The sequence below is a fragment of the Paenibacillus amylolyticus genome, assembly GCF_001570725.1.
Taxonomy (GTDB): Bacteria; Bacillota; Bacilli; order Paenibacillales; family Paenibacillaceae; genus Paenibacillus; species Paenibacillus amylolyticus_A.
This window is the reverse complement of the sequence record NZ_BCNV01000001.1, coordinates 1,786,251-1,843,921: the sequence shown is the minus strand read 5'-3', so window position 1 is coordinate 1,843,921 and position 57,671 is coordinate 1,786,251. Positions and strand designations below refer to the sequence as shown.

Sequence of the window (57,671 nt, the reverse complement as noted above, 5' to 3'; positions counted from 1 at the left end):
CAACGACATCCGGACGTTCCGTCGCTATCATCTGTGGAAATGGTGAATATCGCTGATCCACAATACCTTCTTCAATGTACTGACTCTCCAGTACGTCTCGAAGCTTCAAATCGTCAAGTCGTACCTCTACTTCCTTCACCAGTTTAGGATCAATAATGCCTTCCATATAGATAAGTGAGACACTCGTGTTCGTGCGATCTCCCATGTTACGTGTATGAATTTTTAATGCAGGTGTTTTGATACGTTTGCGCAGTAGTGACATATTCATCGTCAACGATTCTGTAAATCCATCCCGTGCACCGCGCACAGTCGATTCAGCTAACGGTTCCTCCGTTGAACGATTTGCAGCTTGGTATAGAGGGTAAGCTGTTCCAACTTTTGAACCTTCCAGCAGTAACAGAGCTTCTCCCTCTAATATGGCCTGTACCGCCTGAGTGGTTGTTTCAACATGTTTAACAGATGCCATTGGGACTTGCGCAGCTTCGATCCCCATTTCCTGAAGAGGTGTCAATACCTGTCGTTCAAGCCGCTCTGTATCACATAAACCAACACAATATACACATAAGGCTGAAGTAAGACACGCCGTTTGGAACGTATGAAATACAATGTCCGAGCAACCGGCAAAAACGGAACGCAACATTTCTTGATCAACAGCTAGGTATCCGGTTAACGGCAGCTCCTGTTGTGTTATCGCTGATGTGTCCATGACACCTCTCCTTCCCGTTCATGCTCCGTCCAGATATTCTCAGTTAAAGGTATCCTTTACTTATAAGATGGGATATATACGCAAAATAAAGAACAGCAAAGAGCCGTCCATATGGACGACCCTTATGATACCAAACGCTATTAAAATCTCGATAAATTACTAGCCTTTCACCGCACCCAAGGCAACACTTCCAATAATCTGTTTGGAAAATACAGAGAATACAACAATAATAGGCAAGATTGAGATCGCTACACCCAAATACAAGAGTCCATAATCCATCCCATAGTACCCTTGCACTAGCGCAACCAGTACGGGTAGCGGGTATTTATCCAGAGAGAAAAACAGAACGAGTGGTGTTAGAAAATTATTCCATGAACCGATAAACGTGAATATCCCAAGGGCCGAGATCGCCGGTCCCAGAATGGGCAGTACAATCTGATTGAACGTCCGGAATTCACCTGCACTGTCCACCCGCGCAGATTCAATAATCTCATCCGGGATGCTGCTCTCCATAAACTGTTTGATGAAAAATACGTTAAATGCGTTAGCTGCAGCAGGCAAAATAATTGCAGCATAGCTGTCCAAAAGTCCCAGCATGCTGAATAGTCGATACACGCCAATGAGGGCCAGCTGACCCGGCACCATCATGGTCGCTAACAGAAACAGAAACAACCCGTTCCGCCCTTTGAATTTAAACTTGGCAAAGCCATATGCGGTCAGAGCACCTATATACAGAGATAACACGGTCGATGTTCCGGCAATGAATATGCTGTTGGCAAACCCACGCCAAATGTTAATTTTGGATACCATATTCATATAGTTATCGATCAAAAATGATCCGGGGAGAAAGGTGAACGTTGAAGCAATTGTTGCATTGTTATGTGTAGAATAGATGAGCATCAGATAAAACGGAATAATGCAGAGCACGGCAAGACCTATCAGCAACAGATAGATGATGATTTTGCCTGCCGTCAGACGCCTTGTGTTGGCATAATGCTGAATAGCCGCATTTGGTTGTTCAATTGATTTTGCAGTTTGCATAAGAACTCCCCTCCCTATGAACGGCTCTTCCGCTTGGTCATGATGAAGGATGCAACGGACAATAATATGATGATAATAAATAGACAAAATGCTATTGCAGCCCCGTAACCAAAACGAGTGCTCTGAAATGCTACATTATAGAGATACATAATGCTTGTCATGGCTGCTCGGTCAGGACCGCCATTGCCATTGGTTAGTGTAAAAGGCTGATCGAAAATCTGGATGCCACCAATAATGGATGTGATCATCTGAAAGAGAATAATTGGGCGCAGCATCGGTACGATAATATGGATGAAAATATGTTTCTTTTTCGCGCCATCCATCTGGGCAGCTTCCAGTAACGACGGATCAATACCCTGAAGACCTGCAAGGTAGATGACCATGGAATAACCGAAGTATTGAAAAAACAAGATAGATGACACAATTAACCGCATAAACCAAGGGTCATTTTTCCAATTAATTGGATCTTGAATAATCCCGATCTGCATCAAAAAATGATTCAGTCCCCCGGACTGCCAATCAAAGATCAGGCTGACAAGCAACCCGAGTGATGCAGCCGTTACAATATTGGGGAAAAAGTATACCGCTCTGAAAAAATCCCGCCCTTTGAGCAGTTTATCGTTCAGAATAAAAGCCAGCACAAGTGAGATTGTGAGCTGCGGAACCACTGAAACTCCCCAGATGAATAACGTATTAAACAAGGTTTTGTAGAACAACGGATCTTGTAGTACGGCTACATAGTTACCAATCCCTACAAAGTCAGGTGTCGTGATTCCATCAAAGTTAGTGAAACTGATATAGAGCGAATACAATATGGGATAGAGGCCAAAAATGGTGAAAATAATAAAGAACGGAGCAATGAAGTAGTAGCCGTAATGGTCCTTTCGAATCGTTTTGGCAAACATATTCTGTCCCCCCAGTTATCATCGGATGTGTACAACCATTCGCTTACTTCTAGGGCGTATCTGAAAACTCCGAAAGAGTTTTGAGACACGTCCTAAGCTAATCCACTTCCAGCTCCGGAAATCTCAAGGCGACATCACGTTTGATTCGCTTCACTACTTCATCTTTGTTCTGAATGTCCTGATTGAGATACAACTGAAGTACATTTTTGTAGATATCATTGTTAATCGTTGCATCATATTTGGTGCGCTCATACACAGGAACCCGCTTGGCAGCCTCCGAGAAAAACTCGAAATGCTTCTGTCCCCCCAGATAGGACGATGAGAGTGAAGGCGCAAGTTTATCATTCACAACCATATTGCTCGTAAAATAATCCTGCTCTTTCGCTAACTCGGACAGAAAGTCGTGGTCAAAATTATAGAACTCAATAAACTTCCATGCCAGATCCTTTTTGTCGCTTTTACTGTACATCGATATATAGGTCCCACCCGCGCTAAAGGCTGACGGTCCCGGGGCTAGGCCCCACATGCCTTCGGTATCCGGAGCATTCGCCTTAAACGTATATTGCAAGCCCCAGGTTGCCCCAGGATAGAACATGACCTCTCCTTTTTGCATGGATGCAGCGTAACCGGCACTTCCATCTTCATACTCTGCAAGAACATGCCGCTCACGCGCTTCACGTACCAGATCCAGCACCTCCATATAGGTTGGATCGATGACGAGCTTGCCGTCCTTCACCCAGGGTATACCGTCATATGAGTTCGATATGGCATTCCAGTTCGCCAATGCATGTACTTTATTCCCGCTAAGCTGCTGCACCTTCTCTCCAATCTCGAAGATCTTCTCCCAAGTATCAATCTGTGAACCCACCTTCTCAGGATCATCGGTACCCAGATATTGCTTCGCCAAATCCCGGCGGTAATAGATTCCCCCAGGTGTTCCCTGATAACCGATCGCTCTGACATTTCCCTCACTGTCCTTTTCATTGGCCTGCACAAAAGCATATTGTTCCTGAATAAGCTCATTGGCGTCATAAGGCGAAGCCGATAAATTCTCCAGATATGGAACGTCAATCAGTTCTCGAATGTTGGCATTTTCAATCATAAATACATCTGGAGCTTTGGAGGTCGTCTGGAGCGCAGATTTAAGCTTGGTAATATAGAAGTTGCCGGGAATATTGACAAAATTCACTTTGATGTCTGGATATTTCTGCTCGAATTTCTCAATGGCATACCCAGCTTCATCCGTAAAACTCCACACCGTTATTTCCTGCTGCTTGGTTTGATTGGACGGACTGAGCTGACATCCAGCTAACAACATGAGTACACATACGAATACAATAGTTGGCTTAAACCACTTCTTCATAGGCCCCCTCCTTCTAAAAGGAAACGCTTACATTTTATTAGAGTATATTGATTTTGGAGAGGGCTTTCTCCACAAATATTGTGCATTACCCTTCATATTTTGTGATATTCGTACGGTGTTTCTTGCGAAATTCGGAGGGTGTACAGTCATTATATTTTTTAAAAAGACGATTATAGGAGTTCACATTGTTGAACCCATGGCCGATGGCTATATCCAAAATGGAATCCTGACGGAACAATAACGCCCACTCGGACTTGATAATTCGAAAATGATTCAAGTATTCCATCAATGTCACTCCTTTGATCTCTTTAAATAATTTGCAGACATGGAACTTGCTGAATTTAATATGTTCCGCCACCTGTTCCAGCTTGATCGGTTCAGCATAATGATCCTCCAGATATTCACAGACCGATTCGAGGAATTCGAATTTTTTGGATGAAGTACAGGGCCATCCTACGGCCGTGAGTTGATCCGTCACCGGGGGCTTTGTACGTAACAATAGAACCATGAGATCATACAACCGCGAAACCATTAACCATCGATATCCGGGCTTTCGATTTTTTTTCTCGGCAATGATGGCATCTATATACTGAACCAGATTGTTACGACTTCCTGCATTCGACGGAATAACGGTTGTTTTGTTGAAAAGTTCGCCCAGATCCTGTATCTCGGCTTCAGTCGTGAAGCTTCCTGTTAACAATTCCAGCCGGAACAAGATTATGGTTAGGTGCTCAGTCCCCGGCAAAAAGCAGTGTACATCACCTGGTTTGATCAGCAGCACATCACCTTGTCCCAGCTCACGAATATGGTCATTCACGCCAATTCGTGCGCTTTTTCCATTGACGACAACCAATTCGACCTCATCATGCCAGTGTGCAGCAAAATTAAACTGATCACCTGTATGAATCACCCGAATGGGAAAACCTTCTTCCATATGGCCTGTCTCCAGAAACGTGGGTACGCCCATCTAATCACCCTCCATTTATTTCCTATGCAAGAATCTCTCGTCTTTATTATTATGCATAAATCGCCACACTCCTTTCTTTTTGGATATTTAAAATTCTGTTGAACGAAAAAAAAACTCCTCAACTCAGGTTGAGGAGCCGAACGGAATCACGTTCCACGCATTGGATATCCAGTGTATATAAATTCTCTACAGACTCTCCTTTTAACAGTTGAAAGAGAACATGACCGGCAAGCTGAGCAGCATCCGTCTTCGGTTGCCTAAATGTAGTCAGAGGTGGGTGCACATACTGAGATGCCGGGATATTGTCAAAACCAATTACGGATACCTGTTCAGGTACTGCAATCCCATGCTCTCTGAAGGCTTCCAAACCGCCAAAGGCCATTTCATCATTTGCAAAAAATACTGCGGATGGTAATTCTCCTTCGAGCAGTTTCTTCGCTGCATGGTAGCCATCTTGCTTCAAGTATTGTCCAGCGATTTTCCATGCCGGGTTCTCTTCAATGCCTGCTTCTGCCATGGCATTGAGATAACCTTGATAACGCTGCAGGTTACATTCGGAATGGGCTGGGCCACTAATATAGGCAATCGTCCGATGTCCTTTGTCGATCAGATAACGGGTAGCCAGATACCCACCTTGCGTATCACTCATCAAAACCTTTACAATATGTGGAGCATCCAGATCCCGATCCATGACAACAATCGGAAATCCTGCTTCAGATGCCTCCATGAGCAACTGATCTTCAATATTTTGAGCAATGACAATAGCTCCGTCGATTCTTCTTTCACGAATGTAACGATGGGCTGTCGACTTCTCTCCACCCAGTGAGCTGCACACGATCATATCGTATCCATGGCTCATCGCGATGGACTGTATTCCATTCACCAAATCCGAGAAATACGGACTGGACATGTCATGCACAATTACACCAATCGTTTGTGTACTCTGACGCTTCATTTCAGATGCAGGGCCGTTCTTCACATAGTTGAGTTGGTTTGCAGCTGCTAGCACTCTCTGCCTTGTTGATTCACTTACATTACCTTTATCGTTGAGTACGCAAGATACGGTTGAACTGGCTACACCAGCCATCTTGGCGACATCTTTAATCGTTATCATGATATATACTCCTCAAAGACCGTTTCATCTATTTATTCAACATGACTGCAATGCACACCAGACGGTTCACTAGCATTTTAACACGTCAGTCTGATCATGTCTCTTTCCAGGGCGTGACTGCGAAAAAAACACATTAAAGAAACCGAGGTACCCTCATGAAATTCAGTGAATATGTAATAGGTCAGCGCTACGAAACAAAATCCTTGGCATTATCCAAGAGCGATATTATTGAGTTTGCCAAAATCTATGATCCACAGTACATGCATTTGGATGAAGAAAAAGCCACACAAGGCCGCTTCGGCAGTTTGATTGCTTCTGGCATGCAAACGATGAATATCTCCTTTAAGTTATGGATTGAGGTCGGAATCTATGGAGAGCATGTTGTTGCAGGAACCGGAATGAACAACATTCAATTCTTGAAGCCCGTCTTGCCGGATGATGAACTGCATGTCATTGCAGAGGTTATTGACCTGCTTCCCAGACGTAAAGGAAATGGGATTGTTACGGTGCTGCTGAGTACATTTAATCAGAAGAATCAAAAGGTATTTCAGGCAGAATTAAGTGCGTTGATTGATAACTAAGAATGAGAAAGCCAAAAAAGCCGCCAATTGGCGGCTTTTCGTAGATATATCACATTGAAGTATTATTAAGCGTTATAACCTTTCAAGACCTGTCCCAAGATTTCAACACCCTTCACAATCTGTTCGTCCGATGGCGTGGAGAAATTAAGTCTGATGGCATTACAAGGGTCTTGCTCGTTCACCAGGAATGCATTTCCCGGTACAACCGCAACCCCTTGGGCTGCCGCAGTCTTGGCATAATCAAGCATTGGCACATGTGCTGGCAGATCACACCAGAGGAACAGTCCACCATCCGGTTGGGTGTAGGTAATGGACTCACCCATATGCTCTTGCAGCTTGTCCATCATCAATGTTGCTTTTCTCCGATATACCTCACGAATGCTGTTGATATGCCCCGCGTAGTCATACTCTGTCATGAACTTGTATGCCAGAATCTGTGGAAGCATGGCCGTATGTACGTCTTCTCCCTGTTTCGCGACAACCATTTTCTCCACGACTTCATGTGGCGCTTGTACAAAACCGACGCGCAGCCCCGCCGACAGAATTTTAGAGAATGATCCAACATAGATAACCAGACCCTCATCATCCATTGATTTGATCGTTGGCACATCGTCTCCATTGAATCGAAGTTCTCCGTACGGGTTATCTTCCAAAATCATCACGCCATACTTCTTAGCCAACTCGTAAATGGCCTTCCGTTTCTCCAGGCTCGTCGTTACACCGGTCGGATTCTGAAAACTTGGAATCACGTAGATCAGTTTCACATTGGGCTCCGTTTGCAGCGCCTGTTCCAGCTTCTCGATATCCATACCGTCCATCTCCATAGGAACACCGGCAAGCTTCGCACCAGATGCCCGGAAGGAGTTCAGAGAACCAATAAAGCTCGGGCTCTCACAGATGATGGTGTCCCCTTCATTACAGAACACTTTACAGGCCAGTTCAATCCCCTGCTGCGCTCCGGATACGATGAACAATTGATCGGATGGTTTACCCGTATCAAAACCTGTCTTCAAATGTTGAGTCAATGCTTCCCTGAGGGGAACATAACCTTCGGTAATTCCATATTGCAGAGCTGTGACCGGGTCATGCTCCAAAATGGATTGTGTAAACGTCCGGATCGCCTCAATCGGAAAGGTTTCCGGAGCGGGATTTCCCGCAGAGAAAGGAATCACATTTTGACCCGAAGAAGCCTTCAGGATTTCTCGAATAATGGATGGTTGCAGTGCTGCGATACGATTGGAAAATGAATAGTTCATGTTAAATAGTGCCTCCCGACATTTCATCTGACTTAGTTCTCTATCGTTACATTAGATTCTATTATACACCAAAAAAAGAGGCCGCCGTTAGCAACCTCTTCTGCATAAGTATTGAGCAAAATTTCAGCCTATTAGCGCACTGCATTCATCTCCGATAACCTCGTGGCCTTCACGACATAAGCGGCTAAACCCGGGATCATGCGAGCCAGACCCGGATAGAATTTATTGGTTTTGGCAAAAGCCAGCTTTTGAATTCTTCTTGCCCGTCTGAGCAATTGGGTAAATTCACGGCTCGCTTCCAGCGTGTAATTACTCTGCCAATCCGCATGCTCAATGTCGCCTTGCAGGTACTTGTCGGTCCACTTTGCACACAGGAGTGAGGAACGAAGAGCAATCGACATCCCGTCTCCACATAGGGGTGGTATCATCAGCATGGCATCCCCAATATGCGGATATTTGGACCACGGTTCAGGAACGTTGGACAGATGCAGCGGCGCAATCGACACCTGCGTTCCGTCTACAGGCTTCCCCTCGGCTAAACGAGCTGCCAAGCTTACATTCGTCTGGGATGCAGCCTGCAAAAAATCGATAACGGACTTGCCAGTTCCCTGCACGGTTTCCAATGTCAATAATGCGGCAACATTCACAATACCATCCTCAATCGGGGAAATCCCCACATAGCCACCATCGCAAAAATATAACTCGACCCGTGCGGGAATCTCAATACCACTGAAATGGGATTTAACGCCAACATATACGGTTTGGTCCCGCAGATCAGGTGCGGAAGCCATCCCCCGAAGCTTTTTGCTGCCATGTGCTCCGATAACGGCTTTGGCTCTGTAGCTGATCCGCTCGTCTCCCTGCTTCACCTGAACCTCATAACTGGCATCCTCAAGCTGCTCGATGCTCGTTATGGTCGCTTTGGTCACAATCTGGGCCCCAGCCGACAGAGCTTTCTGATGCAAAATCTGGTCCAGCTCATATCGGCTTATGCCATAAGCGAATCCTGGTAGCGGTGCTTCAATCACTCCGCCTTGCTGCATAACGATTTTGGCATGATCCATGGTGCTGGGTTTCTTCGCTTGGTCCAGAAGGTGAATGTCCAGAACTTCCAGCATCTCCTTAGTTTCGGGTGACATGAACTCACCGCAGGTTTTGTGACGTGGGAACTCCTGGCGATCCAGCAACAGGGTCCGATGACCTTTCTCCGCCAGTTGCATTGCACAAGTACTGCCGGCAATTCCGGCTCCGATAACGATGACATCTATCCATTTCGACACGTAAGATCACCTGCCTTTCGTGGGAATAACAACAGAGTAACGGAACAAAGGCTTCCATTCATAGGTCATCGTGTCATGATTTAGCCGTTGTTTAAGTTCCCGCCAATCCTTCCCTGTAAAGCCTTTGGCAACGGAAAGCGGGCCATCATGACGGATATAACGATTGCGCGAGATCATACGTGTTGTAATCCAGACCGCCTTATAGGATACAGTGTGGCGGTGAATATCATTAATGACGACACCATGCCTGGATGCTCGCAGCATATGAGAAACCATATCAACCAGCTGATCTCCGTCAAAATGATGCACAAACTGGGAGCCTGTCACGATATCTGCGGAAGCATCAGGCAGTTGTGTAAGATCGGCACGCTGTACCCGAACTCGGGGTTCATCACGGAATAGTTGTCTCGCTTCCTCACACGCCTCTTCCGTCAGATCAACCAGTGTAATCTCCAATTGAATGCCCTGACGATCCGCCCATTGCAGTAGTTTCTGGTTCACATCTCCTGAACCTGCCCCCACATCCAGAAGAGTCAGCTTATCCGGCCTTCCGACAGAGTTCCATAACTTCTCCACACCAGCCAGAGTTGGGCCAGGTGCTGCAAATATTTTGTTAAGCCGTCTCAGATGTCGGAGTGCTTCACGCAGCTCCTCGCCGCCCAGCGAGAAGTCATCCATGAGTTCGTCTTCCTTGGCCCGAATGGACAATGTTCTAAAGAAGGACATGATCGTGCTCCTCCATCACGGAAGATAATGACGGTACATAAGTGAATTTCATCAGCTCTGCGGTGAGTCCCGGTCCAAATGCCATGGCTACACCTTCTGTTGCTGGTTGCTCCTGTGCCTTCATGTCCTCACGCATCGCATTCAGTACAAACAAAATGGTGTTGGAGGATAAGTTACCAAACGTTCTGAGGACATCCCTGCTGTATTTCGTTTGCTCGTCTCGCAGCTTCATGACATTCTGCACAGAGTCCACTATTCCGCGACCTCCCGGATGGATAGCCCACAGTTCAGGAAGCTGTTCACTTTGAAGTAGCAGACGCAGCTCCTCTTCCAGATGAACACCCAGCAGCTTCGGAATACGAGGTGATAGATACAGATCATATCCCAGGTTCCCGACCTCCCATGTCATATCTTCAGTTGAATCCGGAAGAAGCACAGAGTAACCCGTTCCCAGACTCAGAACATTCTTATGCTGAGGTTCTGGGTTACCCACCACACAAGAAGAAGCAGCATCTCCGAAGAATGAAGCTGCAAACAGCGCTTCCCGATCTTGCACCGGCTGAAAATGAAGTGTGCACAACTCTACACAGACAACAAGAACCTGTGACCCCGGAGCACCCTGCACGACATCTCGTGCCATCTGAATGGCTTTCAACCCTGCGGCACACCCTTGAAAGATCAGTGGCAGTCGATTAACTCGGGCAGACAAACCCAAGTGACGGATGAGCATAACATCCAGACCCGGCAAGTATTGACCCGTGCAGCTGACCGTGATGATATGCGTGATGCTCTTTGGAGACACGCCTGAATCCTTCAGTGCTCTCTCTGCCGCCTCGATCCCGAGCGGAAGCGCCTCTCGCTTGTATGTATTCATTCGTTCTTCGGTTGTCGGGATGTCTGATACATCACCAGAGGGCAGATAACGGCATTCTTCCAGTGAACCCAGATAGCTCGGTTCCACGGTATATCGTGTTTCAACACCACAGGACTTGAATATTCGCCTGGCAAAACGGGCCAAATCCGGCCGATCCTGAAGAGAAGAAGCGATCAGCTCTGCAATGTCTGACTGCGCTACGGCGTGAGCAGGTAGAGCCGTTCCCATGCCAAGAATCGCGATATTCGATGGACTGTTATATTGGTTCATAATTAACCTCCTGGTATTGGTCATTATTTCCTCTAATTAACAACTCTTACCCTTAACGATATCGTTATAATCTCAAGAACGCTCCTAATCTAGTTTATTAACACACCCGCAAGCTCAGAAGCTTGGTTTCAACAAGTGCTTGATACAACTACACAAATAAACCAAAAAAGCCGCCATTAGGCGACTTCAAGGTAACCAGATTCTTCTAACATCATTCTGATGAACGTTACGTTATTTGGAAAATGTCTCTCTAATCTTGTCACTCATCCGAAACCAGGCATCCTCAGCCATCTGGAGATCGCCAAAATGCGTAAATCCATGAGCGGCTCCCTCATACTCCCTATGAGTCACCTTCACACCGCTTGCTTCGAGCCTTGCTGCATATGTTCTTGCTTCTTGAGCTAGTGAATCTTTCTCCGCGGTAATGATCAAGGCTTCCGGAAGACCCTCTAATGATGTTGCAAGCACTGGAGAAGCTAACGGGTCATGTGCATCTTCTTGCGTAACAAGGTACATCGCGTTGAACGTTCTGGCAATATCGGCTGGAATGGCTTCTTCAAAACTAGGTTTATGGGCCGGATCTGTTGCAACATCCAACACGGCATAATCCATAACCTGAAGAATAATTGGCAGCTCGCTTCCACGTTGCTGATTCAATAAACATACTGCTGCAGCAAGATTACCACCAGCACTATGCCCCCCAATGGCGAATAGCGACGGGTTAACCGATAAGGATACGGGATTGGCGTGGACCCACTGTACAACGTCGTAACATTCGTGTACCGCTGTTGGGAACTTATGCTCTGGTGCAAGACTGTAATCGATATTGATAACTACACAATTAGCACGATCAGCGATCAGACGACACCATGGATCATCCATCTCTGCTTGTCCGAAGATGAAGCCACCCCCATGCATATTGAAGAAAACTGGCAGAGGAGCCGAAGGCTCCCTATCTGGTTGGTACACCAGTACACGCGTATCACCTTTTGTCGTAGGAATCATGACTTCTTCCACGGTGACAGCATACGCGGAACTGGGTTGAAGAGCTGCACCTGTGCCGACAACATTTTGACGCATACGTTGTACCATTGCCATTTGTTGTTGTTGATCCATCGTTATCACTCCTTATTATGATTACCAATGAGTTCCTGCAACCGCAGACTTGAATGATTAATTCTGCCAATGAATTCGTAGATAACATCGATGTTATTTTCCTGCTCTTGTGTCGTTGCCAGTACACCTTCCGTTGCGACGGCATGTTCTTGCGAAATATCGGAAATATGATCCACTTGCGTTCGTACTTGAGTAAAGATCAGGCTCATCTGATCCGTCATGTCTAATTCCTTAGCTATGTATTGATCAACATGCTCAAATGTGGACCTGATGTGGTCAAAGCTCTCAAGTACTTGTCCGGTGATCGCTTCTCCTTCTTTTACGGCAGCATTGCCGATGGCGGCCTTCTCTACCACGAGCTGCGTCTTTCTTTTGATATTATGAATGATCTCATTAATTTGTTTGACCGTATCGGAGCTTTCCTGTGCTAGCTTCTTGACTTCATGGGCTACGACGGCAAAGCCAGCTCCAGCTTCCCCTGCTCTTGATGCTTCGATGTTGGCATTCAATGCCAGAAGATGAGTCTGATCCGCGATCTGGTTAATGGCCGACAGAAAGGTATTCACATCATCCATGCTTTGGTTTAGTTCCTGGACTGTCGTCATCGAATCGGTTACCGCTCCGTTAATCATGTTCATCTGATTGCCCATTTGCACAATTCGATCCGAGCTTTGACGAACAACTTGTCCGTTATCGGACGAGATTTGGGCAAGGCGATGTGACATCTGATTGATCTCCACCATCTGCGCATCTGCCGTGTTCATCATCTCGCTGATATGTGTAATGCTGCCCGATTGATCGCGAATGCCTTCCGTCACTTCCTGAATGTTCGATGTTACGGTGTCGCTCATCTGCTTCAGATTACGGATATCATCATTACAACTGGCAATATCGGTATTTAACGTAGATGTGTTCTCTCGAATCACCTTCACCATATTATCGAGTGCCTTCACAAGATCTCTAGCTTCTGCTTCTTTGTCGAGGGCGACCTGAATCAAGTCTCTTCCTCGTTTACATACAAAATACAGAGCCACAATGGTCAATTCAATGAACCCAATGGTCATGAAAAAGGTTGTATCGTATTGCTGATGGTCCGCGTAATAGATCACGATATAAGCAATGTTATACATGGCTCCGAATCCATACAACAGAACCCTGTTCAGATAGAGTGAAATGACACAGAGCACAACCACGATAAGCATACCTGCTCCGGGAGATTGGATATATTGCGTGGTTGCAGTCAGAATCGCAATCATTAGCACAACCATGGTCATGACCGGTTTTTTCTTACGATACATCAAAAATGTTGCAATGGAAAGCTCAACGAACAGCGAGAATACGACTGCAAGTTCAACCTGCTTACTACTTATGAAAAAGCAGAATGCGACCAGTGTCAGCCATAGAATCGTGGCAATGATTTTATTTACTTTGGCGGTGTTGTTTCTAAAAAAGCTGTTGTCCATGATTTGCATGGTAATTCCCCCTCAACGACTTGTGAACTGCTCTGCGATGATTTTGGTCATGATCAAAATGATATTGAGTAGGAGTACATAACACCATTCCATGTGAATCCCTCCTCATTCATCTCCCTGTTCGTTTGTTGCACTCCCCTGCTCCCGATTGGACTCCTTGTTCTTGTGGAACATCATCCAGACTCCCATCAGACAAAATAAAGCACTGCATCCCATGCCAAACAGGCTACTGGTTTTTAATGCAAGAGGTGAGGCTTGCATGGTAAGCAGTGTCGCTTGCGTCACGACGATAGATACCATGGCATCGGTGAAATTAATCATTTTCAATGTAGACATCATTGGGTTATGGAGATGACGATTAGCCCAGGTACCATACATGGCAAAAGCCAGCTTGGTAAAGGCAACTGTAGCTACGACATACACAATGATGCCGCTATAGATGAAGGCATCGCCGATCAGATACATTCGCAGGCAGACTATTGAATAGGACACGCCCAGAAAGCAAAGGAAAAGACCTCCGCGCTTATAGACCGTAAGCTCCAATGCATATCTCTCTTGGGGAGATTCCATCCTTTTAGCAACTTTATATTGTTGAAGCACCTGTCCTTTGGCTACACACAGAATCAGATAATACACAGCATTCGTAATGAACCATCCGGAAAGCAGATAGATCCCCAGGATTAACTTGCCTATTCCAATCAAAGCATTGATAACAAGCGAAGCAACGTTGATCATGGCTGTTCGATCTTGCTTATTTCCAAGGTGACGGGCCCATAGGGACTTCAAGTATGTCTTCATTTTCATAGGATATTCATACTACTTGGTGAGCAGACCATTCGCCTTTTCACATACCTCGTATATTTCGTCATATTTTTTGTCGATGTACGGCGTCACCTTGTCGGACTTTTTCTTGCGAAGCCCGCAGTAGCTGAAATACGGAATAATCCAGCCTGCAAAACCGGGGACCGCCAGCGTAATGGTAAGAGGTAGCATGTTTGCCTGATATGCAAACACCGAGCCAGCCATACATGCTGTGCCAACAATTCCGATGATATAAGCAACGGCAGAAGCGCCCATGATCTTGGATCGTTCCAATGTTGCGATCTCGGTCACACAGGATTCGAATTGTCTTTGCAAGCGGGTCAACTCCGTTTTGTTCCGAATCTTGCGATCCCGCTTGAACTTCATCGTGACGGAACCCACGTTTTGAAATGGTGTTGAAGTAGCTTCCAGAATCCAGCCAAAGTGCGCATATCCGTCCGTATACAATGATTCGGCATCTTGCTTCACAATAACGTCTTTATATTCATAGCCGACGAAGCTATGTTCAGTTCTGATCATCTCACTCATGTGTGTCATCACTCCCTCTATTGTTTTCTTTATATCCCTCATTGGATGTTCCTATCGTACCGACCAAATGTTTATAAGTTGCTTATGAAATGTTTACGAAATATGAATAAAAGCCTGAATTCAATGGTTTCGAATTCAGGCTTAGCTATTCAAGATCACGTAACTAGGCTATATGTTACTCTCCCACTTTTAGCTTAACGGTGAAGGTTGTGCCCTTCTGGGGTTCGCTTTCCACCGAAATAGAGCCACCCATCAACTCGATGACACGCAACGAAAGAGCGAGACCAAGGCCATTCCCCTCTCCGTGATGGGAGGGGTCCCCTTGATAGAATTTATCGAAGATATGTTTCATCGTTTCTTCATTCATGCCACAGCCTGTGTCCGATACCATGACTGTAATGGTGTCTTCATCCGACGTCTGCTTGAGGGTGATCTTTCCTCCGGGAGATGTGAATTTGAGCGCATTGGAGAAGAGATTATGCCATACGATCTCCAGCATACTCTCTTCCGCATGAATGATGGCACGATCTTCGATATCCACCATGAATTCAATATCTTTTTCTTCCCAGGTCTGTTCAAAAGAAAGAGCACATTCAGCAAGCTGCCTGCACAGATCATAAGGCTCGGCAACCGGGATAATCTCCTGATTCTCCAATTTGTTCAGCTTCAGGATATTAACGACGAGGGTCGCGAGTTTGTTCGTGGAAGAAATGATGGTGTCTGTGTACTCTTTTCGGAGCTCTGGACGTATATCATCCTGCTGCAACGCCATGGCATACCCGTGGATGACCGATAACGGTGTCTTAATCTCGTGAGATACATTGGAGATGAAGTCATTTTTCAATGTTTCAATACTGTTCAGCTCTTCTACCATTTTATTAAAATCCTCGAACATCACATCCACGTAGTTCTGCTTATCCGCTCGGTGAATCGGTTCCAGATATACGGAGAAATCTCCTTCCGCTACCTGCTTCGCAGCCTCACTGAGTTTGCGCATTGGCTTATCGAAGGCATTATACTTCTGCCTTGCCGTGACCAGGCAAAAAATAAGACTGACGATGACCCAGTATCCCGAAATACCGAAAATGTAAGGCCATGGGACATAACCCACGGGCAGATAGGCGTTATAGATGAGTGCTTGTCCTGCGGTCAATGTAGATAACAAGAGATACGTACCGAGAAACTCTTTCCATGATAGTAGTGGCTTTTTAATTCTCACGTCCGCGATCTGTGTCTTGGTCATTGCAATACGGCCTTGTAGCCAAGTCCGTGCACTGTCACGATTTTAAAATCCTCACATACGGAGAACTTGTCCCGAAGTTTCACAATGTATACATCCACTGCACGCAGGCTGGTCTGACTGTCTACGCCCCAGAACTCGTCCATCAGCTGTGCACGGGAAAAGGTATGTTTGGGATAAGAAAGCAATTTGTAAAGGATATTGAATTCTCGCACTGTTACGGATATTTCCTCGCCATTCACCGTAGTTGTCATATCATTTGCATCCATCAACAGACTTCCTACACTCAGTTTCTTCTCATGGGCAATATTGGCCCGCCGCAACAGCGCACCTACACGCAGGACGAGCTCGTCCAGATCCACGGGTTTGACCATATAATCATCGATCCCCGCCTGATACCCCTTTTGTTTCGAGGAAATATCGTCACGTGCTGTAACAAAAAGAATGGGAATGGTCTTATTAATCTGTCTCACCGTCTCGGCAAACTCAAATCCGTCGATCTCTGGCATCATGACATCGGAAATCAGAAGATCGTACATGTCGTTATACATCAAATCATACGCCTCTCGCGGATTAAAGCATCCGATCGCGTGATATCCGTTATTGGTTAGATATGTACAGATAATACGATTCAGTTTAATGTCGTCCTCTACCACAAGTATTTTGATCATCTAATCATCCTTTCAAGCTACATGTCCTCATTATAATGTCCAGATGTTAAAAAATTGTTTAAACCGTCTATCTATCATCTCTTAAATTAATATCTCACAAACAATATTCAAACAACACGGAAACATCGCTGCATCATGATAAACGTACTCAGTCGCTCAAGAAGTGAATGATAATCAGTCCTAAGGAGTGAGTCATGATGAAAGCAGCTATTTATTATGGAAAAAATGATATTCGTGTGGAAGAAAAACCAATGCCAGTTGTCGGTCCAACCGATGTTCTGGTACGAAATCTGCGCGGTGGAATCTGCGGAACTGATATTAACATTGTTAAAGTGGGTCAAGGGGATATGGGCATCAGCCTAGGCTCTGAATTTGGACATGAGATGGTTGGTGAAATTGTTGAGATTGGCTCTGACGTTGCTTTGGAGATTCACATCGGGATGCGTGTAGGCATTAATCCCATTACCGCCAAAAAAGTTGGAAGACGCAAATCCCTGGAATGCTCCGGATTCTCCCAGTACGTTCTGGTGGAGGAAGCCAAGCTTAATTATAACTTGTATGAAATAGATGCAAGTGTCCCGGCAGAAGTAGCCTCATTAATTGAACCTATGAGTGTAGGACGACATGGCGCTTTCAGTGCAGATCCGAAGCCTGAAGATCGGATTGTCGTCATGGGCGCGGGTCCGATTGGCCTGCTGGCTGCTGCAAGTCTGATTGCTGAGGGAATGAAACAGGTATGTGTTGTGGATATCGATGAATGGCGTCTCGCCAAAGCTGCAGGACTCGGTGCTCTGACCTTGAATACCTCGACTACTACCCTCGAAGAGGGACTTGCTGGACACTACGGCACCGTGAACGTATACGGCGTTGAGGTGCCGAATGTCGATGTATTTATCGATGCGGCTGGTGCTCCCGTGTTGTTCGAGAAGATCATGAAGATCGTCAAACCGCAGGCCAGAATCTCCATTATTGCCGTATATAAAACCGAGGTGCCCATCAGCCTGCAACAGGTGATGTCCAAAGAAGTGCAAGTGAAAGGTTCCAGTGGATACACGCACGAGGATTTCAGTAAGGTTGTGGAACATCTGACCCACTTCCATCCTGAATTATCTACTCTTGTAACACAGGTATACAAACTGGATGATATCAAGGAAGCCTTTAATACAGCGATTCAGGCCAAAGGAACGGTTAAAGTGGTTGTGGATTTAACTTAACTTAATTGAGATTATTTGAAATCGAATGACAAAAGCCACCAAAAGGTGGCTTTTGTCATTCATCTTAACTTACTTATTCTTCGAGACTGATCTATAATCGTAAGCTCAATGCTTGTTTGTTTACTTGCACGCGGCTATAGCTTGTTCCAGAATCCCCATCGCCGTAATCGTTTCTTCATCTTGGATGACCTTATCCTTGCCATGTACAATGGCTTGATAGATATCGTCATACACTCGAGCGTAGTCGCCAATCTCCGAAACCACTTTTTCCTCATGATAGATTCCTTCATCATCCAGATAGGTCAAGACGCCATAGTGCTGCGGGAGATCCACGCCAAAATCAGCATGTCCCTTGGGCAGATAAAACAATTTCAGATGTTCCTCCTGCCGATCCTCCGTTTGTTTCACGAACACACCCTTCTTGCCATATACCACAAAGCTTGGACGGGGCTTCAAGCGGAAAAAGCTTGATTTGACGGACACTTTGAGTGAGGAATAATAAAAGTCCAGGTCAAAGTAATCGTTCATTCTTCCCTCACCAAGCAGTTGACGCACATCGGAATGGATCGTATCCGGCTTGCCAAAGTAGGATAACACCTGGTCGATGGTATGCACCCCATGTCCGTATAGATAGCTGTGATATTTGGAAAAATGAGAGATGTTGTTCGGGATTTCCGGACGGTAGTAATCGTAGTGCATCTCTATTTCCAGCAGATCCCCCAGCTTCCCTGATTCAATCACTTTCTTCGTTGTAAGGAAGTCCGAATCATAACGTCTGTTCTGATAACACTGAATCACCAGATTTTTCTCTTTCGCGTATTGGAAGATAGATATGGCTTCGGCTTGGGTTAACATGAACGGTTTTTCCACAAGCACATGTTTGCCGTGATCGAGTGCCATTTTCGCGTATGAGTAATGGGACTCTGTATGAGTGCAGACCACCACCAATTGAATCTCCTCATCATTCATCATCGTGGAGACATCATCCGTGTAGTTTACGTCAGGTATACGATCCCACTCGGTTTTATCCAGATTGCGTGCGTATATGGTTTTTACGTTCAGATGATCCCTATTCAATGAAAAAGGAAGATGGTATCGATTCGTGCTCTTGCCATTACCAATGTATCCGATGGTTAACATAATCATTCCCCCCAAGGCTCTTTTTCATTTATTATAAAAGAAGACAGCTCTGAATATAGGCTTTGCCTCCATAACGGTACAATCGACCATTTTTAGGTATGCCTGACGGTCTGTCTGTAAACAAAATGTTTAATGAACGCCCGTAATCGACGTTATTCAACTTACCTGGGGTGAACTTAATGAAAATACTAACTCAATTAACCGACATGCATAACTTTACACCGAATGAAAAAAGCATTGCTTCTTACATATTGACGCATAAGGACCGTATTCTTCATTTAAATGTGCAAGAACTCGCGAAAGTCACCTATACCTCGCATTCAGCAATTAATCGACTCGTTCACAAACTTGAACTCACTGGCTTCAAAGAATTCATCATCAGACTTGCCCGGGAATTTGAACAGGACTCCGCCCAGAACATATCCAATGTGGACCCTAATTATCCGTTCAGTCTGGGTGAGTCTTCGCTTCAGGTGGCAAAAGAAATTGCCGAATTAATGAAGGAAACCATCGAGAAGAATGTGGCCTATATGGACGATGACTTGCTGTCACTTACAGCGCAATTATTGGATCGGGCTGAACGGATATTCATCTACGCCATGGGCGATTCACAGATTCGGGCGAAAAGTTTTCAAAATAAATTGTTCAAAATCAATAAATATGTAGTCATTGCCACGGAGCTGTCTGAATGGGCGCACCATACCGTCAACTTGACCACAAAAGATTGTGCCATTTTCCTTACCTATCATGGAAAATCTCAGAGTTATATTACAGCGGCCCATCATTTTAAGCGCGAACACATTCCTTTTATCACCATCACAGCAACCAGCCACAGCGAACTGGCGAAGCTCAGCACGATCTGTATCCGAGTTCCCAATGATGAAGTGAAGCTTGCCAAGATCGGATCCTTTTCTTCCCAAATTGCTTTTGAATACGTGTTAAACGTCATCTACTCTTGTATCTATAAAATCAACTACGCGACGAATAGGCAGACTTCAGCCGAGACATATGAGAAACTCCAGGTCAGTGACCTGTTAAGTGACGATTAATGTAAGTTACATGAAATGCTTCACTATTCGGCCAGAGATTCCCGAACGCTTTTCGGAAGGGATTTGACAACCATATCATAAGAGTGATCAATCATGACGTAGATATCCTCATCTGACAAGGAACCATCCAGTGTAATGGTATTCCAGTGTTTTTTGTTCATATGATATCCTGGTTGAACGGCTTCATGCTGCTCTCTCAGATTCTCTGCAATAATGGGATCACATTTTAAGTTCAAGCGACAGTTCTTTTCTTTGTTATCAAATATAAGCGCGAACATCTTACCCGCAACCTTAATCACGACTGGATCAGTTCCAAATGGATAATCCTTGGTCGCCCCTTTCTTCTTCAAGCTGTATTTAATCATCGTATCCTTCAAGTCAGTACCTCCCTTTCACCAGTGGACGATATAATGATACCGAATGTAAGTTCGTATGTAAATAAGCTTGTTACACATAAAAGCACATAATAAAACCTCCTCCAAATGAATGGAGAAGGTTTTATCTGGATTTATTTAAATCTTAATTGGCTCTATCGTTTCTTGTTTTGCTGCTGCGGCTGAACGAGCCATTATTGGGTTTACTGCTACTGCTGTGTGATCTACTGCCGTTGGATCTAGCATCGTTTGAACGACTACTAGTCGTTTTACCACTCTTGGCAAACCACTCGGATTTTGGCTTGCGTGCCGGGTTCGCCTTGGACTTGGCCGGTTTGCCTGCAGATGATTTGTTAAAGGCAGGTTTACCGCCTGGTGCTTTGTTCGTTTTTTCAAACACAGGTACACCTGTCATTGGATACGGATGACCTTTCACTTCAGGAATCGTCTTCTTGATTACTTTCTCGATATCCCTCAGGAATGGAAGTTCGTCTTTCTCACAGAATGAGATGGCCATCCCGCTTTTCCCTGCTCTACCTGTACGTCCAATACGGTGAACATACGTTTCCGGAATGTTAGGCAGGTTAAAGTTGATGACATGCGACAGTTCTTCCACGTCAATTCCTCTTGCCGCGATATCCGTCGCCACCAGTACTCGCGTGGCCCCACTCTTGAAGTTGTTCAGTGCCCGTTGTCGCTCGTTCTGAGACTTATTGCCATGAATAGCCTGTGCCGTAACATTCACCTTGGCCAAATCACGTGTAACCCGGTCAGCGCCGCGCTTCGTGCGTGTGAACACCAATGCCGTGACGATGGATTTATCCTCCAAAATTTGGTTCAACATCTGCTGCTTCTTGCCATTCTCCAGCAAATATATAGACTGCTCAATGCGGTCCACTGTCGAAGATACCGGTGTAATTTCCACTTTGACTGGATCAACCAGCAAGGTTTTAACCATTTTGGTGATTTCAGGAGGCATCGTAGCTGAGAAGAACAGCGTCTGCTTCTTGTTTGGCATCTTGGCAATGATTCTTTTCACATCATGAATGAAGCCCATGTCCAACATCCGGTCTGCTTCATCCAGAACGAGAATCTCAACCATCTTCAGATCAATACGCTTCTGGTTAATCAGATCGTTCAATCTGCCAGGCGTTGCGATAATAATATCTGCACCTTGATTCAGTGCACGCTCTTGTACTTTTTGCGAAACACCACCAACGATAGCCGTACAACGGATGTCCGTATACCGACTATATACCTTGATGTTATCCGCGATTTGAATCGCGAGTTCTCTTGTTGGTGTCAAAATCAATGAGCGAATATGTCGTGCGGACTTGGGTCCTTTGGATCTTTCGCTTAATAATTGAATGATTGGCACCGAAAATGCTGCCGTCTTGCCCGTTCCTGTCTGTGCACATCCCAGCAGATCTCTGCCAGCTAATACAGCTGGTATGGCCTGTTCCTGTATAGGGGTAGGATTAGTATAGTTTGCTTTGTTTAACCCTTCCATAATAGAGGGGATAATATTTAAGTCCTTAAATGTCATGTTGTCTCCTTCATTTACGCACATCTATCAATAAGACGTATCTTTTATTTCACACGTAACGTATAAGGATACCATTAAAAACGTAATCTGTACATTATCTTTTTAATTCCACTTATTTAACTAACCAATTTAAGACCGACTGCCGATCCGAGCACCATAGCGATAAACAGAATTCTTAGGGCATTGCGAGGTTCTCCGTAAAACACCATGCCAAGAATAGCACCGCCAGAGGCTCCGATTCCCGTCCATACCGCATATGCTGTCCCCATCGGAAGAGTTTCCATCGCAAGGGACAGGAACAGGAAGCTTAAACCAAACCCGGCTATCAATAAAACCAGTGAAATGAAATTACGGTCTTTGTGCAACTTGTTTATCATCAGCACTCCGATCATCTCAAATACGCCTGCCAAGACAAGAAATACCCAGTTCATTATAGCTGCACCTCCTTATTCTTCTCTTTACTTAGCATTTTAAGCCCAATTACGCCGAGTAAAAGTACACCAATGAGTATCATTTTTCCGGTTTGCACAGGTGCATTAAACAAAACAATCTCTGCAAGCACTGTACCTGCGGTACCCAGGCCAACGAAAACTGCGTATACGGTTCCCACGGGCAGTGTCCGCGAAGCTGCAATCATTAAGGAAAAACTAATGATAATCGCAACGAGTGTAAGCCCCCATTCCAGCAGACCACTGGCATGTTTCAATCCAATGACCCAACCCACTTCAAACAAAGCAGCAATCACAACCGACATCCATGTTTTATTCATTCCTGTAACACTCCTTCTCTAATTCATTTTTTTCACCTAGTATGGGTAAATTAGCGTAAAAACAAAAAAAGCCCGGGAAACAAACTGCATGTAGCAGTTCATCTCCCAGGCTTTTATCCCTCCGTGGCACAACCAACAGGTTGCGGGTTTTCTCTCGGACCAGACCGACACAACCGCCGCGGAACCCTAGAAAACCTGTTTTTATTCTAATGTGTCTCCAATTATACACACTTCTACTATCTTGGCAACCCTAATATTATGGTCATGCCATTTATTTAATAATGATGCCCATTAATCCTACAAATGTAGCGGCTTGATGTGGTGAGATCACACAGCCGTTGAGATCTTCCATGGTCAGCACCAAGGAGTCAAATTGGCAATCGCTAAGATCCAAATCCTTCATTTTGGTCCCCGTCATGGAAGCTTGGTCGATGTTACATTGACTGAACTCCATTTTTTGAAGTGCAAGATAGGCAAAGTCCGCACCAATCAAGGAACATTCCGAGAAGGAGACCTGTTTCAGATGGGCAAAACGGAAATTGCTGTAGTCTCCTAAGCCATGAAGGAAATTGACATTTTGCAATCGACTATTGGAAAAATCAGTTCCGACAAACTTGCAGTTATGCCATTCGATCCGGTGCATGAAGGCACCAGAGAGATTGACATTGGAGAAATCGCAGTGTTCGAACCGGACGTCGGTGAATTCAAATTGTTCCAAGGTAGACTCCGAGATCGTCACATGTCTAAATACAACATTTTCAAAGGAAACCTTACTCGCTTCCTGTTGATCCAATGTAATATTCTCGATCAGTTTGTGTTTGTACTCCACTTTGGATTCGAGAAATACAATCGTTTCCGGTTCGAGCAACTGCTCCTGAAGCTTTGGTTTGTCCACTCTCATACCGCATTCCCCTATTCCTTAACAGCTACGACTCGCAATCGGCTTCTGTCCAAATACCATTGTCCATCCCGCATCAGTTGTGGCTGTACTTTTTTCTCAACAGCTTCCATAATAACATCCTGTACCGCAGGTGTGATACCGCTGAATAAATACTCTGCAAAGCTGGTCAACCACTTTCTGGCACCTGGCTTGAACGGGGTAAATTGGTCCACGTGCTGGGCCAGACTAACTCGAAAACCGTTTTGCTCCAGTAAATTCGCATATTCGCCAATGGTTGGGTGATACCACGGATTCCGACCTTCCCATTTGTATCCACGGGCATCCAGTTCTTCCCGTACCGCTGTAATTAATATAGCTGTGTTGCCATTTGCAGCAAACTCAGCCACGAATCGCCCGCCCGTCTTGAGCGCTAACTGTATTGATTGTACTACAGCTGGTGCATCCTTTATCCAATGCAGAACGGCATGAGAGAAAACCGCATCAAACAGTTCTTCTGTCTGATAATCACAAGCATTTTCGACTTGAAAATTTATATCCGGGTATTTCTGTTTAGCTTGCCTAATCGTATCCTCTGAAAAATCTATACCTGCTGGCAGTGCTCCTGCCGCTGCAATTTTGGCTGTCAGATCCCCGTTGCCGCAACCTACATCAAGGATTCTTTCCCCATGTGATGGCTGGAGCAAGGATAAGATAGGTGTTCCCTGTAACGTTGTAAACGGAATGGAATGACCACTCCACGGTTCGTTCGCTTGATCGGATGAATGTCCGTTATTCATAGAATATAATCTCCTCTTCAATCAAGGATCTAATGTATCTATAATAACTTTAATATAACGAAACTGTCAATTCACTTCTAAGATCATTATAAAAAAATAGCCGCCGGGTGGCGACCTTAACATTAAAAATTCGGATCATCTGAAATTTCCTATTTCAATGCACGTTTTCTCCTTGAATTTGTTTTGTAAAAGGATGTTGTCTCCACCTCTTCGGAAACGAGCTCTAACCAGCATGTGAAGTATATATCTCGATGTACGGAATTCTCTTCCAACTTGATCTGTGATTCGAGCCTGTCAATCAAAATTCCCCTGACCTGGATTGATAACCACTTCATCACCTTGTTCACCCAACTTTTCAAATAAACTTTAATTGCTTGACTCTGTTAACATACTCTTAGTATGCCGAGTCATGGGTTGCGAGCGGTATATCAATCGTCTTAATTGATTGCCTGATCCTCTCAGGCCCCCTTTTGGTTCTGTACGGTAAGCTTTATAATGTAACTAGGTTAAACCCGTGAGGAGGAATACGTATGACCGAAGAATTATCTCAACCAAAACAGGAATTGAGTGACCTGATTGAACGCCATTCCAATCATAATGGTGCAATGGAAACGGCGATTCCTTCCCTGTTTGTTTATCACCATTCAAGGATTAGCGAGCCAGCATACAGAGTATATAAACCTTCATTTTGTGTGATTGTTCAAGGGTTGAAAGAAGTATTGCTCGCGCAGGAGCGTTATGAATATGGACCTTCCAATTATCTGATTGCTTCCATGAATCTCCCGGTTATCGGGCAGATTATCAAGGCATCCGCCGATGCACCCTACTTAAGTCTCAAGCTTGAATTCACACCGAACCAAATTCTCGAAGTACTGAACGAATGCAATATCAAGGTAACTTTCAACGAAAACGCCAGACGAGCCATGTTCGTAGGTCAGATGGAATCGTCCATTGAGGACGCTGTACTCCGGCTTGTCCGATTGCTGGATACGCCGGGAGAAATTCCGTTCCTTGCTCCGTTATACGTTAAAGAAATTCTGTTCCGCCTCCTTCAGGGACCCTACGGAGGAGAATTGGCGCAGATTGCAGTGGAAGGCAGCAGCACATATCGGATTAGGGAATCGATCGAGTACATCGTTCACCATTGGGAACAGCCATTTCGCATTGAAGATCTGGCTGAGACCGCCAGCATGAGCGTCTCTTCATTCCATCGTCACTTCAAAGAGATCACAGCCATGAGCCCATTACAATTCCAGAAACAATTAAGATTACAGGAAGCCCGGCGACTCCTGATGGCCGAATCTGCAGATGCAGCAGATGTAGCGTTCCGGGTTGGCTACGAGAGTGCCTCTCAATTTAGCCGCGAATATGCACGCATGTTCGGTGCACCGCCAAGAGCTGATATCCGACGGTTGAAAGAGAAATATGATATCGTCTTGAGTGAATAACCGAGATATGCACTCTCTATCTCAAAAAAGCAAACCAAAAGAGGACAACCCCAACGGGTTGTCCTCTTTTCAGTAAATTCAAATTTAAACCAATGCTTCGACCCGTTCAGGCACGTGGATCTCTTCGTGCAATAATTGAGCGATGTCACGAGTCAGTGCATCCACATTCTCCTGCCGAGTTGCCCAGCTGGTACAGAATCGCACCGCACTGTGTGTATCGTCAACCTTTTCCCAGAAGGAGAACGTATAACCACTGCGTAATTTCTCAAGCAACAGATTAGGTAGAATCGGAAACTGCTGGTTGGTTGGTGAGTCGTATAGGAAGCGTACTCCCTGCTGTTCGAGTGAATCATGAATTCTCAAGGCCATATCCACGGCATGACGGGAAATATCAAGATACAGACCGTCTTCGAACAAGGTTTCGAATTGGATTCCGAGCAATCTGCCCTTGGCGAGCAGACCCCCTTTTTGTTTGATCATATAACGAAAATCAGGTTTGAGCGCATCATTCAGGATAACAACCGCCTCTCCCATCAATGCCCCAATCTTGGTTCCGCCGATGTAAAATACATCGCACAAGCGTGCAAGATCAGCAAGTGTCATATCGCAATCTAGGGAGGCAAGTGCATATCCAAGACGTGCTCCATCCACGAAAAATGGAAGACCACATGCTCTGCTGACTGTATGCAATGCTTGCAGTTCTGCCTTACTGTACATCGTTCCATTCTCTGTTGGCTGAGATATGTAGACCATGCCTGGCTGTACACAATGTTCCGGTGACGACTCGTTCATGTGCGCATCGTAGACTGCCCTAACCTGCTCTGGCGTGATCTTTCCGTCCTCGCTTGGAACCGTGAGCACCTTATGCCCCGTAGCTTCAATAGCTCCCGTCTCATGAACCGCAATGTGTCCAGATGTCGCAGCAATTACACCTTGAAATGGACGCAAAATAGAGGCAATCACCGTTGTATTCGTCTGTGTACCACCAACCAAGAAATGAACATCAGCCTGCTCATTGTCACAGGCCTGACGAATAAGCATTCTCGCACGTTCACAGTGTTCATCCGTACCATACCCGCTCGTCTGTTCCATGTTGGTTTCCATCAGTTTTTGTAAAATACGTTCATGCGCACCTTCATTATAATCACATTCAAATCGTATCATCGTGTTGTCTCTCCTGCTTTCTTGTTCAACTTCTCTTGTATGTTCATCATGGAGGTGTATACCTCTTGAATTTCTTCTTCATTCAATTCTTGCATTAATTTCAGAATCTGTTGGTCGGATCGATCATTCAATTGGGCATACAGTTCCTCACCCTTGGCTGTCAGACGAATCAGACTGACCCGGCTGTCGGCAGCAGAATCCACTTTCACCAGCAGTCCTTCCTTGGACAGCTTGTTCACGATTCGGCTCATATAACTGCGATCAATAGTCAGTGTATCCACCAAATTGTTCGCAATGCTCTCTCCCCGAATTCCAATCTCAATAATGACCCGTACTTCTGCAAACGAATAACCTGTTCCGAGAATATGCTTGTCGAGTACACCGAGTATGTTGGTATAAAAACGGTTAAAACGTCGCATGTCAGCCAGTATATCTGGATTTATGTACTGAGAGTCGATGTCAAACCCTCCTTTTTAGTGGACATTGTCAACATTATAATAATCACGTTTGTGGACGTTGTCAACATTATCTTTTCCTTAGCATTTGATAACCTCATTTTTAACATCCAAACAGAAAAAAAACCGCGCATAAGCGCGGCAAGGTTTACTTCATTTAGGTACAAGGTTGTACTGTCATCGGAGTGGCCAATGTAAATTCAATTTACATGGATTAAGAGTGACTATATTGCACCTGATGAAGACGGCTATATATGCCTCCAGCGGCGACCAATTCCTCATGGTTACCCTGTTCAGCGATGCCATCTGTGTTCACTACGATAATTCGATCCGCATTCTTGATCGTCGTCAGTCTGTGCGCAATCACGAGTGTTGTTCTACCCACCGACAATTCTGCGAGTGATTGCTGGATAAGTGCTTCCGTTTCCGTATCCAAAGCAGAGGTTGCCTCATCCAGAATAAGAATGGGTGGATTTTTCAGGAACATACGAGCAATGGATAACCGTTGTTTTTGTCCTCCGGACAGCTTCACTCCACGCTCTCCAATGACCGTATCCATACCGTCTGGCAACGTAAGAATTAATTCCTCCAACGAGGCACGACGGGCGGCATCCCAGATTTGTTCATCCGTTGCACGCAGGTCACCATAAGCAATATTCTCCTTAATGGTCCCCGAGAACAAAAACACATCCTGTTGAACAATTCCGATATGCTTGCGCAACGATTGAAGTTTAACGTCCCGAATATCCACACCATCTACAGTGATGCGACCCTCTTCTACCTCATAGAATCGTGGCAACAGGCTGCAGATCGTCGTCTTGCCTGCTCCCGAAGGCCCAACAAAAGCCACCGTTTCGCCTGGTCGAACGGACAGACTGATATCACTCAGAATACGCCGACTGGATTCATATCCGAACGAGACGTTCTCAAAGCGAATATCACCCTTCACACTTTCGAATTCAACGGCGTTTTTGCTATCCGCAATTTCAGGTTCTGTATCAATAATCTCCAGATACCGTTTGAAACCAGCGATGCCCTTTGGATAACTTTCTATGACGGCATTGATTTTCTCAATCGGGCGGAAGAAGATATTGGATAAAAGCAGGAAGGCCATAAAGTCACCCATATTGATTCTGCCATCGATATAAAACCAAGCCCCGCTGATCATGACAAACACCGTAACCAGTCGCATCATCATATAACTGACCGAGATACTTTTCGCCATCGTTTTGTAGGCAAGCAGTTTGGTTTTACGGAAATTCTGATTATCCACCGCAAAAAGCTCTTTCTCATGTTCTTCGTTGGCGAACGATTGCACAACACGCATGCCACCAACGTTATCTTCAATGCGTGCATTGAAATTGCCGACGTCTCCGAAAAGTCGCCGATACGTTTTCGTCATCCGCCCGCCAAATACGATAATGACCCAAGCCATAATCGGGATAATGATAAAGGTAAGCAGCGCAAGCTCCAGATTAATGTTAGCCATCAGCCAGAACGATCCGATTAACGTCATCACTGCGATGAACACATCTTCCGGTCCATGGTGAGCCACCTCACCGATATCATTCAGATCATTCGTCAGATGACCAATTAAGTGGCCTGTTTTACGATTATCAAAGAAACGGAAGGACAACTTCTGCAAGTGAGCGAACATCTTCTCACGCATGTTGGTCTCAATATTAATGCCAAGCATATGTCCCCAATATGTAACGACATAGTTCAATACGGTATTAAGTGCATAGATGGATAACAGCACAACGCAGGCAAGCATAATAAGAGGCCAATCCTGACCTGGCAACAATTCATTAATGAATTTGCTTACGGCAAGGGGGAAAGCCAACTCCAGAAGCCCTGCGAGTACAGCGCATCCAAAATCAATTAAAAACAGTTTTTTATAGGGACGATAATACGAAAAAAAACGACGAATCATACTTATTCACTCTCACTCTCCAGATCCTTATTGGGAATTACATCTTCATTTTGCAACTCGAAAAGGTGAATATACTCGTCGATGACCTGATCAATGGCTTTCAACTCCCCACTAATCATTGGGCGAATATGTTCGTACTCCTCCTGTCCAAGTTGTCTGGCGAGCGTCGTTCTTCGATTCTGCATCTGCTCCAGAAATACAAGAATCCGACCGCGGCGGAATGTTTGCGCACCATGGCCCCGTTTTCCCTGATGTTCACCATGTCCTCTGCCACGTCTTGAACGCTCGCCACGTTGCTCATTTTCACTCATATCACGTTTCGGACGCTCACCTTGACGTACACTTCGATCCGTTTCATTCATATCACGATCTCTCATTTTGCCACCTCCATTGCGCGTATACATTTGTATACAACGCATTCATGTATACGATTGTATACGCGATGACAAGAGGTGTCAACCTTAATTTTCCAATAAAGTAACACGCATGTATGTTCATCATCTCTTCAACCAAAAAAAGCCGCGATTTCGCGACTTCTTTGGTTGGCGACACTACTTTATCTCACTCATAAACTTCCTATATTCTTGAACCATTTCTTTGGATCGGGTGTGATGCAAATAATGATCTCCCTCGAATGTCATCACTTTTCCATGCACAGAATCTTTGACTTGCTCTTCATGCAAGGGAATCCATCCTTCCGTTTCCGTATCATTCGCTTGTAAAAAGAAAATCACAGGAAGATCTTTGGGGAAGGACAAGTTCTCAGCTGCTTTGAAATTAGGACCGAAATTTTCGCCTTCATTCAGGTTGTTCGGATTAAACGTATTTTTGAGTGAAAGTATTCTAATTTGTTCTCTGGTTTCATCATCAACGTTAGGTGCAATCAATTGATCAGGGGCCAGTTTCATTAACAATCGGTAGAATCCTGATTTTTTAAGCAGTTTGTACGTTTCGGTTGGAAATGGATCATCATTACCACCCTGCGTTGGAACGCTGCTATCAATCCCGACAAAGGCACTTACTTCGTTTGGATATTTGTTTACATAATCCAGTCCGTAAATTCCTGAAATGGAGTGACCCATGAGCGTGTAATGATGAATATTAAGCTGCTGTAACGCTTCGTGAATTTCATTAACCATATTTTCAGTTGTACGCTCTTTTTCAGTTACATCACTTAATCCATAACCGAAAGGCTCAATGACAACAACTTTGTAAAATGGCGATAGCTCATCAATTAGCGGTTTAAAATCAAGGGCTGGGGCTGGTGTTCCATATCCGGGAAGTAATACGACCGTTTCTTCGCCTTTTCCTTGAATTAACACATTCATGTTTTTCCCGTCAACCGCTACGGACTGACCATAGGGTTTTATCTTCCCTTCCTCCGATTTATTGCTAAACACATTAACGATAAAAACAGTGGCAATAAATAATGCAATAGCGATAACAATGGCTCCGAATATTTTGAGCAAAATGATTAATATTTTTTTCATCATGATGGTTCTCTCCTGTTGAGTTCGTTTGTTGTACAACTGTTTGGAGCTCCATTCATATTACTTCTTTAATGAAATTTCAAATCGGGAGCCAGCCTCACCTGCAAATACAATACGGCCGTTTTCCGGTAAGACAACTTCGTTCTTACCGCTGACCACGGTGTAATTGATACAAATTCCCGTCTGGTCGTATACGGCAAAGGCGCTATTTGCGGGTATTTTCACCGTCATGACTTTTCCTTTCGCATTCACTGGTACCGAAAACCATTTAGCGTATCCATCTGCTTGAATGGTTGTTGCGGATTGTTTACCCGGATAGATGGGTTTTACAAGTTCCTCACTGGCGTATACATAACCCAAAGCTGTAAGATACTCTCCTCCGTCCTTTTTAGAGAAATGAATGGCCATCGTATCGCGTCCGGCAGTACCCGGAATTTGTAATGGATTAACTGCTTCATTTGCTCCAATAATCTTATTATTGGACATATAGCCTGGATTCTCTTGATTCAGCTGAATAGGCAGGATTGATGAAGCATTGAGATAGACCATGGATGTGTATTTCTCATTCACCAGGTAATATTTTTTACCATCACGCTTTTCCCATGCGGCCGTAACCTCTTTGGATAATTCATTGGCTTCAAGCTTCTCCGCATTATATTCTGAGAAAGCCAGCTGTCCGAGCCCTGGAACGGATATATAAGATCGAGACCACAGGTAGGTATTCCCGTTTTTCTCCACAACGAATTTCAACTTTTCTGTACCTTCGTCGTTAACAAAAGTACCATCTGCTGTATAGGTGTATTCTTGAGCCGGATTGCTCGGAGCAGTAAGTGAAGATACAGTCAGTTGTCCAGCCGGATTTATTTTGATCTTCGTAACTGAATTATTGCCACCATATATACCTGCAAACTTGGAGATTTCCATAGGCATTTCTGCCTTCACGGGTACGCCAAATGATTTTTCCGGCTTCCGTTCTGTAATAACTCCCTTTTCCTCAAGTGCGCTGAGTAATAATTCATTCGCAATGAATTGATTGGTTAAGCTCGACCCGCCCGAAGAGATTACGGCTGCAGCCATGTTGTGTTCCGGGAGTACCGTTAATGAAGACTGATAAGATAACGTATCTCCGCCTTTCATAACAGCCTTTATGCCGTATTCATTGAATGGGAACAAATTCACACTATCCCACCCTAACCCGTAAGACATAAGCGTATCGCTATCCTCTGACCACATGCCTCTTTTATACTCTTCTTGCTCCATAGCTTGTACAGACTTACTGGAAAGAATGCCCTTGACCTCTCCCGTGAAGATTCGTGAGAATTTGACCAGATCTTCAGCGGTGGAATACAGACCTCCAGTCGCGATGATATTATAATTCTCTTTTGGAAGTTGTCCCGCATAAAAAGGGGAATAGATTCCCGCCATTTCTGTCGGGTTAACCACATCCTGTGGCGTCTTGGTATGATTCATATCCAAAGGCTCCGTAAAATACTTGTGTATAAATGCGGTATAACCCATGCCACTAACTCTTTCGACCAAAATCTCGGCTAATGTAAAGCCATCGTTGCTGTAGACGGAGTATGCGCCGGGATCTGCCTTCAGGTTTTGATTCGCCAATTGCTCCAGTAATGTATCATGTGAATACGTGTCATTATCTCCGTACAAGGTGGCATTGTTGAATGAACTTCCCAGAAGACCGGAGGAATGATTTAGCAACATGCGGGGTGTGATCTGTTTGTATCGGTTATCTTTCATTTTAAAGTCAGGCATATAGTTCACAACAGGCACATCCAAATCGATTTTGCCTTCGTCAACCAGCTTCATTACAGCGGCAGTAAGCATCATTTTACTGGTTGAACCGATACCATAGATGGTGTTCGAAGTAAGAGGCACCTTATCGTTTAGATCGTTCTTGCCCGTTTGACCAGACACCACAATTTCTCCACCATCGATGAGTGCATATTGAAGACTCGTCGTACCGTACGTCTCGGTTAGTAGTTTGGCTTTTTCGATCACGGCTTTCTTCGTTGTCTCATACGTAAGTTCACTGTTGTTATTCATGGCAGCCGGTGCGGCCATTGCAGATAGCGGGGCTAACATGGTTAATACTAGAGTTAAAGCTGCAATTGAAGTTCGTTTTTTGCCTGTTCTCTTGACCACGTTCATTTTCTCTTGTTGTATCATTGCATCTTCTCCTGTCAGTATCTCTTAATTAGAGTATCTTGCTTTGGTGCTAAAATAAGCTTAACGAATATAAATGTACTGCTCGTGACGTCTATATGAACCGAATATGAACAGGCAAAATAATTTGAATACATCATGATTCATGATCCTGGATTCTTCCTTTTTTCGCCATAAAAATATCCCCTTTAAGTAGACACTTAAAGGGGATAAACACTCGTCTATTTCAATGAAATTTCAAATTTGGAATCCACGTCACCTGCAAATACAATGCGGCCGTTTTCAGGTAAAACAACCTCATTTTTACCGCTGATGACGGTGTGATTAATACAAACACCCTTTTGATCATATACGGCAAAGGCGCCATTTGCAGGCATCTTCACCGTCATGACTTTTCCTTTCACCGTTGCGGGTATCGAAAACCATTTCGCATACCCGTCTGCTTGAATCGTAGTTACCGATTGTTTGCCCGAATAGAGTGGTTTTACAAGCTCCTCACTGGCGTATACGCTACCTACGGCTTCAATGTACTCTACTCCATTCTTTTCGGAGAAATAAATCTCCTTGGTATCACGTCCAGCCATGCCAGGGATTTGCAGCTCCGTGACTGCTTTGTTGGCTCCAATAATCTTACTATTGGACATATACCCTGGAGTCTCTTCGTTCATATGAAAAGAGAGAATTGGTGATGAATGGAGATAGACCGTTGATGTATATTTCTGATTGATCACGTAATATCTTTTACCTTCACGCTGCTCCCATGAGGCGGTAATGTCCTGGGGTAATTCATTGGCTTCCAGCTTCTCCGCTGTATATTCGGAGAAAGCCAACTGTCCAAGTCCTGGCAAGGATATATAAGAGCGAGACCACAGATACGTGCTTCCGTTCTGCTCCGTCACGAATTTCAACTTTTCTGTGCCTTCATCGTTCACAAAAGTACCATCCGCTGTATAGGTATATTCTTGAGCCGGATTACTCGGAGCTGTGAGTGAGGATACAGTCAGTTGTCCAGCATGATTCATTTCGATCTTCTTAACCGAATTATTAGCACCGTATATGCCGGCATTCATGGATACTTCTTTAGGCATATCCGCCTTCACGGGCACGCCAAATGATTTTTCCGGCTTCCGTTCTGTAATGATGCCCTTTTCCTCAAGTGCGCTAAGTAATAATTCACTCGCAATGAACTGATCTCTGGCACTTGTCCCACCTGATGAGGTAACGGCTGCAGCCAGATTATATTCCGGCAGTACGATTAATGAGGAGTGATACGATATCGTATCCCCACCTTTCGTAATGGCCTTGATGCCATATTCACTGAATGGGAACAGGTTCACACTATCCCACCCTAACCCGTAAGATATAGACGTATCGCTTTCCTCCGGCCACATGCCTCTTTTGTATTCTTCTTGCGCCATGGCTTCGACCGACTTACTGGAAAGAATACCTTCGACCTCTCCCGTGAAAATTTGTGAAAATTTCACCAGATCTTCAGCCGTAGAATAGATGCCTCCCGTAGCGATGATATTATAATTCTCTTGTGGAAGCTGACCTTCAACCAAAGGAGAATAGATTCCCGCCATGTCTGCCGGGTCAACCACATCCTGTGGTGTTTTGGTATGCTTCATATCCAGAGGCTCCGTAATATAGTGGTGTATAAAATTCGTAAAACTCATGCCGCTGACACGTTCAACCATAATCTCGGCCAGCGTAAAACCGTCGTTACTATACACCGAATATGCCCCCGGATCTGCCTTCAGGTTTTGCTTCGCTAATTGATCGAGAAACGTATCGTGTGAATACGTATCATTATCCCCGTACAATGTAGCATTGCTACCCGTGCTGCCTAGCAGACCGGAGGAATGATTCAACAGCATGCGCGGTGTGATTTGTGTGTAGCGATGATCTTTCATTTTAAAATCAGGTAAATAGTTCACAACAGGCAGATCCAAGTTAATCTTTTCCTCATCAACCAGCTTCATTACAGCGGCTGTAAGCACCATTTTGCTAGTTGATCCTATGCCATAGATCGTATTGGAAGTAAGTGGCACCTTGTCCTTTAGATCGTTCTTGCCTGTCTGACCAGACACCACAATCTCTCCACCATCGATTAATGCATACTGCACACTGGTCGTATCATACGTCTCGGTAAGGATCTTCGCTTTCTCGGCTACTATTTTCTTGGTTGGTTCATACGTCAGATTGCTGTTGTTACTCGTAGCTGGTGCGGCCATGACTGACATTGGAGCTAACATCGTTAACACCAGCGTTAGGGCGGTGATTGAAGTGCGTTTTCCCTTTTGTCGTCCCATTCACATCATCTCCTGAGTTTACATGTTTGTTTTGGTTGATTAGAGCTCTTCTGGGTCTACAAATTTCACCTCCGGATACAAATCGTTCGGTCCCTGAATCAAATCTCCACCGGTACCTTTCAGTTGCTTGTTAAAGAAATCGAGTACATATTCGTTTACGATGTTTGATCCTCTTTTACCATTGATATCTCCTGTGATCCCGGACAGTTTAACCAGCTCCGAATAGAATTGAAGGTCCGTGAAATTGAAGTGCTGGGTTCCTTCTACATACATTACACGTCCCCCCTGATTGATCACATTTTTCATAATGTGCAGCTCATCTGAAAGAGATTTGGTTACTTCATCATCCGAAGTTCTATCCTTTTCAAAATTGGCTAACCAGTCTTCAAAACTTCCCGATCGGATGAACATAAACGGCTTGTTTATATCATCTCTATTTTCCACTTCATATAATGACCCATCCATATTAACCCCAGCCTTGATTCGAGGATCTAAATACGTTGCATTAAACGCGGTTGCACCCCCAAAAGAATGACCCATCGCGCCGATGTGATCTAGATCTATTTTTCCTTTAAACTGACTTTCGATTGCACCTGAATTCAGCTTTACGATTTGATCGATTACAAACTCCACGTCTTTCGTCCATATATCCCCTGTTTTTGTACGTTCATCTAGTGTAGTCGTACTTTTTTTATAATCCGTTACACGGCCGTCTGGAAAAAGGGTAGCAAAGGTGCTATACGTATGATCGATGGTGACCACGATATACCCATGACTGGCCAGATTCTCGGCCTGTGATGCATGTAGAACTCTACTGGTTCCCATACCATGAGATAGTAGTACCAAGGGATAAGGACTTGCAGAAGGTACTATTTCTACATTTTCATAAGAGTTGGTTTGACTATACTTCCAGTAGTTGAGCACAAATTCAGGCAGTTTTAAAGAAGTAGAGAAGCTCTGAATATACTTTTTGAACATTTCTTTATCTTTTGGAAACAGCGTGTCACGCTTGTTGTTATTCATGTTCTCAGTAGGGTACCAGAATTGAACCATTAGTTCCCTCTTGTCGCTTTGATCTTCAGTGAAGGCTTCGTCTCTGTTCTGGTCTGTTAAATGAAATGTTTGAGTACCTACTTTCTCCGGACCATCAAGCTTCGGCAAATTAAAGACAGGTAAGTATACAGACAAGACAGTAGAACCAACAAGCAGAATGACGATTAAGGAAGATAAACTATATTTCAACAACTTCCCTATTTTTAGAGTGTTCATCTTTTGGAAATGTCTCAATAAAACGATGATTATGAATAAGGCAGTCATGATATATACCACAAGCAACTGCCATCGGTATCCCTCAACCAGCAATTGAACTACGAGTATAACGCTACTTCCGATCCCCACACCCAAGCCTGTTTTCTTTGCACTTCTTTTAATAAATAGTAGGTCTATGAGTAAAGCCAAACAGGATAAAACTAAAAGTATCTCAAATAATCTCATTTAAATGCCTCTCTCATCACGGCAACGGCCGAATTGATCATATTATGGAAAAACCGTCCTACAGGACGGTTCTTCATATTCGTTAATGCATATCTGTTAAGTCACGAGTATACTTTTATACCCTATTTATTTCGCTTCGTTCAAAAAAGCTCTAACGTCTTCAGCAATTTTTTTGAATTGAGTATGGTGTAAATAATGTGAACCATCCATGGTGATTACTTTCCCATGTACCGAATCTTTGATCTGTCCTTCATGTAATGGAATCCATCCTTCTACCCCTTCATTATTCGCTTGTACAAAGAGAAGAAGTGGAAGATTTTTAGGGAAGCTTAAACCTTGAGCACCTTTAAAATTGGAATAAATATGATCCATCTCGTTTAATGACGTGGGATTATACATGTTTTTATTCGAGATCATTTTCATCTGCTCAACCGTCTGTTCATCGAATGCAAGTCCCTCATAGGGGTCCGCACCCGCCTTCATCATTAATCTTAAGAGACCTGTATTTCGGAGAAAAGCAAACGTTTTTAATGGGAACTTCGCATCTGTAATACTTGGTTGGGTAGAAACGCTGCTATCAATACCGACAAAAGCAGTTACCTCATCCGGATATTTGTTCACATAGTCAATGCCGTAAATGCCTGCAATGGAGTGACCCATGAGCATGTACTGATGAATATCAAGTTGCTGTAGAGCTTCATGAACTTCACTTACGATATTCTCTGTGGTTCTTTCTTTTTCAGTTTCATCACTTAATCCATAACCGAAAGGCTCAACTGCAACAACTTTGTAAAATGGAGATAACTCATCGATAAGCAACTTGAAATCAAGCACTGGTGTTGCTGTTCCATAACCGGGCAGAAGTACAATCGTTTCCTTGCCTTCACCTTGAATGAACACATTCATATTTTTCCCGTCTACAGATACATGCTGACCATAAGGTTCTATCTTTTTCGCCTCTGAATTGCTACTGATCACATTGGTGATATAAACAATACCTAGAAAAAGAATAATGGCGATTACGATTGCTCCTAGTACTTTAAGTATAATATTTCGTACCTTCTTGACCCTGGTTCTATTCTTGGCTTTCTTTCCTTCTGGTTGTGTCAATCTGATCTTCTCCTGTCTTGAACTGTTTGTTCATTTATCTTCTTTACTTCTAATGAAATCTTATCCAATGAAAGTGTACTGCCCGTGACGTCAATATGAACTGAATATGAACAAGCAAGAAAATGTTGCGACGTTACTGACACGGGAGCCTATACCTGATGGAGTTATTGAACTCCCACCATAAAACTCCTGAATTGTTCAGCTATTTCTTTGGCATGGGAACGGTATAAATAATGATTTGCTTCCAGCAGCACCATTTCACTACGCACAGAGTCCTCTATTAACTTCTCATGTTCGGGAACCCAATTGTCCACTGCCGGATGATGCTTTTGTACAAAGAAAAGAACCGGGAGATTGACAGGCAACGTTAGCTGTTCAGCTGTTTTAAAGTTGGAATACATGCTTACAATCTCGTTTAATTGTGTTGAATTAAACATGTTCTTTTGTATCAAAATGTTCAATTGTTCTTTGGTTTGTTCATCATACGGGAGCCCAGCATATGGATCATCACTCATTTTTAATTGCAAACGTGGGAAACCCAAGTTACGGTACCATGTAATCGGTACGATTTCTGATGCTTCAACCTTCTGTTCACTAATCGCGGGAACACTGGTGTCCAGCCCAACGTATGCACTTACTTCATCTGCATATTTGTTCACATAATCCAGACTATAGATGCCCGAGATGGAATGACCCATGAGGATGTAACGATCAATATGTAGACTCTGTAACGCTTCATGAATTTCACTGACGATATTCGCTGTACTGCGTTCCTTTTCGGTCTGATCGCTCAATCCGTAACCAAAAGGCTCAACGACGACAACTTTATAATCGGGAGATAACTCTGAAATCAGTGGCTTAAAATCAAGAGCAGGTGACGCCGTTCCAAAGCCAGGCAAAAGAACAATCGTTTCCTCACCTTCACCTTGAATGAACACATTCATATTTTTCCCGTCCACAGATACATGTTGACCATACGGCTCCATTCTTTTTTGCTCCGAATAACTACTGATTTTGTTAACGGTATACACCGTGGCTATAAAAAGTAGGATTACGATAACGATTGCGGCAAGCACTTTAAGCAAAATGCCTAACACTTTCTTTGTTTTGCTTTTATTTTGACTCTGACTCTGTACTCCTTTGTCTCCTTGATGTTTCACGTTCATCTGCTCCTATCCTCATCTGTATATTGGTTTAACAGGTTGCTAATGCAAGCCTAACTAACAAAGATGTACTCCCTATGACATTAATATGAACGGAATATGAACAAGCAAAAAAATGCCATGTGTAACATACAAGGAAGCTTGCATGTTACACATGGCATAAAAATTCGGTTTAGATACTCCGATGGTTATTCTATTCATTCACCTTTCCAGTGAGTTTAACTATCCGTTGGTGGATGGATGGGCAACGTGATTATAAAGGTCGTGCCTTGACCAGGTTCGCTTTCCACTCGGATGTCACCCTGATGAAGCGATACGATCTGTTTAACGATTGCTAGTCCCATACCACTCCCGTCATATTTACGACTGTGGGAACGATCTGCCTTGAAAAACCGGTCGAATATACGTTTTTGGTCATCCATCGGAATACCAATGCCCGTGTCGGATATTCGAATAGTCACATTTTTGAAATCCTCTTCGATACGGACTTTAATCATACCGCCATCTTCGGAAAACTTGATGCTATTTCCGATAATGTTGGTCCATACCTGATTTAACTGATCGTGGTCAGCCGTTACCTTAACGTTCTCTAAATCAAGCTCAAAATGAATGTTGCGCCCCGACCATTGCGGCTGAAGCGCCACGATGACCCGCCTGATCTGTTCATCAAGACTTAAGGAGCTCAGCCGCAGTTGCTGGGATTGCGATTCAAGCAAACTCAGCTTGAGCAGGCTATCGCTCATTTTGGACATTCGTTTCGCTTCGGAGATGATAATATCCAGGTAACGGTTTCGCTCTTGCTCCGAGAGGTTAACTTGCTTCAGTGCCGAAGCGTAACCGGATATCGAGGTGAGTGGAGACTGAACCTCGTGCGAAACATTCGTAACGAATTCCCTGCGCATCTGCTCCAGCTGCTTCAGATCGTGCATCATTTCTTCAAAGCTGCGAGCCAACGTACCAATCTCAGTCGTTTGCTTAATGTTCAGCTTGACGTTGAAATCTCCAGCTGCAATCCGCTTGGTCGCTTTGGTCAATTTCTTGATCGGTCTCACCAGATATACAGAAGCAACAAGAATCAACAAGCTTCCTGCAATCAACGAACAGCTTGCAAAGATTAAGCCCCACCTGATCACAAAAGAGGTTGAAGGCGGCGCAAGTGTTTCCAAAAATATCCCTTTCGTTCCCGTCTCCGTTTTCAACGGTAACCCTAAGAACCCTGTAGCAATCCCACTCGTTGTTTCTTGAACAACGCCCCCATCTAACACTTTCTTTAGTTGCTCGCTCGTCACAGCAGCAGACTTATGTCCGTTAAGCTTTCCGTAAGACTTGAACTCACCTGATGCTTCGTAAATTCGAATATGATACGAGCTGAGCTGTTTCATTCCACTGACGTACAAGTCCGCTTCACGCACTGGAAGAGCCTTATAAATCTGTACAACGTCTTGCCCGAAGTTTCGTAGGTTAATTTGAGCGTTTTCGTTCAACTTTTCTTCGAATATCCAGGTAGACACAAAAAATGAAATGACCGTACCAGCGATGACAGACCCCAGAAAGGTCAGTACCACACGAATATATATGGATCGAATCATTCATGGACCTCAAGTCTGTACCCTAGCCCACGCACCGTTTCAATTCGAAAATCAGGTGTAGTTGCGAATCGTTCGCGCAGACGTTTAATATGTACATCTATTGTTCGATCATCTCCCGCGTAATCAATACCCCATATCTGATCGATCAACTGCTCACGTGTATAGACTTGGCCTGGAGTCCCAGCAAGCTTATACAGAAGTTCAAACTCCTTAAGTGGCAACGTAAGCACCTCCGCGCCTCTCATCACCTTATATGTCTGACGGTCGAGAATTACGTTGCCAAACTGGATTGTATGTGTGGAGCCAATTTTGTATCGTTTCAGTAATGCTCGGACACGTGCGGTCAGCTCCAATGGATCGAACGGTTTCGTTAGGTAATCATCCGTGCCCAGTTCGAAGCCTTTCACCTTCTCCCAAGTCTCACCTCTCGCCGTTAGCATGAGTAATGGGAGGTCGGGATTGGCTCTTCGGAGTTCCTTGCACAGTGCCCAGCCATCCATGACAGGCATCATAATATCAAGCACAACCAGATCAACTGTAGTTTCGCCATACACGGTGAGAGCTTCCTTACCGTCCGCAGCTTCCACAGTGGTGAATCCATCATTTTTGAGAAATAGACAGACAAGTTCGCGAATATTCGCATCGTCGTCAGCAACGAGTATAGTAGCCATAGTTTTTTCTGTCCTCTCTGTTATCTCGTGTAAGTGATTAGTTCAAATTATATAGTAGTTAGCAAAGTAAATAGTAAAACAACCTGCTTATAGTAAGTCCACAGCAAACATCGTATGTTCTTTCATCGTTCCCTGGATTGGCACAAGCTGTGATCCATTCTCCTTGAATCCTGCTTTTTGGAGGACACGAATGGAGCCTATATTATCGGGTACAGCGCCAGCTTCGATTCGAGTAATTTCAGTTTCTTGCTTGGCAAATTCCAGCACACATTGCAGGGCTTCGCTCATATATCCTTTTCCTTGATGCAAAATATCCGTTACATAACCAGCGATCCATTTTGGGGTAGAATCCAATATGATCTCGAACAAAGAAATCTCACCGACGAGTTGATTCGTTGTATGTAGAAAAATGCCAAAAGAATAGCGCTTTCCTTCTTCTCTCTTCTTGTTCCAGCTTTCAATGAGTGATCGTTGTCCTTCCAAACTATAGAAAGTCTCATCCCGATTACTCGCAGAGATTTTCTCTATTTCCGCACGATTACGAACTTGTAGATCCAGAAGTAATGAAGCATCTTCCACATTCCAAAATCTCACATAGATACGTTCTGCACTATATTTCATTTACATTATTCCTCCTCTGTTAACGTTAGGTGTAATTGTAGTTTGATTATATCAGGTCATTATACGAGTACGAGCGAATCAACGAGAATTGTTTCGCCAGAAAATGCGGGGAATAAGGCATGTCGTTACGCAGCCAGGCGACAATGGTGCCGATCAGGGCAGAAGAACCATACCAGATTGCAATCTCCTTATGAATGCCGGATTCTTCGAGTTCATCCTCCATCTCGACTCGATCAATTTTGGCTTTGACCAGCGTACTCAACAATTTGAGCAGTCGCTCGGTAAAGATCGGTGTGCGCTTCGTAGCAAGAACGACCTGATAGAATGAGGCGTTCTCAGCAAAATGCTCCAGTAACTTGACCAGAACAGGCCAAGCCTCTTCCGTTCTTTGCTTCTCAAAATGAGGGGCATATTCATCCACGATCCGTTCAATATGCTCGATCATCTCGTCAGCCATCTTCTCCATCATATCGGTGATATCGCGATAATGCAGGTAGAAGGTTACCCGATTGATCGTCGCTCGTTCGGCAATTTTGTTCACTGACAATTTTTCAATATCCATTTCCTGCAGCAATTCAACAAATGCACCTCGAATTAACTGACGTGTTCGCAATATCCTTGGGTCCACGGCTGATTTCTTCTCATCTTTCACGCGTATCCCTCCTTCAAATTTAAACATTACAATTTTAAACAAACAGTCGTTTATTCTTCATTTAAACAACAAATTCAAATTTTGTGTAAAATAAACAACGAAAACACACCATAACGTAAATTGTAATCTGTCCGAATATGTATATAATTCAATAAATACAATGTAAACTATACAACACGTTGTAAATTTAGTCACGCGTGGATTGAAAGGATGAAAAGGATTGAGTCAGGCTAAAGTACAAGATGAATTATCCGTAAAGAAAGGCCCCATCCTGTTTATCATGATTTTGGGAGCCTTCCTTGCAACATTGAATCAAACGATCATGAGTGTCGCTACACCGGAGCTGATGGGTGATTTTAACATCTCCGCCGCAACAGCACAATGGTTAACGACAGGTTACATGCTGGTGAACGGGGTGCTGATCCCCATCACGGCCTACTTCATGCAACGCTTTTCAACCAAGCAATTATTCCAAGCTTCGATGTTTATTTTCCTGATTGGTACCATTGTATCCGCTCTTGCAACTAATTTCGGTACATTGCTGACAGGACGCATGATTCAAGCAGCAGGCGCCGGCATTATCATGCCGCTCTTGATGAACGTTATTTTGACCTTGTTTGCTCCTGAAAAACGAGGATCTGCAATGGGTATGGTTGGTTTTGCCATCATTTTCGCCCCTGCCATTGGGCCTACCCTTGCCGGTTATATTTTGGAGAACTACTCTTGGCAAACCATGTTCTACGGCATGATTCCATTAACTCTTATTGTCATTGCCTTTGCGTTTGTATACCTGAAGAATGTATCCGAACGGGTTAGCACGAAGTTTGACACGATGAGTGTTGTGTTATCCACCATCGGATTCGGCGCGTTGCTGTATGGCTTCAGTAGAGCAGGAAGTCTGGGATGGTCAAGTGCAGAAGTACTCATCTGTATTGCTGCAGGAATTGTGGCTCTTGCCCTGTTTACATGGCGTCAACTCGTATCTGAGACTCCCCTGCTTGACCTGCGGGCTTTCAAGTACAACATGTTCTCCCTGACCACGGTCATCAGTATCGCGATTACAATGATCATGTATGCTGATATGATGTTGCTTCCGTTATATCTCCAGAACGCACGTGGTTACACCGCACTGGAGTCCGGATTATTACTTCTTCCGGGTGCCCTTGTCATGGGCTTCCTGATGCCTGTAGCCGGAAAATTGTTTGACCGATTTGGCGCGAAATGGCTGGCTGTGATCGGGATGGTGATCACCATCGTGACGACAATTGGTTTCATCGATTTAACGGATTCAACCAGTTATGGTTACCTAGTATTAATGTCAACCGGTCGCCGAATTGGTATGGCTTTGCTCATGATGCCGATTCAAACTGCGGGACTTAACCAACTTCCACCAAGACTCGGCGCACATGGTACAGCCATCTCCAACACCGTCAGACAAGTTGCGGGTGCGGTAGGTACTTCATTGCTCGTGAGTGTCATGACTTCCCGTACAACGGCACACGTACAGGATATGATGGCAACTGGTGCAGCCAATGGCCTTACTCAACAACAGCTTGCCACAGAATCCATGATCCAGGGTATCAATGATGCTTATGTCGTGATTATCGGTATCGCTGTCGTGGGATTGGTTCTTTCCTTCTTTATTAAACGCACCAAACAAGCGAAAGAAGAAGAAATCAAACAGGTTGTTAGACAAAAAGTTTCCATGAATTCAAATTAAGTTGTCCATTCTCATACTTGCTTGCATAGCAAAGCGGCAGATCAAGACGTTTACGTCTGATCTGCCGCTTTTTATAATGTATCCTGTATGAAACCTTCCCTCTACTCAACGATCTTCACTGGCAGATGGGTTAACGACTGTCCCGGAGCTGAAGTGGCCAGATTATTCTCCAGATCAAAGGACTGCACCGGTTCAATCCGAGCAATCTTCTCTACAAATGCAGTTAAGGCAATGCTTAGTTCCATTCTTGCCAGCGGGGCACCCAGACAAAAGTGTGGGCCATTGCCAAAGGTAAGATGTTTTTTGTTATTCCGACGATGAATGTTTAGCTCAAATGGGTCTTCAAACATCTGCTCGTCCATATTCGCTGCGCTCATCCAGGAGATGACCACATCCCCTTTTTTCAAGTCTACTCCGAGCAGTTGGTTATCCTGCTTCACTGTCCGATGTCGCTTGGCATTATGAAACCGATAACGAAGCATTTCTTCCACTGCGAGCGGAACCAACTCGGGATTCTGTCTTAGTTGGCCATACAGACTCGGGTCATCGTACAGGAAGGAATAGAACGTATTGGAAACCATATGGCTTGTTGTCTCAATACCGGCTCCGAGCAGAAGCATGGTCGTGCGAACAACCTCATCCTCCGTGAACTTCTCCCCTTCAACATCAACGTTCAAGAGATCCGTAATGATATCCTCACCAGGATGGGACCGTTTATGAACCACAATAGGGTACAGGAATTGATAGTACTCTTGCGCTGCAGTCTGCTTTTTCAGTTCACTCTCTTCAGCCGTGTTCGGATTGGTGGGTTGAAACAGAATATCTACCCAGTTCTTGAAGCGATGGCTGTCTGTGAGAGGGATGCCGAGCAGATCAGCCATAACCATCGAAGGCAGCGGAGCAGCCAACGCTTGAACAATATCAATGGTCGTATTCGGCTCAATATCGGCTACCAGCTGCTGCGCAATGTTGCGAATGCGTGGCTCCCAGTTCTTCAGACTACGGGGTGTAAAAGCAGCGGACAACAACGAACGACTTTTTTGATGACGGGGCGGATCGATACTTGAGATATTTAATTTGTCCGGAGGTGTGCCTTCGTTGTTCTTCGCTCCGACCGCAATGGTCGTTCGCGTTCCTTCAGCTGAAAAATAAGCATGATTGCTCAGGACCTGCTTTACATCATCGTATCTGAACACATTCCAGGTGTCTGTATCTTCGTGATAATACACAGGATGTTCGGACAGCATTTTTCGAAACCAGTGCAGTGGAAAAAACTCTTCAGATCTGGACTGGAATCCTGTGATGTCCTCAACGCGTATCACTTCTTTGTACATTCGGAAGCCACCTCTCAGAATAGTTTCGTGATTGGTTACATCGGTACCTGAATTGACAGTTCAGCACCTGATTTCATTTTATACCACTAGTTCATTTATTGATATACATCATTCGAACTAAATCAGAAAAACCCCTTATAATAAGGGGTTTTCATTTTATACGCATCGTATATTTTTATCAGTGTTCCAGAGAGTTAAGCGATACAAACCGATTAATCGCCCAGTTTCGCCAATGCTTCCTGTAGCTGATCCAACTGTGCAGACAGGGTTTCAATCAAGTTCTGCGTGTGGCTTGCCTTCTCCATTAAGACTTGCTCGTCCAAACCCTCTTTCGATGCAGTCCCGAGTGGTGATGACTTCAAATCCGCCAATTCGCGTTTGTATGTTTCTTGTTTTTCCAAAGCTATTCGCAGTTCTTCTTTCGTCGTACCGATCTGATGTTCCAGATATATGAGGTCAGACGAGTTCGCTCCATCAGATAAACGTTGTGAATAAGTCATGACTCACCTCTTTCAATTTCATCCATTGCTTTGCCAACCGTGTATGGCTCAATATCGATATCCAGTTCCATGCCGAGAGCTAGTTTCGCCAGTTGACTCCCGATAAAAGGGCCCATTGTCAGGCCAGAGGCTCCAAGTCCGTTCGCTGTAATTAGACCCTGCCAGCCTGGCACAACCCCCATTACAGGCAGAAAGTCAGGTGTGAACGGACGGAACCCAACTCGTACTTCCTGGAATGTACTGTTTGCAAGACCAGGTGCCAGTTCCAGACCTTTATTCAAAACTTCCTGCATGCCCCCTGCGGTTACTCTTGTATCATAGCCCTCCACATCATTTTCATGAGTGGCTCCAATGACAATCTTCTGCTGATCAAAGGCCAGGAGATATTGGTCAGACGGTGGCATAATAACGGGCCAGTTGCCCGTATCCTCCCCATCCGTAACATGTAGATGCATAATTTGTGCCTTTTGATAGTGCACTTTAAAGTGTATGCCGAGTGGCTTCAACAGTGCATTGGCCCATGCACCTGCACAGACAATGACTTCATCTGCCAGGAAACGCTGACCATTAACTGTCACACCCATGACCCGATCTGCTTCATATTGAAGCATTGCGTCTCCATGGATCACTTCAGCTCCATTTCGCTGTGCAGACCGGATCAAGGCATCGCGCAGCGCCCGTCCATCTATACGTGCAGCACCGCTGATATGTACCGATTGATAATGTTCCTCCAGCAGTGGAAAACGCTCATGGGTTTCTTTTGCATCAAGAGGTGTAATTTCACCAATCTCCGGTGCATCCGCTTTGCGAAGGCAGGCCCGCTCTTCCATCTTGTTGATTTTGTCGACATCCGTATGAATACTGAGCGCACCTACTTGAGCATATCCGGTTTCCGTTTCTCCTTCACTCTCAAGCTCCGCTATGATGCCAGGATAGAACCGCGCACCAGCCTTGGCGAGCTGATACCAGTCCTGATTGCGTCGCTGTGACAGCCATGGACAGATGATACCAGCAGCTGCATCCGTTGCCTGTCCTATATCTTTTCGGTCTATGATGATGACCTCTGCGCCCAGTTTGGCTAATTGATAGGCTGTTGATGCCCCCAGAATACCCGATCCGACTACGATGACTTTCTTCATGTTTGCATCCCTTTCCTTAATCACTCATCCGTTATAGCGTATACTTTTTCGCATTCTGTTGGCAAGGCAGGCGTACTTTTAAATCTATAAATAGAGACTGATCAAGCTACGATTCATGCTTATGCATCCAATAAAGAGTTGTTGGACTATATTTTGAAAACGTTTTATTATCGATCATCAATCCATTAAAATAATTCCATTTATGTAATATAATTCTTTCTAGGTTTCTTTTAACGCTGTAACCACGCCACTTACGCACATGATCCTTTAACGAAAAGAGGAATAACACGACGATGCCGAAACCTAGCATGGGGAATCCACTGGATACCGATATGCCGCTCATGATTACAGGGCAAAACCAGTTGACCGTTGATGAATTGATGAATTGGAGCGACCATTCACGGGATTACAGCATTGTACAGTGCATCGGAGGAACAGGGCGAATCGCAGCAAAGAATCATGAATTTTCGATCAAAAAAGGAACCGCTCTCATCTTGTTCCCGGAGGTAACCTACCGTTACCACAATCTGAGTGATTCATTACGATTTGATTGTCTCTCTTTCAATGGCTATTTATTGCCACGGTTCTTGCATACCTTGCAGATCGGGGAGCTGCGCGCCTTCAAGCCGGATGGAATGCTTCATATCCTGTTGCATGAAATTACGTTGGCGCTGCAGTCCCGGCACAAGGATCAGATCTGGCACGTATCCGCGTTACTGTACATGCTATTGGTCAGATTAACCATTGAAGGTGAACGCTATAGTGCTTACGAACGTTCTGATGCCCGATTAAGATTGGATGAACTCCTTACTTTTATCAAACAAAATTATCATCAGGATATCTCTCTCCCCATGTTGGCTGACCAGATGGACGTAACCGAACAGCACCTGAATCGGATATTCAAAAAACAATTTCAAATGACTCCATTGGAGTATCTGATGCGGTATCGGTTGTTGAAAGCCAAGGAAATGCTCATCGAAAATAACGCTACTACCGCTCATGAAATAGCCAAGGCCGTTGGTTTCAACAGTGCCAGTTACTTTGGATCGGTGTTCAAAAAATACGAAGGGATCTCCCCTATCGAGCTACGCAAGCAGTATCTGGATTAAAGAGCCTCCATATCGATCTCGGCCAGCGAGGATAACCGCAGCTCATGCATGGCGAATTCCAGACCACGCGTTACCTCGTTAGGCACGATGATACAACGAATACCCGCTGCATTGGCTGCCTTCAAGCCATTAGGTGAGTCTTCGAACACAATCGCTTCGGAAGCCTCGATTCCAAGACTTTGGAGAGCAAGAAGGTACAGTTCAGGGTCCGGTTTCACTCGCTTCACATCCTCGGATGTATGAACGACTGTGAAATAATCGAAAATGCCTAACTTCTGCAAGTACCCATGCACCCAGTCCCGTGTGGAGCTGGAAGCAACTGCAAGCTGAATCCCCTTCTCCCTCGCAGACTGAAGCAATTCGTACACCCCTGGAAGAATAACGGCCTGTCCCAAATAGACTTCGTATTTCTGTTCAGAGAGCAGTTTGATATGATCATGATCTATCTTTCTTTGGAGCGCCTGCTCCAGATATAGAAATGGATGAAACTCCTCAAAGGATGTCCCTACATTTTTCGACCAAAGCTCCAGACCAAGTTCAACTCCGTGTTCTTCATAAATATCGCGAAACGCATAGTACCAGGGCGTCTCTGTATCCACAATGAGTCCATCAAAATCAAATATAAATGCTTTTACCATGAATCTTTTCTCCCTCCAATGATCGGCCGGGGGAGCGGATTAGAAGCGTGCGGTCAAGTCCGGATGAGTCACGTTCACGGATAAAAAGTGACACGTACAGCCCGTTCCAGTCGGCGACTGAACAACTAATCCAGCTCGAAGTTCCCCTTGTGTCGGCATGCCGAAATAACGAATTAGTTTCCACTCATCCCCATCGGGTGAATAAAAGAATGATATGCAGCCCTCTACTTTGCGTATACGCAGATAGGGATTAGGTACGGAGACTTCCACCGAATTGCAATCATCGGATGAACCATCACGTGTGACCACTGACACGATGGTAGGTGCTTTTCCATCATACTCAAAGCAAATTTTGCACCAGTTAAGATCATCTGCCATCACCATCAGACATCCGGAATCATATTGATTTTTCATATCCACGGTTAACTGGGTTGTGATTTCGAAGTCCTCAGGCACAGGCATGGACAGAAATGGTGCTGTTGCACGAATGTGCTTGCCCGCAGGATCCTGGAAAAAGTCGGTGTCCGCCTTCGCTTCCACCAGCACACCTCCCTGATCCGTATAGGACCAGGTTTCGGGCTCATTCATCCAGTTCCATTGTTTCCGTGCTTCTGTTGTCATTACGTTAGTCATTTGTTAGTAGCCTCCCAAGTTAAAATTTAGTCTAGTTTTTTCTGTACTACATATTCGCTCCAGATACAGTAAACCCCTTTTTCTACATATTTTTGTAAGGTTCCAGCACTTGGGAGTGCTTTTGCGGATCGGGCAGGAAAAACATGATGACCATAAGTACGACGTATAGCCCAAGAATGACGCTGAATAACAGCGTTGGATTGTGATGGTAGAGCAAACCTGTCAGATAGCCGGATGGAATGGCTGTTAGCGTCATGACCGTCTGTACGGCCGAGAACATGTCGGCTTTCTCATGCGTGCCCAATCGGTTCATCAGCAGGGCATCCCGGTACGTCTGCAAAATGAAGTTACCCGCAGCGAGCACAATTAGCGTGAGAAACAACATCCCTATATTTCCCACAGGAATCAATAGAAACAGGATAGCCCCGGCCGTGCTAAGCACGATGGAAAAACCAACATACTTTTCCTCCGAACGTCGTTTCAATCGTGGAATGATGACCAGATAGAGCAACATGACGGTCACTGCAGTCACGACCGGAATAAACGAAATGACACGGTCATCAAACTTCAACTGTTCCTTGAAGAAAATGACCTGGAAGAAATTCAGCTGTAAAATCAGATTGGACAACACGGTAATCAAAATGATCGGGAACAGTCTTCGTTTGTAGAACGATTTGCCGAACAGGCGCAGACTGGAACCCAAGCTCTGAAACACACGGGTTTTGCTATGCAACCCCATAAGTTCCTTGCCGACCTCGGTCTCATCCGTGTAGCGGTTACGAATGAAGAACATGGCCGTCATCAGGATGCCCCCGACAAAGTAAATGCTGGCGAGTGTAGGTACAATACCATAATCAGCAATGACAACTCCGGCAATCGGCGTGAGCACCCCAGCCCCTGTAATAATCATGTTGAGAATGGCAAATACCTTCGATCGTTTGTGTTCCTCCACATCCTCTATGATCAGACAGTTAAAGGCGACCGTTACAAACTTCGATGTTGCGTTCAGCAAGTAGGCGATTAGAAACAGCCAGAAGTTCTGGGAGAAGGCCCAGATGAACATGGGAACACTCCATGCAAGCAGATCAAAGATCAGCGTTGTTCGTTTACGGCCCAGCTTATTCGTAATGGAACCCGCAAACAATTGAAAGATAAAGGCAAAATAAAGATTCACCGAATTGATTAAACCGATTTCAATATCCGAAAGTCCGGCTTCCTTCATATATAAAGGAGCGTAGAAGAGAACGATCGTGCCCGGAATGGCCCATACCGGTTCGAGTAAAATGGAGTAGCGTGGATTCTTCGGCAAATCTTGAAGCAATTTCAATCGATATCCCTTCCTTCTGCGGTTTTCACCGCTGCGAATTCCAACTTATCGCAGCGGCAAACCCGCTAATGTCTACATGCTTATAGGATAAGAGCCGTTTTGACCGAATTCATCGGCAATTTCTCTCCAGAATGCATGTCATAACCAATCGTTCCATTAAAGGCCTGCTCATAATCACTCAGCAGTTCTTTGGCTGTCACCATCTGCTCCAGTTCCGGAATGCTTTGGGCAAATTTCAGTGCTGTACTGATCATCGAGTGGTTAGCCACCGCGCCAATGATACTAATGCCATCATTAATTACGGCTGTTGATTTGAACGTCACCTCATAGCTGTCGTCATATCCCATAGGAATAATTTTGCCGCCTTTGGCAATCATCTCAAATCCCACATGAAGCTGGTTACCAACCGCGTCCACTACAATATCAAACTTCTTGTTATTATTGATCTCGTATACTTTATCGAGCGTCAGGTCCTGAGGATAGAACACATGATCTGCAATCCCTGAGGCGAACTCTTTGCGATATGGATCAACCTCCGTGCCTACGGTAAGCCTTGCCAATCGTTTGCTAACTAGCTGACACAGGGAACCGATTGCACCAGAACCGAGGACCAGTACAGAGTCACTTGGCTTAGTCCCTGCTTTCATGAACGTCTGAAGCACACATCCCAGTGGTTCGATCATCATCGCCGTTTCCCAACTCATCGAATCCGGGATGGCATAGATATACTTTTCGTCTCCAACAAAATATTCGGCAAAGGTTCCGTGCGTCGTCATCCCTACTTGATAGTCATCAAAATTCTCGCAGTAGATGAACAGGCCTTCGCGGCAGTATGAGCAGGTACCGCAAGATTGCGTAGGATCAACCAATACGCGATCACCGATCTTGAAACCACGAACTTCATCGCCCACCTCAACAACGGTGCCCACACCTTCATGTCCAATAATTGTTCCTTTATTTGCAGGCACTTTGCCTTTGACAATATTCAGATCTGTACCGCAGATACCTGAACCGTAGATTTTAATCTTAACTTGATTCGGCTTTTGAATGGTTGGCTCCTCAATCTCTTGGTAAGTTACCTGTTTGAGATCCTGATATACGAGTGCTTTCATTGAAAATTCCTCCTAGTCGATTATCGATTATGATCTATGGATTAAGCTTCAAACGTTTTCGAAAGTTGCATGGAATGAAGATGTTCCTGCTTCTGAATCTCTTTCCAGTCTGACAGGATCTGTAACAGCGCTTCCTCGACCCACAACAATTCTTCCCGTGTATGGGCATCCGAGAAAATAAAGTAACCTTTGGTGAAAATGCCGAAGTGAGCCATCTTCTTCACCATGAACTCACGGAAAGGATCGGTTTGGAAGTTATCCTCGGCCAGGGATTGAATGCAGAAGCTTGCATACGTCCCCCTTACTTCCAATTGATCCGTCAATCCGAGTAACACAAGTTCAGATTCCAGACGATCCATGATCCGGGTTGCCGGATCACGCCAGGTCGGCCATACTTTCGCATTTTTCATTAATCGTTCACAGGCAATGGCTGCCGCGAGCGCTGTTGTTTCGCTGGAATGGGCATTACTGAATCGGACCTGTCCCGACAGAGACATCAAGTGCTCAGGCCCCAAAACCGCTGCAAGCGGTAAACCGTTTGCCATACCTTTGGAGATGCAGAGTAGATCAGGCCAGATGTCATATTCTCCTGCTGTAGCCTGTTTGCCCATTCGAATACCGGAAGTGACCTCATCGAAAATGATAATGATGTCCAGAGACCGGCATAGGTTTACTACTTCCTCCAGCGCCTCTCGTTTCCACTCGTTGGGACACAGAACAATACATGCGATATCCTCGGGAGATGAGGTAATCTGGGCCTCAATTCGCTCCGCAGTAGGTTTGTTGACCCAGATCGTTGAACGCTCGATATCCACCGGGATACCACGTTCTTTCGTTTGCCCACCATAATAACCATAGGCGGACCAATCATGCCACCCGTGATAAGCCGTCGCAATCACCTTGCTTTTGCCACTTGCAGCACGGGCCAGACGTACAGCTCCACTCACTGCATCGGCACCACTCTTGGTGAAGCGCAGCGACGGATAACGACCCTCGAACCGCTCCAGAATTAACTCCGCACATTCAAGCTCGATGTCAGCCGGAACCGAAAAGCTTGTCCCTTTTTTCAATTGATGAATGACGGTTAATTGAACTTCATGTCTGGCATGGCCCCATGATGCCGTACCCATGGCCATTTCGCAATCCAGCCATTCATTACCGTCGATATCTGTGAATCGGGAATTGTAAGCCTCTGCACAACATACGGGGGTATGCCCCGGAAATAAACGTTCAGGTGCTTTGGCTAAAGTGCTGCATCCGCTCGGAATTACCTTTTCGACTTGTTCCAACCACTCCAGATTGCGGGTAAATCGTACGGCACGATCGAGCGTGCTCTCTTTTTCGTTCACCTTAAGTACCTCCCTGTTTATTTTCGTTGTGAGTGAATTACCGAACTTTGGTTCCAGGCCAGCATCCATCGTATATGCGATCCATCGTGATGACATTGCCATACAGATCGATGATCAGATCCTTGGCTCGATGAGCATGTCTCATCTCAATCCAGTAGCGGTTCTCCAGCAGACGGGCGAAATTGTCCACCAAAAACAGTAATCGGTTCTCACTATGAATCAGTTCCTTACCCAGTACCTGCGGCAGCCAAATGGCTCCGTTGGAATTGAAGCGGTTGGAATAGTCACGTACTTCGGCAACCGATGCAAAGTCAGCTTCCTCCAGCTTGGTCCAGAATGTATCCGCATCACTGCGAACCTCGGCAAGGTCAATGCCGACAATCGGCAGATGCTGGTATTCCTCTTGGCTTTCAAGCTGTGCTTTTAGATGACTGAAAACGAAAGGCCACACATCAGCTTCGATTTGAGCGCCCCACTTTTTCCAGAAGCGTGCGAGATTGTTCTTGCGGTTGAAGTTGCGGTGAATCCCGCTGCTGCGTTCCCAGTGATATGCTTGAATATTCGGGTTAATGACCGTATCGTATCCGGCAGCTCGTGCCCGCATCTGATAATCAAAATCCTCGTACCCATTAAAGAACTTCTCATCGAGGTTGCCGATGGTCTCGTAGACCTCCCGCTTCATGCCGAACATGGCGAACACCACCAGTTGAACGGAGAAGGTTTCTTTCGGGATATCATCAGGGGATGCGTTCAGGAACAGGTGTCGGCCGATGGTGTCCGCAAAAGCAATGCCGCAGTGCTGCACACCTCCGGTTTGCGGATACAACAGAACGCCTCCAATCATGCCGATCGTAATATCGCTATCCAGTGTCTCTTTCATCATTGGTTGCCAGTTCGGTTGAAGAATGGTGTCGGAATCCAGGAAGAAAATGTACTCTCCCTTGGCAAGACTGAGTGCGCTATTAATCGACACGGCGCAACCGAGTGGAAAATCATGCTGAAGAATCTCGATGGTCACACCTTCTCTGACTTCTTGCTTCAGTTTATCCAGATGTTGAAAGACTGCTGAACCGGAACCATCGTTGATGAAAATAATCTGAGTGGATGGGCTTACCGTCCGGAGCAACGAATCTGTGAACAGGTTCAAAATGTTATAGTCCTGGTTGACTGGCACAATAATGGTGTAAAGCATGGAATCCCTCCTGATTGGGTTGATGGAATGAGTACATAAGCTGATTCGAAGTACACAATTGCAGGTGTTTCTGCCCGGCCCCCTCGTTTGAATATTTTGTCTTTATTTGGTAATGATTTGAATCTACTAGAAATTTATATCATTTTTTGTAAACTTGAAATCTTAAATTCTGAACTCTGTTAATATTTGAATATGTAAAAAATGCAAGTCTTTGATGCTTGCGCACGGAGAAACGCTGTTGTGAACGCAAAAAAACACCCCCAAAGAGTCTGCGTATCACACGATACGGTTGACGGTTTAGGCGTGCTTTCGTAGTAAAAATTGATTATTTTTCGTTGAATGGTCCTTGACTAACGCTGCTTAAATCCATGATAAAACGTATCTACCACAAGCGCAGGGGCTGCTTTTCTCGCGATATGACCACTTACAACCTGCTGCCACGTCAGGAACATGATGGAATACAGCACATCAACAATCCAGGTTTTATCGAGATCGGAGCGGAAATAACCTTTCTGTTGTAACAGACCGACTGCATGCAGTACCGGTTCTCTCAGTTTCAGATCGGCTCCCTCAATCTCGGGATTATAGTTAATGGTGGTGTCATGAGCCAAAAAATAAATTTTGTCGCCTAATGGAATCAGCGCTTCAATCAGTTCGGGTATGTACTTTTCACAATGCTCCTCATCCAGTTGGATTCCTTTCATGGTCTCACTGACCACCTCGATTGCGCGTAATCCCAGATATACCATAAGCTGTTCGCGACTTTCCACATATCGATGTAACGTAGCGATCCCGATTTTTGCAGATTCTGCAATCTCATTCATAGAAGCATTCGGTTTTTCAATCAGCAATTTGGTGGCCTCGTCCAGAATGGAATGTAGCCTGGTTTGTTTAATTGTTGTCATTTCCTTTTTCATTGGTAGTACACCTCTTGGCGAATTAGTCTACAATTGATCTAGTCATCCATCAAATGATTGGATGAGATTATAAAATTATAGCATATATTCTCACGATATCGCATTTTGAAGGTAATATGTTACCTCTTATATATGTAATGTAAATATCAAGCTTAAAAGCCGCCATTTGGCGGCTTTTAACATGGTCATCTTATATCTTGTCCGTTGCTTACAATTCGATAATTCTCGTTGCAATATTCGCACAAAATTCACTATCGTGCTCTACAAAAAGCAGGGTTGGCGAGTATTCCAGCAGCAGATCTTCGATCTGCATACGTGAAATGACATCTATAAAATTGAGTGGTTCATCCCATATGTGCAAATGGGCTTTCTCACTAAGGCTTTTGGCTATGAGCACTTTCTTTTTTTGACCAGCACTAAACGTTGAGATATCTTTCTCCAATTGTAGTCTCGTAAAATCCAACTTTCGGAGTATCGATTTAAACAAGCTCTCATCAATCCCCTGTGTGGCCGCATACTCGGATAAATGTCCTCCTAGATCGGACGTGTCCTGCGACACATACGAGATTTTAAGCTGATGATCCTTTCGGAAAAGACCTGTATAAGGGATAGCTTCATCACAGATCAGTTTAAGGATGCTTGATTTGCCAGATCCATTTTTACCGTACAGGGCAATTCGATCCCCTTTTTCAACCGTGAAGCTGATATCCTTACATACAACATTAGACCCGTATGATATCGACACATGCTCCAATTCGACAAGTTCCTGCTTGTGAAAATCCAGCTGATGAATCTGTAGACGTTCTGCACTCTCGATATTTTTGAGAAGTTTGGATTTCTCTTGAATCGCAGATTGCTGCCTTTGTTCGATATTTTTGGAACGTTTCATCATTTTGGCAGCCTTGTGCCCAATATATCCTTTATCCACCTTGGAACCGGAATTTCTCGTACCATTTTTGGTTTTTTCAACTTCATGCGACCATCCACCGGTCCGTTTGGCTGAATCGGATAAACGCTTGATATCCTTGATTAATTTCTCATTACTCGCAAGTTCAAACTGATCTTGCCTTCTTTTATTTTCCCACCAAGCAGAGAAATTCCCTTGCTGAATCTCGATGTTACTCTTATTGATGGAAAGGATATGGTCCACGCTGTGATCCAAAAAGGAGCGATCGTGTGATACCAAAATAAATCCATGCTTACTGCGAAGATAATTGCTGACGAGTTGTCTCGCATGAAGATCAAGGTGATTGGTCGGTTCATCAATGAGCAAAAACCGATTATCCTTCAGGAACAAGGCGGCCAGCATCACCTTCGTTTGTTCTCCATTGGATAAGGTCTCGAAAGGCCGATACAGCACATCTTCTGACACCTTCAACAGATTAAGCTCGCGCACAACTTGCCAATGCAGATATTCAGGATGAATCTCGCCGATGACATCGAGGGTCATGGCTCCCTTATTCTGTACCTGGAAAGGAAAGTATTCAAAGCTAACATTCGCCGAGATCTGTCCGCTGTATTCATATTTACCGAGTAACAGATTGAGGAAGGTTGTTTTGCCTCTACCGTTCCTTCCGGTAAAACCCAATTTCCAATCGGAGTCCAACTGGAAGCTAACATTTTCAAATATATTATCGTAACTGCCTTCATAGGCAAAGGTCAGGTTGGTAACATTGATTAAAGACATATAGATCATCCTTTTTATGTGAAATATAAA

Annotated in this window: 54 protein-coding genes and 1 riboswitch (1 of these 55 only partly in view); of the genes, 6 read left to right on the top strand and 48 right to left on the bottom strand. The window is 44.7% G+C overall.

Features of this window, described 5'->3' with window-relative positions:
* The 6 genes from PAHA3_RS08285 to PAHA3_RS08260 all read right to left on the bottom strand — a co-directional run.
* Nucleotides 1-706, bottom strand: the 5' portion of a protein-coding gene (locus PAHA3_RS08285) for a spore germination protein (protein ID WP_062834303.1). It extends 704 nt beyond the left edge of the window; only the first 706 of its 1,410 coding nucleotides appear in the window; it begins with the start codon at nucleotides 704-706; its stop codon lies off the left edge, out of view.
* Nucleotides 707-865: 159 nt separating this feature from the next.
* Nucleotides 866-1,747 (bottom strand): carbohydrate ABC transporter permease, encoded by an 882-nt coding sequence (locus tag PAHA3_RS08280; protein ID WP_082762744.1) that lies wholly within the window; start codon nucleotides 1,745-1,747, stop codon nucleotides 866-868.
* Between the two features lie 14 nt (nucleotides 1,748-1,761).
* A complete protein-coding gene (locus PAHA3_RS08275; protein ID WP_062834302.1) occupies nucleotides 1,762-2,652 on the bottom strand; it encodes a carbohydrate ABC transporter permease in 891 nt (296 codons plus the stop codon).
* A gap of 97 nt (nucleotides 2,653-2,749) precedes the next feature.
* Complete coding sequence (locus tag PAHA3_RS08270; RefSeq protein WP_062834301.1) at nucleotides 2,750-4,015, bottom strand: ABC transporter substrate-binding protein; 1,266 nt, start codon at nucleotides 4,013-4,015, stop codon at nucleotides 2,750-2,752.
* Between the two features lie 85 nt (nucleotides 4,016-4,100).
* The gene (locus PAHA3_RS08265; protein WP_062834300.1) at nucleotides 4,101-4,982 is read right to left on the bottom strand and encodes an AraC family transcriptional regulator; all 882 of its coding nucleotides are present in this window, start codon (nucleotides 4,980-4,982) and stop codon (nucleotides 4,101-4,103) included.
* Nucleotides 4,983-5,100: 118 nt separating this feature from the next.
* Nucleotides 5,101-6,096: a LacI family DNA-binding transcriptional regulator gene (locus PAHA3_RS08260; protein WP_062834299.1), complete on the bottom strand. Its 996-nt coding sequence runs from the start codon at nucleotides 6,094-6,096 to the stop codon at nucleotides 5,101-5,103.
* A gap of 155 nt (nucleotides 6,097-6,251) precedes the next feature.
* Here PAHA3_RS08260 and PAHA3_RS08255 point away from each other — a divergent pair, with 155 nt between their 5' ends.
* A complete protein-coding gene (locus tag PAHA3_RS08255; protein WP_062834298.1) occupies nucleotides 6,252-6,677 on the top strand; it encodes a MaoC family dehydratase in 426 nt (141 codons plus the stop codon).
* 65 nt (nucleotides 6,678-6,742) lie between these two features.
* Here the strand turns inward: PAHA3_RS08255 and PAHA3_RS08250 are convergent, their stop codons facing one another.
* From PAHA3_RS08250 to PAHA3_RS08205, 10 genes are all read right to left on the bottom strand, one after another.
* Nucleotides 6,743-7,933, bottom strand: coding sequence for an aminotransferase-like domain-containing protein (locus tag PAHA3_RS08250; protein ID WP_062834297.1), 1,191 nt, complete (start codon nucleotides 7,931-7,933; stop codon nucleotides 6,743-6,745).
* A 131-nt stretch (nucleotides 7,934-8,064) separates the two neighbouring features.
* Nucleotides 8,065-9,213: an NAD(P)/FAD-dependent oxidoreductase gene (locus PAHA3_RS08245; RefSeq protein WP_062834296.1), complete on the bottom strand. Its 1,149-nt coding sequence runs from the start codon at nucleotides 9,211-9,213 to the stop codon at nucleotides 8,065-8,067.
* Between the two features lie 6 nt (nucleotides 9,214-9,219).
* Entirely contained in the window at nucleotides 9,220-9,939 is a 720-nt protein-coding gene (locus PAHA3_RS08240; protein ID WP_062834295.1) for an SAM-dependent methyltransferase, read from the bottom strand.
* Nucleotides 9,926-11,083 carry a type III polyketide synthase gene (locus PAHA3_RS08235; RefSeq protein ID WP_062834294.1) on the bottom strand — a complete coding sequence of 386 codons (1,158 nt, stop codon included), beginning with the start codon at nucleotides 11,081-11,083 and terminating at the stop codon, nucleotides 9,926-9,928. Before PAHA3_RS08235 ends, PAHA3_RS08240 begins: the two co-directional genes overlap by 14 nt.
* 231 nt (nucleotides 11,084-11,314) lie before the next feature.
* Nucleotides 11,315-12,199, bottom strand: coding sequence for an alpha/beta hydrolase (locus PAHA3_RS08230; RefSeq protein WP_062834293.1), 885 nt, complete (start codon nucleotides 12,197-12,199; stop codon nucleotides 11,315-11,317).
* Nucleotides 12,200-12,204: 5 nt separating this feature from the next.
* Nucleotides 12,205-13,671, bottom strand: a complete 1,467-nt coding sequence (locus PAHA3_RS08225) for a methyl-accepting chemotaxis protein (RefSeq protein ID WP_235599390.1) — start codon at nucleotides 13,669-13,671, stop codon at nucleotides 12,205-12,207.
* A gap of 105 nt (nucleotides 13,672-13,776) precedes the next feature.
* Entirely contained in the window at nucleotides 13,777-14,475 is a 699-nt protein-coding gene (locus tag PAHA3_RS08220; protein ID WP_062834292.1) for a hypothetical protein, read from the bottom strand.
* A gap of 12 nt (nucleotides 14,476-14,487) precedes the next feature.
* Nucleotides 14,488-15,021 (bottom strand): hypothetical protein, encoded by a 534-nt coding sequence (locus PAHA3_RS08215; protein WP_062834291.1) that lies wholly within the window; start codon nucleotides 15,019-15,021, stop codon nucleotides 14,488-14,490.
* A 175-nt stretch (nucleotides 15,022-15,196) separates the two neighbouring features.
* Nucleotides 15,197-16,264, bottom strand: a complete 1,068-nt coding sequence (locus PAHA3_RS08210; protein ID WP_062834290.1) for a HAMP domain-containing sensor histidine kinase — start codon at nucleotides 16,262-16,264, stop codon at nucleotides 15,197-15,199.
* Nucleotides 16,261-16,932, bottom strand: a complete 672-nt coding sequence (locus PAHA3_RS08205) for a response regulator transcription factor (protein WP_062834289.1) — start codon at nucleotides 16,930-16,932, stop codon at nucleotides 16,261-16,263. Before PAHA3_RS08205 ends, PAHA3_RS08210 begins: the two co-directional genes overlap by 4 nt.
* Before the next feature lie 197 nt (nucleotides 16,933-17,129).
* On the opposite strand from PAHA3_RS08205, the gene PAHA3_RS08200 reads away from it, so the two are divergent.
* Nucleotides 17,130-18,146 carry a zinc-dependent alcohol dehydrogenase gene (locus PAHA3_RS08200; protein ID WP_062834288.1) on the top strand — a complete coding sequence of 339 codons (1,017 nt, stop codon included), beginning with the start codon at nucleotides 17,130-17,132 and terminating at the stop codon, nucleotides 18,144-18,146.
* A gap of 120 nt (nucleotides 18,147-18,266) precedes the next feature.
* Here the strand turns inward: PAHA3_RS08200 and PAHA3_RS08195 are convergent, their stop codons facing one another.
* The gene (locus tag PAHA3_RS08195; RefSeq protein ID WP_062834287.1) at nucleotides 18,267-19,286 is read right to left on the bottom strand and encodes a Gfo/Idh/MocA family oxidoreductase; all 1,020 of its coding nucleotides are present in this window, start codon (nucleotides 19,284-19,286) and stop codon (nucleotides 18,267-18,269) included.
* Between the two features lie 179 nt (nucleotides 19,287-19,465).
* On the opposite strand from PAHA3_RS08195, the gene PAHA3_RS08190 reads away from it, so the two are divergent.
* The gene (locus tag PAHA3_RS08190; protein ID WP_062834286.1) at nucleotides 19,466-20,335 is read left to right on the top strand and encodes a MurR/RpiR family transcriptional regulator; all 870 of its coding nucleotides are present in this window, start codon (nucleotides 19,466-19,468) and stop codon (nucleotides 20,333-20,335) included.
* 23 nt (nucleotides 20,336-20,358) lie between these two features.
* On the opposite strand, the gene PAHA3_RS08185 is transcribed toward PAHA3_RS08190, so the two are convergent.
* The 6 genes from PAHA3_RS08185 to PAHA3_RS08160 form a co-directional block, all read right to left on the bottom strand.
* Nucleotides 20,359-20,712 (bottom strand): MmcQ/YjbR family DNA-binding protein, encoded by a 354-nt coding sequence (locus PAHA3_RS08185; protein ID WP_062834285.1) that lies wholly within the window; start codon nucleotides 20,710-20,712, stop codon nucleotides 20,359-20,361.
* Between the two features lie 142 nt (nucleotides 20,713-20,854).
* Nucleotides 20,855-22,255 carry a DEAD/DEAH box helicase gene (locus PAHA3_RS08180; protein WP_062834284.1) on the bottom strand — a complete coding sequence of 467 codons (1,401 nt, stop codon included), beginning with the start codon at nucleotides 22,253-22,255 and terminating at the stop codon, nucleotides 20,855-20,857.
* Nucleotides 22,256-22,371: 116 nt separating this feature from the next.
* Entirely contained in the window at nucleotides 22,372-22,686 is a 315-nt protein-coding gene (locus PAHA3_RS08175) for a DMT family transporter (protein WP_062834283.1), read from the bottom strand.
* Nucleotides 22,686-23,024 carry a DMT family transporter gene (locus PAHA3_RS08170; protein WP_062834282.1) on the bottom strand — a complete coding sequence of 113 codons (339 nt, stop codon included), beginning with the start codon at nucleotides 23,022-23,024 and terminating at the stop codon, nucleotides 22,686-22,688. The genes PAHA3_RS08175 and PAHA3_RS08170 overlap by 1 nt, the downstream gene beginning before the upstream one ends.
* Nucleotides 23,025-23,124: 100 nt before the next feature.
* Nucleotides 23,125-23,225, bottom strand: a riboswitch (guanidine-I (ykkC/yxkD leader).
* Between the two features lie 70 nt (nucleotides 23,226-23,295).
* The gene (locus PAHA3_RS08165; RefSeq protein WP_062834281.1) at nucleotides 23,296-23,925 is read right to left on the bottom strand and encodes a pentapeptide repeat-containing protein; all 630 of its coding nucleotides are present in this window, start codon (nucleotides 23,923-23,925) and stop codon (nucleotides 23,296-23,298) included.
* 11 nt (nucleotides 23,926-23,936) lie between these two features.
* Entirely contained in the window at nucleotides 23,937-24,701 is a 765-nt protein-coding gene (locus tag PAHA3_RS08160) for a class I SAM-dependent methyltransferase (protein WP_062834280.1), read from the bottom strand.
* Between the two features lie 530 nt (nucleotides 24,702-25,231).
* Between PAHA3_RS08160 and PAHA3_RS08155 the strand changes: the two genes are divergently transcribed.
* On the top strand, nucleotides 25,232-26,149 hold the full coding sequence (locus PAHA3_RS08155; RefSeq protein ID WP_062834279.1) for an AraC family transcriptional regulator: 918 nt from the start codon (nucleotides 25,232-25,234) through the stop codon (nucleotides 26,147-26,149).
* An 84-nt stretch (nucleotides 26,150-26,233) separates the two neighbouring features.
* Here the strand turns inward: PAHA3_RS08155 and PAHA3_RS08150 are convergent, their stop codons facing one another.
* The 14 genes from PAHA3_RS08150 to PAHA3_RS08085 form a co-directional block, all read right to left on the bottom strand.
* Nucleotides 26,234-27,313 carry a threonine aldolase family protein gene (locus tag PAHA3_RS08150; RefSeq protein WP_062834278.1) on the bottom strand — a complete coding sequence of 360 codons (1,080 nt, stop codon included), beginning with the start codon at nucleotides 27,311-27,313 and terminating at the stop codon, nucleotides 26,234-26,236.
* Nucleotides 27,310-27,732 carry a MarR family winged helix-turn-helix transcriptional regulator gene (locus tag PAHA3_RS08145; RefSeq protein ID WP_036670809.1) on the bottom strand — a complete coding sequence of 141 codons (423 nt, stop codon included), beginning with the start codon at nucleotides 27,730-27,732 and terminating at the stop codon, nucleotides 27,310-27,312. Before PAHA3_RS08145 ends, PAHA3_RS08150 begins: the two co-directional genes overlap by 4 nt.
* A gap of 250 nt (nucleotides 27,733-27,982) precedes the next feature.
* Nucleotides 27,983-29,701: an ABC transporter ATP-binding protein gene (locus PAHA3_RS08140; protein ID WP_062834277.1), complete on the bottom strand. Its 1,719-nt coding sequence runs from the start codon at nucleotides 29,699-29,701 to the stop codon at nucleotides 27,983-27,985.
* 2 nt (nucleotides 29,702-29,703) lie between these two features.
* Nucleotides 29,704-30,078 (bottom strand): hypothetical protein, encoded by a 375-nt coding sequence (locus PAHA3_RS08135; RefSeq protein WP_235599389.1) that lies wholly within the window; start codon nucleotides 30,076-30,078, stop codon nucleotides 29,704-29,706.
* A gap of 174 nt (nucleotides 30,079-30,252) precedes the next feature.
* Complete coding sequence (locus PAHA3_RS08130; protein ID WP_062834276.1) at nucleotides 30,253-31,194, bottom strand: alpha/beta hydrolase; 942 nt, start codon at nucleotides 31,192-31,194, stop codon at nucleotides 30,253-30,255.
* Nucleotides 31,195-31,251: 57 nt separating this feature from the next.
* Nucleotides 31,252-33,375 (bottom strand): serine hydrolase domain-containing protein, encoded by a 2,124-nt coding sequence (locus tag PAHA3_RS08125; protein ID WP_062834275.1) that lies wholly within the window; start codon nucleotides 33,373-33,375, stop codon nucleotides 31,252-31,254.
* A gap of 218 nt (nucleotides 33,376-33,593) precedes the next feature.
* Entirely contained in the window at nucleotides 33,594-35,684 is a 2,091-nt protein-coding gene (locus PAHA3_RS08120) for a serine hydrolase domain-containing protein (protein WP_062834274.1), read from the bottom strand.
* Nucleotides 35,685-35,723: 39 nt separating this feature from the next.
* Nucleotides 35,724-37,178 (bottom strand): alpha/beta hydrolase family protein, encoded by a 1,455-nt coding sequence (locus PAHA3_RS08115; RefSeq protein WP_062834273.1) that lies wholly within the window; start codon nucleotides 37,176-37,178, stop codon nucleotides 35,724-35,726.
* Nucleotides 37,179-37,304: 126 nt separating this feature from the next.
* Entirely contained in the window at nucleotides 37,305-38,288 is a 984-nt protein-coding gene (locus tag PAHA3_RS08110; RefSeq protein WP_062834272.1) for an alpha/beta hydrolase, read from the bottom strand.
* Between the two features lie 164 nt (nucleotides 38,289-38,452).
* On the bottom strand, nucleotides 38,453-39,454 hold the full coding sequence (locus PAHA3_RS08105; protein WP_062834271.1) for an alpha/beta hydrolase: 1,002 nt from the start codon (nucleotides 39,452-39,454) through the stop codon (nucleotides 38,453-38,455).
* Between the two features lie 215 nt (nucleotides 39,455-39,669).
* Nucleotides 39,670-41,040, bottom strand: coding sequence for a sensor histidine kinase (locus tag PAHA3_RS08100; protein WP_062834270.1), 1,371 nt, complete (start codon nucleotides 41,038-41,040; stop codon nucleotides 39,670-39,672).
* Nucleotides 41,037-41,711: a response regulator transcription factor gene (locus PAHA3_RS08095; protein ID WP_062834269.1), complete on the bottom strand. Its 675-nt coding sequence runs from the start codon at nucleotides 41,709-41,711 to the stop codon at nucleotides 41,037-41,039. The genes PAHA3_RS08100 and PAHA3_RS08095 overlap by 4 nt, the downstream gene beginning before the upstream one ends.
* Before the next feature lie 87 nt (nucleotides 41,712-41,798).
* On the bottom strand, nucleotides 41,799-42,332 hold the full coding sequence (locus tag PAHA3_RS08090) for a GNAT family N-acetyltransferase (protein WP_062834268.1): 534 nt from the start codon (nucleotides 42,330-42,332) through the stop codon (nucleotides 41,799-41,801).
* A 46-nt stretch (nucleotides 42,333-42,378) separates the two neighbouring features.
* A complete protein-coding gene (locus PAHA3_RS08085) occupies nucleotides 42,379-42,984 on the bottom strand; it encodes a TetR/AcrR family transcriptional regulator (protein WP_062834267.1) in 606 nt (201 codons plus the stop codon).
* A gap of 280 nt (nucleotides 42,985-43,264) precedes the next feature.
* Here PAHA3_RS08085 and PAHA3_RS08080 point away from each other — a divergent pair, with 280 nt between their 5' ends.
* On the top strand, nucleotides 43,265-44,704 hold the full coding sequence (locus PAHA3_RS08080) for a DHA2 family efflux MFS transporter permease subunit (protein WP_076331305.1): 1,440 nt from the start codon (nucleotides 43,265-43,267) through the stop codon (nucleotides 44,702-44,704).
* A 101-nt stretch (nucleotides 44,705-44,805) separates the two neighbouring features.
* On the opposite strand, the gene PAHA3_RS08075 is transcribed toward PAHA3_RS08080, so the two are convergent.
* From PAHA3_RS08075 to PAHA3_RS08065, 3 genes are all read right to left on the bottom strand, one after another.
* The gene (locus PAHA3_RS08075; RefSeq protein WP_062834265.1) at nucleotides 44,806-46,038 is read right to left on the bottom strand and encodes a cytochrome P450; all 1,233 of its coding nucleotides are present in this window, start codon (nucleotides 46,036-46,038) and stop codon (nucleotides 44,806-44,808) included.
* 212 nt (nucleotides 46,039-46,250) lie between these two features.
* A complete protein-coding gene (locus PAHA3_RS08070; RefSeq protein WP_062834264.1) occupies nucleotides 46,251-46,538 on the bottom strand; it encodes a hypothetical protein in 288 nt (95 codons plus the stop codon).
* Nucleotides 46,535-47,677 carry an NAD(P)/FAD-dependent oxidoreductase gene (locus PAHA3_RS08065; RefSeq protein ID WP_062834263.1) on the bottom strand — a complete coding sequence of 381 codons (1,143 nt, stop codon included), beginning with the start codon at nucleotides 47,675-47,677 and terminating at the stop codon, nucleotides 46,535-46,537. Before PAHA3_RS08065 ends, PAHA3_RS08070 begins: the two co-directional genes overlap by 4 nt.
* A 293-nt stretch (nucleotides 47,678-47,970) precedes the next feature.
* On the opposite strand from PAHA3_RS08065, the gene PAHA3_RS08060 reads away from it, so the two are divergent.
* The gene (locus PAHA3_RS08060; RefSeq protein ID WP_062834262.1) at nucleotides 47,971-48,786 is read left to right on the top strand and encodes an AraC family transcriptional regulator; all 816 of its coding nucleotides are present in this window, start codon (nucleotides 47,971-47,973) and stop codon (nucleotides 48,784-48,786) included.
* Here the strand turns inward: PAHA3_RS08060 and PAHA3_RS08055 are convergent.
* The 8 genes from PAHA3_RS08055 to PAHA3_RS08020 all read right to left on the bottom strand — a co-directional run bounded on the left by PAHA3_RS08055 (nucleotide 48,783) and on the right by PAHA3_RS08020 (nucleotide 57,641).
* The gene (locus PAHA3_RS08055; RefSeq protein WP_062834261.1) at nucleotides 48,783-49,424 is read right to left on the bottom strand and encodes an HAD family hydrolase; all 642 of its coding nucleotides are present in this window, start codon (nucleotides 49,422-49,424) and stop codon (nucleotides 48,783-48,785) included. The two genes, PAHA3_RS08060 and PAHA3_RS08055, sit on opposite strands and share 4 nt — an antisense overlap.
* Nucleotides 49,425-49,463: 39 nt before the next feature.
* On the bottom strand, nucleotides 49,464-50,057 hold the full coding sequence (locus PAHA3_RS08050; RefSeq protein ID WP_062834260.1) for a DUF1349 domain-containing protein: 594 nt from the start codon (nucleotides 50,055-50,057) through the stop codon (nucleotides 49,464-49,466).
* A gap of 82 nt (nucleotides 50,058-50,139) precedes the next feature.
* Nucleotides 50,140-51,384 carry an MFS transporter gene (locus PAHA3_RS08045; RefSeq protein WP_062834259.1) on the bottom strand — a complete coding sequence of 415 codons (1,245 nt, stop codon included), beginning with the start codon at nucleotides 51,382-51,384 and terminating at the stop codon, nucleotides 50,140-50,142.
* Nucleotides 51,385-51,464: 80 nt separating this feature from the next.
* Nucleotides 51,465-52,496: a zinc-dependent alcohol dehydrogenase gene (locus PAHA3_RS08040; RefSeq protein ID WP_062834258.1), complete on the bottom strand. Its 1,032-nt coding sequence runs from the start codon at nucleotides 52,494-52,496 to the stop codon at nucleotides 51,465-51,467.
* A 41-nt stretch (nucleotides 52,497-52,537) separates the two neighbouring features.
* A complete protein-coding gene (locus PAHA3_RS08035) occupies nucleotides 52,538-53,845 on the bottom strand; it encodes an aminotransferase class III-fold pyridoxal phosphate-dependent enzyme (RefSeq protein ID WP_062834257.1) in 1,308 nt (435 codons plus the stop codon).
* Nucleotides 53,846-53,882: 37 nt separating this feature from the next.
* Nucleotides 53,883-55,037 (bottom strand): glycosyltransferase family 2 protein, encoded by a 1,155-nt coding sequence (locus PAHA3_RS08030; protein WP_062834256.1) that lies wholly within the window; start codon nucleotides 55,035-55,037, stop codon nucleotides 53,883-53,885.
* Between the two features lie 350 nt (nucleotides 55,038-55,387).
* Nucleotides 55,388-55,954 carry a TetR/AcrR family transcriptional regulator gene (locus tag PAHA3_RS08025; RefSeq protein ID WP_062834255.1) on the bottom strand — a complete coding sequence of 189 codons (567 nt, stop codon included), beginning with the start codon at nucleotides 55,952-55,954 and terminating at the stop codon, nucleotides 55,388-55,390.
* A 208-nt stretch (nucleotides 55,955-56,162) separates the two neighbouring features.
* The gene (locus PAHA3_RS08020) at nucleotides 56,163-57,641 is read right to left on the bottom strand and encodes an Lsa family ABC-F type ribosomal protection protein (RefSeq protein ID WP_062834254.1); all 1,479 of its coding nucleotides are present in this window, start codon (nucleotides 57,639-57,641) and stop codon (nucleotides 56,163-56,165) included.
* Nucleotides 57,642-57,671: the final 30 nt, after the last annotated feature.

What these genes read in the sequence shown, in the direction of transcription:
- PAHA3_RS08200 (WP_062834288.1), top strand. Translation starts at nt 17,130, where the DNA reads ATGAAAGCAGCTATTTATTATGGAAAAAATGATATTCGTGTGGAAGAA.
- PAHA3_RS08270 (WP_062834301.1), bottom strand. Translation starts at nt 4,015, where the DNA reads ATGAAGAAGTGGTTTAAGCCAACTATTGTATTCGTATGTGTACTCATG.
- PAHA3_RS08260 (WP_062834299.1), bottom strand. Translation starts at nt 6,096, where the DNA reads ATGATAACGATTAAAGATGTCGCCAAGATGGCTGGTGTAGCCAGTTCA.
- PAHA3_RS08020 (WP_062834254.1), bottom strand. Translation starts at nt 57,641, where the DNA reads ATGTCTTTAATCAATGTTACCAACCTGACCTTTGCCTATGAAGGCAGT.
- PAHA3_RS08130 (WP_062834276.1), bottom strand. Translation starts at nt 31,194, where the DNA reads ATGATGAAAAAAATATTAATCATTTTGCTCAAAATATTCGGAGCCATT.
- PAHA3_RS08190 (WP_062834286.1), top strand. Translation starts at nt 19,466, where the DNA reads ATGAAAATACTAACTCAATTAACCGACATGCATAACTTTACACCGAAT.
- PAHA3_RS08180 (WP_062834284.1), bottom strand. Translation starts at nt 22,255, where the DNA reads ATGACATTTAAGGACTTAAATATTATCCCCTCTATTATGGAAGGGTTA.
- PAHA3_RS08070 (WP_062834264.1), bottom strand. Translation starts at nt 46,538, where the DNA reads ATGACTTATTCACAACGTTTATCTGATGGAGCGAACTCGTCTGACCTC.
- PAHA3_RS08265 (WP_062834300.1), bottom strand. Translation starts at nt 4,982, where the DNA reads ATGGGCGTACCCACGTTTCTGGAGACAGGCCATATGGAAGAAGGTTTT.
- PAHA3_RS08055 (WP_062834261.1), bottom strand. Translation starts at nt 49,424, where the DNA reads ATGGTAAAAGCATTTATATTTGATTTTGATGGACTCATTGTGGATACA.
- PAHA3_RS08125 (WP_062834275.1), bottom strand. Translation starts at nt 33,375, where the DNA reads ATGATACAACAAGAGAAAATGAACGTGGTCAAGAGAACAGGCAAAAAA.
- PAHA3_RS08225 (WP_235599390.1), bottom strand. Translation starts at nt 13,671, where the DNA reads ATGCAAATCATGGACAACAGCTTTTTTAGAAACAACACCGCCAAAGTA.
- PAHA3_RS08195 (WP_062834287.1), bottom strand. Translation starts at nt 19,286, where the DNA reads ATGTTAACCATCGGATACATTGGTAATGGCAAGAGCACGAATCGATAC.
- PAHA3_RS08080 (WP_076331305.1), top strand. Translation starts at nt 43,265, where the DNA reads ATGATTTTGGGAGCCTTCCTTGCAACATTGAATCAAACGATCATGAGT.
- PAHA3_RS08105 (WP_062834271.1), bottom strand. Translation starts at nt 39,454, where the DNA reads ATGAACGTGAAACATCAAGGAGACAAAGGAGTACAGAGTCAGAGTCAA.
- PAHA3_RS08155 (WP_062834279.1), top strand. Translation starts at nt 25,232, where the DNA reads ATGACCGAAGAATTATCTCAACCAAAACAGGAATTGAGTGACCTGATT.
- PAHA3_RS08030 (WP_062834256.1), bottom strand. Translation starts at nt 55,037, where the DNA reads ATGCTTTACACCATTATTGTGCCAGTCAACCAGGACTATAACATTTTG.
- PAHA3_RS08175 (WP_062834283.1), bottom strand. Translation starts at nt 22,686, where the DNA reads ATGAACTGGGTATTTCTTGTCTTGGCAGGCGTATTTGAGATGATCGGA.
- PAHA3_RS08235 (WP_062834294.1), bottom strand. Translation starts at nt 11,083, where the DNA reads ATGAACCAATATAACAGTCCATCGAATATCGCGATTCTTGGCATGGGA.
- PAHA3_RS08075 (WP_062834265.1), bottom strand. Translation starts at nt 46,038, where the DNA reads ATGTACAAAGAAGTGATACGCGTTGAGGACATCACAGGATTCCAGTCC.
- PAHA3_RS08230 (WP_062834293.1), bottom strand. Translation starts at nt 12,199, where the DNA reads ATGGATCAACAACAACAAATGGCAATGGTACAACGTATGCGTCAAAAT.
- PAHA3_RS08210 (WP_062834290.1), bottom strand. Translation starts at nt 16,264, where the DNA reads ATGACCAAGACACAGATCGCGGACGTGAGAATTAAAAAGCCACTACTA.
- PAHA3_RS08145 (WP_036670809.1), bottom strand. Translation starts at nt 27,732, where the DNA reads ATGCGACGTTTTAACCGTTTTTATACCAACATACTCGGTGTACTCGAC.
- PAHA3_RS08250 (WP_062834297.1), bottom strand. Translation starts at nt 7,933, where the DNA reads ATGAACTATTCATTTTCCAATCGTATCGCAGCACTGCAACCATCCATT.
- PAHA3_RS08215 (WP_062834291.1), bottom strand. Translation starts at nt 15,021, where the DNA reads ATGAGTGAGATGATCAGAACTGAACATAGCTTCGTCGGCTATGAATAT.
- PAHA3_RS08165 (WP_062834281.1), bottom strand. Translation starts at nt 23,925, where the DNA reads ATGAGAGTGGACAAACCAAAGCTTCAGGAGCAGTTGCTCGAACCGGAA.
- PAHA3_RS08040 (WP_062834258.1), bottom strand. Translation starts at nt 52,496, where the DNA reads ATGAAAGCACTCGTATATCAGGATCTCAAACAGGTAACTTACCAAGAG.
- PAHA3_RS08065 (WP_062834263.1), bottom strand. Translation starts at nt 47,677, where the DNA reads ATGAAGAAAGTCATCGTAGTCGGATCGGGTATTCTGGGGGCATCAACA.
- PAHA3_RS08205 (WP_062834289.1), bottom strand. Translation starts at nt 16,932, where the DNA reads ATGATCAAAATACTTGTGGTAGAGGACGACATTAAACTGAATCGTATT.
- PAHA3_RS08150 (WP_062834278.1), bottom strand. Translation starts at nt 27,313, where the DNA reads ATGATACGATTTGAATGTGATTATAATGAAGGTGCGCATGAACGTATT.
- PAHA3_RS08160 (WP_062834280.1), bottom strand. Translation starts at nt 24,701, where the DNA reads ATGAATAACGGACATTCATCCGATCAAGCGAACGAACCGTGGAGTGGT.
- PAHA3_RS08135 (WP_235599389.1), bottom strand. Translation starts at nt 30,078, where the DNA reads ATGAGAGATCGTGATATGAATGAAACGGATCGAAGTGTACGTCAAGGT.
- PAHA3_RS08255 (WP_062834298.1), top strand. Translation starts at nt 6,252, where the DNA reads ATGAAATTCAGTGAATATGTAATAGGTCAGCGCTACGAAACAAAATCC.
- PAHA3_RS08280 (WP_082762744.1), bottom strand. Translation starts at nt 1,747, where the DNA reads ATGCAAACTGCAAAATCAATTGAACAACCAAATGCGGCTATTCAGCAT.
- PAHA3_RS08240 (WP_062834295.1), bottom strand. Translation starts at nt 9,939, where the DNA reads ATGTCCTTCTTTAGAACATTGTCCATTCGGGCCAAGGAAGACGAACTC.
- PAHA3_RS08220 (WP_062834292.1), bottom strand. Translation starts at nt 14,475, where the DNA reads ATGAAAATGAAGACATACTTGAAGTCCCTATGGGCCCGTCACCTTGGA.
- PAHA3_RS08095 (WP_062834269.1), bottom strand. Translation starts at nt 41,711, where the DNA reads ATGGCTACTATACTCGTTGCTGACGACGATGCGAATATTCGCGAACTT.
- PAHA3_RS08275 (WP_062834302.1), bottom strand. Translation starts at nt 2,652, where the DNA reads ATGTTTGCCAAAACGATTCGAAAGGACCATTACGGCTACTACTTCATT.
- PAHA3_RS08115 (WP_062834273.1), bottom strand. Translation starts at nt 37,178, where the DNA reads ATGAGATTATTTGAGATACTTTTAGTTTTATCCTGTTTGGCTTTACTC.
- PAHA3_RS08120 (WP_062834274.1), bottom strand. Translation starts at nt 35,684, where the DNA reads ATGGGACGACAAAAGGGAAAACGCACTTCAATCACCGCCCTAACGCTG.
- PAHA3_RS08100 (WP_062834270.1), bottom strand. Translation starts at nt 41,040, where the DNA reads ATGATTCGATCCATATATATTCGTGTGGTACTGACCTTTCTGGGGTCT.
- PAHA3_RS08025 (WP_062834255.1), bottom strand. Translation starts at nt 55,954, where the DNA reads ATGAAAAAGGAAATGACAACAATTAAACAAACCAGGCTACATTCCATT.
- PAHA3_RS08060 (WP_062834262.1), top strand. Translation starts at nt 47,971, where the DNA reads ATGCCGAAACCTAGCATGGGGAATCCACTGGATACCGATATGCCGCTC.
- PAHA3_RS08090 (WP_062834268.1), bottom strand. Translation starts at nt 42,332, where the DNA reads ATGAAATATAGTGCAGAACGTATCTATGTGAGATTTTGGAATGTGGAA.
- PAHA3_RS08140 (WP_062834277.1), bottom strand. Translation starts at nt 29,701, where the DNA reads ATGATTCGTCGTTTTTTTTCGTATTATCGTCCCTATAAAAAACTGTTT.
- PAHA3_RS08050 (WP_062834260.1), bottom strand. Translation starts at nt 50,057, where the DNA reads ATGACTAACGTAATGACAACAGAAGCACGGAAACAATGGAACTGGATG.
- PAHA3_RS08170 (WP_062834282.1), bottom strand. Translation starts at nt 23,024, where the DNA reads ATGAATAAAACATGGATGTCGGTTGTGATTGCTGCTTTGTTTGAAGTG.